Here is a 57,671-nt window from a genome sequence, read left to right on the forward strand (position 1 = left end):
CGTATCGCCCGCCGCGGTATATTGCACGATCAGGTCACCATCCGGTGCCATTTTGGCCGTGTGCCAATGCATGAAATCGTCTTTTTGCGGGTTGGGGATCGGCGATGTTTCATCGTGGATTTCGCTAAACGGCATGCGCCATTCATGGACGATGTTGCCATCCATATCGATCAGCACCGCATGCGGCCCGTCACCCGACGAATACAGGGTCAGGCCTTTCTGGGTCTTGTCCGTTTTATTGATCGTCACACCGGTTTCTTCGGTCCGTGCTGGTGCCCAGAAATCAAGCCGTTCGACGCTGCTGTATTTGGTGCGCTGTTCCCATAATGCCGTGCCCGCGCGCCAGGCATTTTTCATCGACTGATAGGGCGGGACTTCGGCCAGGATGACAAACGCACCGATGCCAAAGCTGATGGCGGCGATGCCGGTCATGAAAGCAGCAAAAAAGATTTTATCGCCGCGGTTGTTTTCCGCAGATTCACTGGTTTTTTCAGGTGCAGGCACGCAACAATCTCCTTGTCATCTGACAAAAATGTTACGTGTGCCTGTGGGCAAATTTGCGGCCAATATCAAGGGGATTGGGGCGGTTTGGCCGCTTTTCGCCTTTGTTTCGCCCAAGAGTTTAATTGCAGGTAGGGATGTTTTCGGGCGGTTTGTTCGTTTGATTACTGCCGGTATTCGACCCCGTCCATGACCAGAAGATTACCGTCAAAACGGCATGGTACGGTGCCTGATGGCACACTCATGCGTTGCAGGACCTGCCCGGTTGCCGCATCGCTATAGGTGCCGTTGCCATAGGTGACCGAAATGCTGTCGGGCGTGGTGACATAGGTGAAACCGATCTCGAACCGGTATTTCTGGGCACTGCCATAGGTGTACGTGATGAAATTACCACTCCCCTGTCCGGGGGAGTCGAGTTGAAGGGTGGAATTGCCGGTATTGTCACGGAATGTGCCGCTGGCATTGCGGCAGCCGCCTTGGGCTGCGACCTGCTGTTGGGTGGCTTCGGTTGCGGCTTTTTGTGCGGCGGCTTCGGCGGCTTTTGCGGCAAGTTGGCGATCACGTTCGATCAGGGCGGCCAGTTCATCCGGCCCCGAAAGCTTTTTGCCGCCATAATAATAGCATTCGCCGACCGCGACCGTTTCACCGCCACAGACGAATTCGCCGGTCTGGTTTGGGAATGCCAATCCTTCGGGCAGTTCCATCCAGCCGCCTTCCCACCAGGTCAGGCGCCCCTGACCAGAAGGCTTGCGTTCGCGCACCGGCCCCTGCCAGACATTGCCGTCCGCCATGCGCAATTCACCTTCAAGCGGGTCAAACACGCGATAGGTGCCGGTAAAGCTTGTGCCATCGGGCCATTTTGTCGTGCTGCCCGGTTCGATCTGGCGGCTGTCGCTTAGATAGTCGCCGTCCACCACGCGGCCATCGGCATATTCGATGTCGCCAGTGATTTTTTCGCCGGTAATGTCGGCATTGTCGATTTCGGCAAAGGGCTGCCCGTTGCGGGTGATTTCGACCGTGCCGGTGCCGACCGGATTGCCGTTATTTTGCGGGCCGGTATATTCCGCCTGGTATCCGTTATCGGTAAAAAGGGTTTCCGGGCCATAGGTGATGCTGATCGGTATGCGCCATATCGTGGTGTCGATATTCGGATCAATCCGGGCAGGGTCGGGTTCGCGGCTGATTTTGACGTCTTCGGAAAACAGACCGTAATCGGCATAAACCACCGTCACTTCGCCGGGGAGCACATCGACCCAGCTTTCCGATTTCAGTTCACCCAGTCGATAGACCCTGACCTGATAGCTGTCGGGCCACAGGGTGTATTCCTTCATCTGTCCGGCGGAAAGCTGTTCGGTGGTGAAGGGCTTGAACCCCTTGTTGCGCGCCGCCTTTACGATCTGCATCTGCCAGCCGTAATAGGCCCCGTTGCCCGACGGGTTGATCCGAAAGGCGATGCTGCCGGGATCGGAAACATTGGCCGGGGCAAGGGGTGTTTGCGACGGGACGGGCGAGGGGGCCGGGGCGGATGGGGATGGGGTGACCGTCTGGCAGGCGGCAAGGCCGATAGCCAAAATGCCGACGGTCATGGTCCTGATCATCGTAACGCCCGGTTTCATCACCCATCCCCCATAGGCCATCTGATAAAACCGATTTCGCCACAAGTTTGGCAGGTTGGGAAGCGTTTAAATTCAGGGGACAGGGTGTTTCGCCCGTCAATGTTGGGTATTGGGTGTTAGGTGTTATTTTCGTCCCCCGGAATCGAGAAGGGCGTCAATCGGCGGGACCGGTGTTACCTTGACCTTTTTGGTGACGATATAGGTGAAATAACGGTCAATGCCGATCCCCGCGATCAGAAGCCCGTCGATCAGACGCTGATAGGCATCGACATCGCGGCAGAGCACCTTGAGCATGTAATCCACCCCGCCGCCAAGCGCGTAGCATTCGACGATTTCCGGGATATCCTGAACCGCCTTTTCGAAAATCGCGAAATCCTCGTGCTGGTGATGGCGCAATGTCACCTCGGTCATCACAAGGGTCGGCTTGACCAGCATTTCCAGATTGATATGGGCGTGATAGCCCGAAATCACGCCAAGGTCTTCGAGGCGTTTGAGCCGTTCCCAGCACGGGCTTGGCGAGAGGTTCACCGCCTCGGCCAGTTTGACCTTGGTGATGCGCCCCTCGCGTTGCAGCGTGAGCAGGATTTTCAGATCCTGATCATCCAGCCTGATCATTTCCCGACCACCTCGGCAATGACAGCAAGACAATCCCCGGTCTTGATCAGGCCGGGGAAATGGCGACAGGCGACGATGCCGTCGCGCGGTGCCTTGTATTCGGTTGGCACCCCGCCGGTCCGGTTGGCATCGTAAACGCGCGCAATCAGATCACCGCGCAGCACCGTTTCACCCAGATCGACGCAGGGTTCAAACAGGCCGCCTGAAACCGACGCGACAAAGCAATTGCCGTCCGGCATATCAAGCATGACGCTGCCCTCGTCGGGGACGTCCGGTTCACCGGTCAGAATACCGGCATGGATCAGAAGGTTGCGCACCCCGCGATCCGCAATCGCCACCCGTTCGGCGGTGGTCGAGCCGCCGCCGCCCAGTTCGGTGGTGACGAATGTTTTGCCGGCTTCCTCGACCACGGTGTCAAACATGCCGACCGAATCAAGTTCGAGCATCATCATCGAATAGGGGGCAGCAAAGGCCTTCATGGCGGCAATGCAGCGGGCTTCCTGTTCCTTGTCTTCAAGGACGTGGACGGCAGCAAAGGGAATGAAGTCCAGCGTCTTGCCGCCGGAATGCAGATCAAGGACGATGTCGGCTTCGGGCACCAGATGGCGCAGAACGTAATCGGCGATTTTCTGTGTCACCGTGCCGTCGGCCTTGCCGGGGAAGCTGCGGTTAAGGTTGCCCTTGTCAATCGGCGATGTCCGCGATGCATTGAGGAATGCCGGGAAGTTCATGGCGGGCAGGATGATGACGCGCCCATGGATTTCGGCGGGCGAGAGTTTGCCGGCCAGTTTGAACAGCGATACCAGTCCTTCGTATTCGTCACCGTGATTGCCGCCGGTCAGAAGGGCGGTCGGTCCATCGCCGTTGCGAATGACCGTAATCGGGATCATCACAGCCCCCCACGCGGAATCGTCACGCGAATAGGGCAGTTTTAAAAAGCCGTGATGAACGCCATCCTGATCAAACGGGATGGTTGGCGTAATCGGGGATTTCTTTGTCATGGCCGTTTCCTTGCATAATGCAGGATACCGCGACCGTCGGTATCCTGCGTGGCAGTCTTGCACCGGCATTTTATCTGCGATGCGATTTTGATCGGCGTTGTTTGCGTCAGTTTTTGACGAATAACTGCCTTGGATAACTGGTCAGCGTTTTGCTGCCGGTTTCCGTGATCATCATGCTTTCGGTGATCTCGATCCCCCAGTCATCAAACCAGAGACCGGGCATGAAATGGAATGTCATGCCGGGTTCAAGGACTGTGCGGTCACCGGGGCGCAGGCTCATGGTGCGTTCGCCCCAGTCTGGCGGGTAGGAAAGCCCGATGGGATAGCCACACCGGCTGTCTTTGTGGATGCCGTATTTTTGCAAGACGCCAAAGAAGGCATTGGCGATGTCTTCGCAGACATTGCCGGGTTTGGCGGCTTCGAGCCCGGCCTGAAGGCCTTCGATCAGGGCACTTTCGGCATCAAGGAAACGCTGTTCAGGTTGGCCCAGATAGACCGTGCGCGACAGCGGCGCATGATAGCGTTTATAGCAACCGGCAATCTCGAAAAATGTTCCGGCATCGCCCGGTATCGGTTTGTCATCCCAGGTCAGATGCGGCGCACCGGCATCGGCACCCGACGGCAGCAGCGGCACAATCGCCGGGTAATCCCCGCCGATCCCGTCAATGCCGACAATCCCGGAACGATAGATTTCGGCGACCAGTTCGTTTTTCTTCATGCCCGGTTCGACGACTTCGAAAATGCGTTCATGCATGTTTTCGACGATGCGGGCCGCCTGGCGCATATAGAAAATCTCGGTCTCGGACTTTACGGCACGCTGCCAGTTCACCAGTGCCGTGGCATCATGGAACTTTGCATTGGGCAGATGGGCCTGCAATTGGGCGTAACATCTGGCGGAGAAATAGTAGTTATCCATTTCAACACCGATATTGCGCGTGCCCCAGCCGCGATGTTCGATCACCTCGGACAGGTAATCCATCGGGTGATGGGTGGTCGATTGCACATAGTAATCGGCATAGGGGATGATGCGGTCATGGGTCATATAGACCGTGCGCTTTGCCCCGTTTGCATCCTGTGATCGCCCGAACCAGATCGGGTCGTCCTCTATCGGGACAAGCACGCATTGGTGAACATAAAACGACCAGCCGTCATAGCCGGTCAGCCAGGCCATGTTTGATGGGTCGGTCACGATCAGAAGATCGAGCCCCTTTTCCACCATGGCTTTTTTTGTTTTTTCCAGACGCTCGGCATATTCCTCGCGCGTGAAATTCAATTCAACCTGGCTCATTGCAGGCCTCCAAAAAAAGGCGGGGTTTCAGTTTTTCCTGACCCTGTTTCCTTTTGTTATTACGACGTGATCTCGGTCCCGGCCTTGACTGCATCGCAGCGCGCCCGGGCGAGGGTGGCGATTGCGGTGTCCTGAACACCCGTACCGGTCAGATCGGCAACCGTGATCGCATCGTCGGAGCTTCGTCCCGACGCCGATCCGGCAATAACCTGACCCAGTTCTGAAAATGTGTGGTCGGCCTTGATGATCCCGGTCTCAATGGCGTGATGCAATTCACCCAGAATCCGGCATTGCGAAAGGCTGTCGCACACATAAAGGTCTGCCCGGCCGATCAATGCCGGGTCGATTTCATTTTTATGTTCTGCATCCGACCCCATGGCGGTGATATGGGTGCCGGGTTTGACCCAGTCCGATAAAAGGACGGGTTCACGTGCGGGAGTGGTGGTGACAATAATGTCGGCATCCTGTGCCGCCGCCCGGCCATCGGGCGTTGCGGTTACGGACAGGCCAAGCTCGCTGGCGCAGGCGGCGGCACAGATTTCGGCCTTGGCCATATCGCGTGCCCAGATGGTGGCCGATGTGATGCCACGCACCAGTTTAAGCGCCTTGAGCTGCAATTTCGCCTGCACACCGGCCCCGAAGATCGCGGCATGTTTTGCATCCTTGCGCGCCAGATGTTTGGCGGCAACGCCCCCGGCGGCAGCGGTGCGGATATCGGTCAGATAACCGTTATCGAGCATCACGGCTTCGAGCAGGCCGGTTTTGGCTGAAAACAGGTTCATCAACCCGTTGACCGACGGCAGGCCAAGTTTGGGATTGTCAAAGAAGCCGGGGCTGATTTTGATGGCGAAACTGTCGAGCCCCGGCACATAGGCGGTTTTGACATCGACCTCGCCATTGTGGTCGTCGATATCAAGCCGAAGGATCGGCGGCATCCGTACATCCTTGGTCGCCAGTGCCAGAAAGGCATTTTCGATACAGGCAATCGCATCGCTATCAAGGGTGATCACGTTGCGAAGGTCGGTTTCGGTCAGAATTCTGATGTTGGGCATATCGGTTACTCCGCCATCAGGTCGACGTCTTCGCCGCCGACAATACGTTTATGCAAATCCATGTCGATGTTGCAGCCGGTGGACAGAACCACCGTGGTGCCGGGATTGTCGATCAATCCGGCGCGAAGGGCCGCGATGCCAACGGCAGCGGCCCCTTCGATGACCTGCTGGTCATCGTGATAGGCGGCGCGGATGCCGTCCGCGATCTGGGTTTCATTCACCAGAACAAAGTCATCGGTCAGATCTGCACACATATCGAATGTATACTGGTTGTTTTGCCCGATGCCGCCGCCAAGGCTGTCGGCCAGTGTCGGCAGTTCTTTGACCGCGGTCGGTTTGCCTTCCTGCAGGCTTGTGATCATCGCACAGCCGCGTTCCATCGAAATGCCGACAACCCGGATCGCCGGATTGATTGATTTTGCGGCCAGTGCCACACCGGCCAGAAGCCCGCCACCGGACAAGGGCACCAGAAGCGTATCGGTTTCGGGAAGCTGTTCCAGAACTTCAAGGCCAAGGGTTCCCTGCCCGGCGATGATATCGGCATGATCAAAGGGGGGCAGCATGGTCATGCCATTTTCCGCAACCAGACGATCCACTTCCTTTTGGGCCTCGTCCTGCGAGGTGCCGGAAATGCATATTTCGGCACCTTGGGCGCGGATGCCTTCGACCTTGTTTTTCGGGACCAGTTCGGACATGCAGATCACGGCGCGAACCCCGGCATTGCGCGCCGCATTGGCAAGAGCGCGGCCATAATTGCCGGTCGATACGCCGACAACGCCCTTTTCCTTCTGTTCGGGCGACAGTTTCAGAACGGCATTCGCCGCCCCGCGCAGCTTGAAGCTGCCGGTATATTGCTGGTGTTCGCATTTCAGCCACACGGGCGATCCGATCTGCTCAGACAGGCTGGCAGACGGACGCAGTGGTGTATGGATCACGTGGCCCGCGATGGTCTTGCGGGCAGAAAGCACATCACCAAGTGTGATGGGTTCTTTCATGGCGACCTCGTTACGATTTGTGTGGGGCGTGGTCAAACAGGGTTCCGAACCCTGTGACCGGTTTGTCGTATTTCATCAGATTCAGGGCGTGCCAGATCATGGCCTGATTGCTGGTAATCACCGGCTTACCCAGAAGCTTTTCCGCACGTTCGGCAATCTCGGCCGAGCGGATGGCCGTGCAGGAAATGAACACGGCATCTGCGTCCGGGCTGTTGGCCTGTAATGCTGCAGCCAGCAGGGCATCGGGCGGGATTGCCGTCATATCAATATCGTTTTCAAGCCCGAAACCCAGCAGCCGGGTCACATCGAAACCGCGCACGATCAGCTGTTCGGCAACGGAACGGGTGACATCAAGAACATAGGGGGCGACCACGGCGATTTTTTGCGCACCGATTGTTCGCAATGCGACATCGGCCGCCAGCAACGGATTGGTCACCGCCGTACCGGGCATGCCCATATTGATCAGGGCTTCGATCCGGTCCGATCCATTCACCGCCGTCCCCGATGTGCAGCCGAAAATGGCGACATCGACACCATATCCCGGCAACAGGGTGCGGGCGGCACGTGGCAGATCGTCGGCCATGCTGCGCAGGGTGTCGACCGTGATGGGATTGGCATTTTCAATGCGGGTGGTGAACAGGCCAACATCATGGGGAATGATCCGGCGCAGGTCATCCTCGCCGTTGAAATCGGTGGCGAGCGTGATCAATCCGATCCGCCCGGCCGGGGCAACCGGATCGGGCAAATAGGACAGGTCTACCGGCTCTGGCGTGACCGCGGGGGCAACGGACATCGTCCTGAACTCCTTGATGGGGCGGGGCAATGAATGCCCGCACCCCGGTTTGATATTGTGGTTCGTCTTTTCCGGGACGATCCCGGAGCCCTGCCGATTAACGGAATGCCATGGTCGGCAGGAACAATGCGATCTGCGGAACAAGGACCAGAATCACGGCTGCCAGCAGAAGCATGAAGATAAAGGGCGGCGTGCCCCGGATGACCTCGTAATAAGGTCGCCTGAAGATCGCGATGGCGGTGAAAATATCGCACCCGAACGGGGGCGTTGCCGACCCGATGGCGACCTGAAGCGTCACCAGCGTGCCAACCAGAACCGGGTCAAGTCCGGCATCACGCACCAGCGGCATGAAGATCGGTGTCAGAACCAGAATGACAACAATCGGATCAACAAACATGCAACCGATAAAGAACGCGATGCAGATTGCCGCCAGGATCAGATAGCTGTTTGCACCTTCAAGGCCCAATGCACCGATCACGTGCTGCGGGATCTGGGCAAAGGAAATCACGAACGAGAATGTTGTCCCCGCGCCGACAAGGATGAAGACCACAGCGGTAATCAGGCCGGTCGAACGGGCAATTTCCAGAAGTTCGGACCATTTCACCGACTTGAAGATCATGACTTCAAGAATGATGGCATAGACCACGGAAACGGCTGCGACTTCGGTCGGGCTGACCCAGCCGAGATAAATGCCACCAACAATCAGAACCGGGAACATGATGGCCGGACCGGCATTGATGACGGCCTTGCCACGTTCGGCCCAGCCCATGCGCGGGATGGTCGGGATGTTGTTCTTTTTCGCGTAGTAAATGCAATAAGCCGAAAACATCAGCAGGATCAGGATGCCTGGGCCGATACCAGCCAGGAACAATTCACCGATGGATACCTTGCCGACCACGCCAAACACGATCATGCCGATGGAAGGCGGGATCAGAAACGCGATGTCGCTGGCATTGATGATCAGGGCCATGGCAAAGCTGTCTTTGTAACCGGCTTTCAGCATTTTCGGGCGCAGCGGGCCACCCATCGCGACCACGGTTGCCTGTGTCGAACCCGACACGGCCCCAAACATCGTGCAGCCAAGGGCGGTGGTGACCGCAAGGCCGCCGCGCACATGGCCGACAAAGGTCATGGCAAGGTCGATAAGCCGGTTGGCCGTATGCCCCTTTGTCACGATATCGGCGGCAAAGATGAACATCGGCACGGCAATCAGCGCGACCGGTGAAATCCCTGTCACCATTTGCTGGATCAGAATTTTGGGATCAATCGGCATGTAAAAGGTAAAGGCGACGACGCTGGCCATGGTCAGCGGCACCATCATCGGGAAGCCCAGCACCAGAAGGACGAGCATCACAATCAGAATTGTGGTTCCAAGATCCATTTTCCGTCCCCTTACAGATGATGATCGTCAGCGTCGGAAAACGTATCTTCCACCCGGTAGGACAGATGCGTCCCTGGTCTGAAGATATTCGTTGCCGCGGCAAGTACGAACTGGATTCCCGTGACCGTCAGGCCAAAGGGTACGATGAGGACGGTGAAATAATAGGGGATGCGAAGGGCCGGTGTCAGGCGGTTCGACTGGATCAGGGATGAAACATAGCCGACGGAGTACCATGCCAGAAGAAACAGAAGGGCAGCTGTACCCAGCGTGATGATTATCATCATGATCTTGCTGGCCTGCGGGCCCAGCATATCGGTAAAGGCCGACATGCGAATGTGGCGACCCATGCGGGCGGCCTCGCTGATGCCGACAAACGTGACAAGAATGATCAGAAATTGATTGAGCTCTTCGGAAAAGAAGATGCTCGAACTGAAACCCAGCCGCATGATCACATTGGCGACCGTATTGACGGCCATGATCACGATGCTCCACCCCAGCAACTGACGCTCGACAACGGATAAACCGTCATCAAGCCGTTTCAGCACCGATAGCACCCCGCCTTGTGGCGAGGGAGCCTCCCCGTTAGAATCTGACATACGACCTCCATGATGCGCGTGCGAGACATTCTTGCTGAACGTTGTGTGTGGTTATTGGTTCCCTCCCACACGTTTCCTGTTCGCTTCGCGCCAGACCGTCAGAATAAAAACGGTTTGTGACGGTTCAATCAGATTTTTGTCATGACACAAAAATCAATACATAACGTCGAAGGCATGGACACCCGGCATCTGTTCCATCGTATGGCGGATCTGCATCAGCCCGTGATGCAGGGACGGGGTATCCACCGCCCCGCCGACACAAATCCGGATGGCATTCGGGCGGGGGACCTTGACCGTCATGAACGGGTCGGAAATCGTCACGGCAACGCCGTTTTTCCTCAGTTCTGATGCGAACCATTCTTCCTGCCAGTGATGCGGAATGCGCACCCAGGCGCTTAGCGATGTGGGGTGATGGCGGACCACGGCATCCCCCAGTATTTCGGCAACAAGGGCCTGTCTTTCACGCATCAGGGCGCGTTGGACCGTCACCGCCTGATCAACGGTGCCATCGGTGATCCAGCGTGCGCCGATCTCGGCCATCAGGGGGGTGCCCATCCAGCCGGTGACTCGCAAAACGCTGCTGGCACGGATCGACAGATGCTGTGGCACGACCAGAAAACCGGTGCGAAGCCCCGGCATGACGATCTTGGTCAGGCTGGAAACATGGAAGCCCAGCCGCGGCAGGAAACTTGTGATCGGGGGCAGGTTCTGTTCCAGAAGCGGGCGATACACATCGTCTTCGATGACGTAAACGCCGTAATGTTCGGCGATCTCGGCGATTCGTTTGCGCCGTTCCAGCCCCATCAGGCAGTTGGTCGGGTTGGTGTAGATCGGCGTGACGACAAGGGCGCGGATGTGGCGCGCACGGCATTCACGTTCAAACGCGTCGGGCAGAATGCCTTCGTCATCGGTTGGCAATGCGCCCAGCTTGAAGCGAAGGATGCTGGCGGTGCCAATGACACCATGATCGGTCAGGCTTTCGGTCAGCACGACATCGTCGGGCTGAACCACTGTGGCAAGGGCGGTAAAGACCCCCTGTGCCGCGCCATTGGTGATCAGGATGTTGGGAAGCTCGGCCGAAATTCCCATCGATGCCAGCCATTTGCTGCCGATTTCGCGGTGGTATTCGAACCCTGCGACCGGGCGGCAGCTTTCCATCCAGTTATGGTGGGTTTCCTCGGCCAGTTTGCTGTGAATCTGGCGCGACAGATCATTGTGGAAATCGGTATAGGCCGTGCGCACAATCGACAGGTCGATCAGGTCGGGCTGGCGATTGTCCAGAATAAAGGTCGATGCGCGATCTGTAAGGCGTGCCTGAACGAATGTGCCGCGCCGTCGTTCCGACCTCAGATAACCCTGTCGTTCGACTTCCTTATAGGCCGCACTGACGGTTTGCACGCTGACATGCAGCCGATAGGCCAGTTCACGATGGGTCGGCATGCGGACATCATGGCGAAGGCGTCCTGCCTCGATATCGGTGATGATCGCTTCGACAAGGGCCTTGTATTTCGGTCCCGTATCGCCGCTCAGGTCAATATTTGGCAGCCACATCCTGTTGATTTCCAGCCTTTTCTACCCTTGTCTCCCCTTGGGGGTTTTCCAACCCTAACATGACCTGAGGGTTAATGTGTAGACGTCAATGTTATTTTGTCATGATACAAAACTAACATTGACCTGATGCAGGAACATTCCAACACTTTGCGCGTTCATAACATTGATGTGCCAACTAATCGCCGCCGATTAAGGGTTAGATCCCGGTCGTCGCGGCACAATAAGGGAGACTTCGATATGAGTTTGAACAAGCTCTTCAAGGCGACCCTGTCTGCCGCCGCAATCTTTGCGGTTGCCGGGACAGCCGCCCAAGCCGAAGAATGGAAATTTGCGCATGAAGAAAGCCCGGGAGATGTGCAGGACCTGTATGCACAGGAATTCAAGCGCCTGGTCGAGGAAAAAACCAACGGTGATGTGACGGTTACCGTCTACACCTATGGCCAGTTGGGTACCGAAAACGATATTACCGAACTGACGACGGCGGGGGCTGTCCAGTTCTCGAACGCGTCGCCGGGCCATCTGGGCACCTTTGTTCCGGAAATTCAGGTTTTTGGCGTTCCCTACCTGCTGTCGCAGGATAACGAGGTGAACAAGGAAGTCCTGTCGAGCAGCCCGACGATCTATGACGGTCTGTCGAAGGATTTTGAGTCCAAGGGTCTTAAGCTTTATACCATGTATCCCGAAGGCGAGATGGTCTGGACCACCAAGAAAAAGGTGACCCAGCCGTCCGAATTTGACGGGGTGAAATTCCGTGTCATGACGTCGCCGATCCTGATCGAAAGCTATGAGTCCTTCGGTGCCGATCCGGTGGCGTTGCCCTGGGGTGAAGTTTATTCCGGTCTTCAGACCAGCGTTATCGATGCGCAGGTCAACCCGATCTTCTTCATCGAAAGTGCGAAATTCTATGAAGTTACCGACTATCTGATCTATGCCGGTCAGCAGCAATATACCACCACCGTGGTATCAAATGCCGCCTTCTATGAAGGTCTGTCTGACGAGCGCAAGGATATGCTCAAGGAAGTCAAATCGGAACTTGATGACTTCATCTACGAAGCCCAGGAAAAGGCAAATGCCGAGGCACTTGATCGCATCAAGAAAGCCAAGCCGGAAATCGAAGTCATTCGTCTGAATGATGAACAGCGCGCGGCATTCAAAAAGGCGTCGGCCGGTATTGGTGACAGCCTTGTCAAGGAAGTCGGTGGTGACACCGAAGAAGTGCTGAAAGCGCTCCGCAAGGAATTCGGGACCGAGATGTAATCATCTCTGATCGCAATTTCCCCTTAGCGGGATGACATCGGAAACCCCTGCCATGTTGGCCGCAGGGGTTTCTTTTTGTCTGCTTGGTAGAAGCAGGTGTCGAAAAAAAGATTTTGTACTGACAAAAAAAACAGAGGCCGGCATGGGTCCGGCCTCTGTGGTGCACCCGGTCGTCATAAAGAAGACCGGGTGGGGATGGTGTGAGACGGGTTACTTGCCGCTTGCGACCTCGTTAGCAACCGCATCGACGGCCTGTTTGGCGATGTCGATGACCTTGTCGATTTCGGCCTTGGTGATGCAAAGCGGCGGGGCGAAGCCCAGAATATCGCCATGGGGCATCGCACGTGCGATCATGCCGCGTTCAAGGCAGGCGGCCGAAACGCGCGGACCGATTTTCGCATTCGGATCGAACCGTTCCTTTTTGGTTTTATCGGCGACAAATTCCAGTGCGGCCATCAGGCCGACACCGCGCGCCTCGCCAACCAGCGGATGCTCGTTAAAGGTTTCGCGCAGGCGTTTCTGGAAATAGCCCCCGGTATCAGCCGCATTGCCGGTCAGGTTTTCACCATCGACAATATCAAGGTTGGCATTGGCGGCAGCTGCACAGACCGGATGGGCGGAATAGGTCCAGCCATGGCCGATCGGCCCCATCTGATCCGACCCCTGTTCCAGAACCTTCCAGACGCGTTCGCCGATGATGACACCCGACAGCGGCAGGTAGCCAGATGTAACACCCTTGGCAATCGTGATCAGGTCGGGCTTCATGCCGTAATGGTGCGAGCCGAAATAGGACCCGGTACGGCCAAAGGCGGTCACAACCTCGTCGGCGACCAGAAGAACATCATATTTGTTCAGCACCTTCTGGATGGCGTCCCAGTATCCTTCGGGCGGGGTGATGATGCCGCCCGTGCCCATGACCGGTTCGCCGATGAAGGCGGCAACGGTTTCCGGGCCTTCGCGCAGGATCATTTTTTCAAGGTCATCGGCACAGCGTTTGGCAAATTCGGCCTCTGTCTCGCCCGCGTCGGCATTCCAGTAGTGATGCGGGCAGGTGGTGTGCAGGATCGGCGCACGCGGCAGATCGAACGCGTTGTGGAAGGCTGCCAGACCCGTAAGGCTACCGGTCATGATGCCTGAACCGTGATAGCCGCGCCAGCGCGAGATGATTTTCTTCTTCTGCGGCAGGCCGCGGATATTGTTGTAATACCAGATCAGTTTGATGTTGGTTTCGTTCGCATCCGACCCCGACATGCCGTAATAGACGCGCTGCATGCCTTCGGGGGCGGATTTGACGATGCGATCCGACAGGCGGATGACCGGCTCGTTCCCGTGCCCGACATAGGTGTGGTAATAGGCCAGTTCCTTGGCCTGGGCGTAAATCGCATCGGCGATTTCAGTACGACCATAACCGACATTCACACAGTAAAGACCGGCAAAGGCATCAAGCGATTCCTTGCCTTCGGTATCATGGATATAGATGCCCTTGCCGCCATTGATGATGCGGTTGGGGGTTTCGCCCGCCGCGTGCTGGCGCATGTGGGTCGAGGGATGCATGAAATGGGCGCGATCCATTTCCTGCAAATCGGCGGTGGTGTTTTTGATGACATTCATTTTGCTTCTCCCATGTGAATGCGGTGGCTGCTGCGCATGTTACTGTTTGAACGCGGCGCAGACATATTTGAGTTCTGTGAATTCTTCGAGGCCGTGGCGCGACCCTTCGCGGCCAAGGCCGGATTGCTTGACGCCACCAAACGGGACCGGTGCGCCGGTGATTTTCACGCAGTTCAGTGCGACCATGCCGTATTCAAGTGCGTTTGAAACACGCGCGGCGCGATCATGATCCCTGGTATAGACATAGGCTGCCAGACCATATTCGCTATCATTGGCGCGGCTGATGACTTCTTCCTCGGTATCGAACGGGATGACCGGGGCAACCGGGCCAAAGGTTTCCTCGTGATAGATTTTCATATCTTCGGTCACATCGGCCAAAAGGGTCGGGGCATAGAACAGCCCGCCCATTTTCTTGCCACCGGTCAGAACGCGGGCACCCTTGGCGCGGGCATCTGCAACATGTTCATCGCATTTGGCAACCGCACGATCATGCATGAGCGGACCGATTTCGGTAGTGTCATCAAGCCCGTTGCCAACGCGCAGTTCGCCGATTGCCTTGGCATATTTGTCAAGGAACGCATCATAGATATCACGATGGACAAAGATGCGGTTCGCGGCAAGGCAATCCTGCCCGCTGGTGGCGAATTTGGCCCCGACCGCGTGATTGACAGCCTCATCCAGATCGACATCGGGGAACAGGATAAACGGGGCATGTCCGCCCAGTTCCATCGACATCTTTTTGACGGTCTGAGCCCCTTGCGACAGCAGCAGTCGGCCGACTTCGGTCGAGCCGGTAAAGGACAGTGCGCGCACAACCGGGTTGCCGCAAAGTTCGCCGACAACCGGATTGGGATCGCCGGTCACGACGTTAAAGACACCGGCCGGGATACCGGCCCGTTCGGCCAGTTCGGCAAGGGCGGTGGCCGAAAACGGCGTTTCGGTCGCCGGGCGGACAATCATGGTGCAACCGGCGGCCAGTGCGGCGGCGGCCTTGCGCGTGATCATCGCACACGGGAAGTTCCACGGTGTTACTGCCGCGGTGACGCCAACCGGTTCGCGTTTGACACTCATATTCCGGCCGGGCAGGTGGGATGAGATGTTTTCGACATTCACCCGTTTGGCTTCTTCGGCGAAGAATTCGATGAAGCTTGCGGCATAATCAATCTCGCCACGGGATTCCGAAATCGGTTTGCCCTGTTCAAGTGTCATCAGAAGGGCGAGGTCTTCCTTGTTTTCGATCAGAAGATCAAACCAGCGGCGCAGACGCGCGGCGCGATCCTGCGGCAGAAGGGCGGCCCATGCCGGAAAGGCCGCATGGGCTGCGGCAATGGCGTTACGGGTTTCGGCAATGCCCATATTGGGCACGGTTCCAAGAAACGCACCGTCGAACGGATTGGTGACTTCGATAACCTGTCGGTTGTCGGCCGAGCACCAGCGCCCGTCAATATAAGCGTGTTCGCGCAGAAGCCGAAGATCGGACAGCTGGCTTAACGACACGCAGCGCTGTTCTTTGAGTTGTGCCGTCATGAAAACCTCCTTGAAACAAGGCCGCGCCTTTTGGCGTCAGCCCCTGTTTTGTTGAACTGCCAGCAGGCTATCAACAAGCTGGCAGAGGAGGTCTCCGAACTCGATGCGATTTGATGCGGTTTTTTTGGCAAGCCCCGGTCGAAAGCAGATGTTTTTTCTGTCGGGGGCTGTGCGGATATTCAATCGTCGGCGTTATCTTTGAGAAAAGCGCGCATTTCGCGGCGTTCGCGCCGTTTCTCCATGACGGTGCGGATGATGATCACGGCAAAGAACAGCACAACGATGCTGGTGGACATCGGAAAGGCGACCGGGATGCCGATGATAAAGACAATGGCACCCAAAAGCCCGCCGCCGATCATCGCCGCCATTCCGCCAAGCAAGGCGATGGCGAAAACGGCGGCGATGATGATGGAGGCAAGCTTGTTCATAACAGGTCCGGTGGAGCGTGATTCACTCAGCCACTGCGGCTGGTAAGCTGTTTGGTGGTGACATCAACGCGGTGGGCCAGAACGCGGATCAGCTGAACGGCAACCGCCTGGTCCTGTCGGACAAGGCCAAGGAACTCGTTTTTATCGAGTTTCAGGACCGTCATTTCCTCGACCGCGCGAATGGTTGCGGAACGCGGTGCATCGACCAGAAGGGCGATTTCACCAATGACTTCCTTGGGTTCGACATCGCGAAGCTTGATTGTTTGGGCTTCGTCGGTCGTCAGCCAGATTTCACCGCGCCCGGAAATCACGATAAAGGCCGCATCCCCCGGGTCGCCCTGTTTGACCAGAACCTCGCCGCGTTTGAAGGTCAGACGCGGGCTGGTAAAGGCAAGCAGCTTGATCACGCTGGGGTCAAGGCCGGCAAACAGCGGAATGGTCCGAAGCAGCCGGACTTCCTGTTCGATGCTGCCATCATTTGTATCAGATGCGGTTTCGGCGACTTCGTCTTCGGCCTGTTCGGCGGTGGCACCGTCGATTGCATGGCTTTGGCGTTTAACGATTTTGCCGTTCGCCATATGCAGATAGGTTCCGAAACGCTGGCTGTCGGTTTCATCACCATCAACCCAGATCACACTGCGATGTTCGGATTGCCCGGTCAGCCAGTCAATGACCTGTTCGCGTGTTTCACGGTCCAATGCCGAAAGGGCTTCGTCCACAACCATCAGATCGGGATTCTTGATCAGGGCACGGACCAGCGCGATTTTCTGACGCAGGCTTTGTGAAACGCGGCTGCCGCCGACACCAACCTGACTATCAAGGCCAAGTGTGACAAGCGCCTCGTAAAGGCCGCCCTCATGGGCGATTTCAAACAGTACTTCGCCAACACGTTCTTCGGAATTTGCACGGCCATAGGCAAAACGACCGAACAGAAGGTTGTCGATGACGGGGGCCGCAGCGGCATATTCATCGACCTTGAAGAAGTCGATCATATCCGCCAGATCGTCGGGCAGTTTGCCATAGAATTTCGGACGCGCTTTCAGGACCAGCTTGCGGAATTCGTCATCAATGACGCGCAAACGATGGCGTGCCGGGGTCAGGTTCATGGCGACGTCAAGGAGGCGTAGCTTGTCCTCGGCGCGCATATCCGTGATCGCGACCCCGTCGGTGCGTTTCAGCATGTTTTTGACCTCGGGCAGTTCGTCGGCCGAGATAAAGCTGTAACGGTCAAAGAATTCGTGTCCGGGCGGCAGACCGGTAAACAGTTCGACCATCAGATCAAGCGTGTCGCGGCCCATGCTGATCATGACGTCGTAAAGCCCGGTTTCGCGCAGGGCTTCCTGCATATAGGGATGCGACAGAAATGCCGTGCGTTCGAAATCGGACCGGGCCGGGGCACCAAACAGAATGTTGACGCCGACCGGTGCGTTGTCGTTGTAAAGATCAATGTCATAGGGTTCGACCAGATCGGACAGGCCACGTTCGGCAAGGATTTCCTTGAGTTTCGGGCGGGCCGTCAGAACGGCTTCGACCAGATCCGGGCGTTCTTTCGGATCAATGCGGCGTTGCAGGCCGATGCGGTAAATATCGCGGTCAAGCTGCACGACTTCAAGCAGGCGCATCAGTTCGACCTTCAATTCATCAATCGAATTGAAGCCCGGACCGATATAGTCGATCCATTCTGCCGCCGGGTCATAGGGGATATTACCGGACCGCTTGATTTCGTCGTACATCTCGTCGGTCAGACGCCATGGCAGATCGGTCGGATCGGTCAGTTCGATATGGTCGACAAATTTCGGCAGCGGCAGTTTCAGGTTTTCGTCATCGCCGTCACCGTCTTTTTCATCGCCGGTTTTGATAGCAAGGATCGGTCGGTGTTTCAGGCCATAAAACAGGTTGTCGGCGATGGTGCCGTTAAACAGATAGGCGTCATTGCCGATATAGGCCAGACGTTGCCCGAATGTGGATGCCGGAAGGTCTTCGGCATTGCGGTCGCTGAACTGGATGCGGCCACCGGTCGGGGTCAGTAACCGCGCGATCAGGCGGGCCAGTTGCGATTTTCCGCTGTCAGCCGAGCCGGTCAGAAGAGCCGAGCCCGGCAAGGGCATGTTGAACGACACATTTTCAACAACCCGGGTGCCGTCATCATCGACCCATGACAGGGCCGCGACATCAAGCGGTCCGGGCAGGCGTTCGGATTTCGGCGCGATCAGTTCGTGTTCACGGCCAAGATCAGGCAGTTCGAACTGTTCGTGAAGCTGTTCATATTTGATCCGCGCATCGGCAAGGCGCTGGTAATAGGCCAGAAGCTCTTTCCAGGGGGCCGACATATCCTTGTAGGCGGCAAGGGCCGCGACCAGCGCGCCGAAGCTGAGATCGCCCATGATCACCAGATAACCGCCGATGGAATAGAAGAAGAACGGCGTGATCTGGGCGATGAAGTTGTTCAGGAACTTGATAAAGAATTTGCGGAAATAGATTTCCTTGCGGATTTCAAAAATCCGGCCCATCCGCTGGGTGAAATGGGTCAGCTCGAAACCCTGCGTTTCATGGGCGCGGATATCGGTCGCACCGGCAACGACTTCGCCGATATGTTCAGACATGCGGCGCACATTCTGCACGCGCTGTTTGCCAAGCTGGTTCACGCGGCGTTGCAGTTTCGGGATCAGGTAGCCCTGCAACGGATAAAACGAAATTGCCGCCAGCCCCATCAACGGGTCCTGAATAAAGATAAAGGCGGTGATCGTGACCAGAATACCGCCCTGATAAAGCGGCAGCGAAAACGCTTCGCCAAAGAAACCGCCAAGCGGTTCTGCTTCGGCGGTGATCATGGAAACGATTTCGCCCTGGCTGGTTTTACGGAAATGCGGAAGCGGAAAACGCAGAACCCGTTCAAACAGGGTATAGCGCAACCGGCGCAAAAGCCGTTCGGACATCACGCCGACATAGACGTTGATGAAATATTTGAACCCGCCATTGATGAAGACCAGCGCGAGAAAGATCCCAGACAGGGTGAACAGATATTCGATCTGGTTCAGTTCGATGCCAAGAACATCATAAGGTTCGCCAGCGCCACCGATTGCCTGGTTGACGATCAGCTTTGGCAAATCCAGCGAGTAATACAGAAATGGAAAGGAGATCACCGTGACCAAAGTCAGGATAATCTGCTGCAAGCTGCTGTGTTGCCAGATATAGGCAAAAACCGACTTTGGCATTCACGGGTCCCGTATTCTTGTCGGAACGGATTTTTTACCCGTTCCTATTGCTCGTTTTGATGCAGAATGTACCCGGCCTTTAAGGTTTTAGCCAAGTTCGAAACTTTGACCCGGTTCAACAAAGCCGCAAAAGCCGTCAGCAACCGCATCGGGCTTTGGATAGGCCTGATAGTGATAGAGCCACATTTTGGCTTTGATATCGGCAGGAAGGGTCACAAGCTGTTCGTAATGGGCATGAACGCCTGAGTGGCGAGGACCAAGTTCGCAGTCCTGAAAAATGATATCTGCTTTCTGGTACAGCGGCATATGGGCATCAGGGTTGAAAATCGCATCTGTCGTCAGGAAGAAGCTTTGTTTTTTTCCATGCCCGAACAGCGCGTAGGAAAGCATCGTCCCCTGGGACGTCACGATATGTTCAACCGGAATGACATCAAAATGCACGCCCTGCCAGTCAAACCCCTTGGCCGGGCTGAGTTCATTGACCTTGAAATAGGATGACAGGCTGTTGTTGCCCTGATCGCTGATCTGAAGTCCGCCGCGCAGGCTGTGTTCCCAAAGCGGTTCAAGCAGGTCGTGAACGGCAAACAGTTTGGCCTGATGACCTTCGAAAATGAAATAATTGGCCAGTGCCATCCATTCCAGACCGCCAATATGATCCGAATGCAGATGGCTGATATAAACAGCATCAAAGTCATTGGGCATATAGCCCAGATTGCGCAGCGAGTGCCGTGCATCTGAACCACAGTCAATCAACATGCGTGCCGGTTGGTCACTGCCGGGCTGAACTGCTTCCAGAACCATATTGCTCTGGAAATTGTCAGCCGCCATGCAGAATGCCGAACCTGTCCCCGCAAACGTAAGCTTCATTCCCCGATCTCCCGACATTTTGTCGAAAGATTAGACGAGGTTTGGGGCAAAGAACCACCCCCTTTGATGGGGAAATGCTAATTTTCCGGATAAAAGCAGCGGGCTGACCTGCGGTTCAGCAAGGCATAGCGCGCTATTCGCCGGGTTCGCGAACCGTTTCAATATCCTTTTTGCCATCGGCCAGACGGGTGACTTCGGCACGCAATTCCCGCAATTCCCGCAGGATTTCGTGATGATCCAGGCCAAGTTCAGTGCGAGTCTGCGTTTCTTCGACGTCAACATGGGTGGCCATGGCATCGACGACGATGGCAATGAACAGGTTCAGAACGGCAAAGGTGGTGACCAGGATGAAAGGCACGAAAAACAGCCACGCCAGCGGATAGATTTCCATAACCGGGCGGACGATTCCCATCGACCAGCTTTCGAGCGTCATGATCTGGAACAGGGAATAAAGTGACGCGCCGATGGTGCCAAACCATTCGGGGAAGCCCGATCCGAACAGCTTGGTCGCCATGACGGCAGACACGTAAAACACCAGCAACAGCAGGGTCAGGACCGACACCATACCGGGAATGGCCTTCATCAGGGCTTCGACGACCTTGCGCATCGAGGGTACCGTCGAAATCAGGCGGAAGGCACGCAGGATTCGAAGGGCACGCAAGACCGATACGCCCTGCCCCATCGGCAGCAGGGTGATGGCGACAATCGTAAAATCAAAGATGTTCCATGATCGCCGGAAAAAGCCCAGCCGATACACGGCCAGTTTCATCAGAAGTTCGATGACGAAAATCGCGACCGCGATCTGATCAAGCAGATACAGGATCGATCCGGCGGCATTCATGACGGTTTGGGAAGTTTCAAGTCCGAGAATGATCGCGTTGATCGCAATAACCGCGGTGATGAAATTCTGGAATTTTGAAGATTCGACGATCCGGCGCAGCGTTTCCATTAAACCCTCCCGGTGGGTACCGGTTCAAAAGGCGCGGCAGCCGGGGTTTTCACCGACGGGCGGGACTGCGCCGGAAAGAAAACACGAACAGGGCGCAGATCAGACTTGCTGACGACTGCGCCCTGCGAAATCAGTTCAGACCATGACGGCCCATATCAAGGAACTTGTCACGACGACGCGCCTTGAGCACACCGCCTTCGACATTGTCCATGGCTTCAAGTGCTTTGACGATTGCGGTGCCAACACGTTTGCAGGCATCGACCGGCGAACGTTGTGCACCACCCAGCGGTTCGGTAATGATTTCATCAATCACACCTAGCTGGTGAAGGTCCTGTGCGGTCAGGCGAAGGGCTTCGGCCGCCGTTTTGGCCTCGTCACCCGAACGCCACAGGATCGAGGCGCAGCCTTCCGGCGAGATCACGGAATAGATCGAGTTTTCAAGCATCATGACCGAGTTTGCGACCGCAAGCGCGATGGCACCGCCCGATCCGCCTTCGCCGATAATGACCGAAATCAGCGGAACCTTGATATCAAGGCAGGCTTCGATTGACCGTGCGATGGCTTCGGACTGTCCGCGCGCCTCGGCATCGGCACCGGGGAATGCACCGGCCGTATCAACCAGTGTGATAACCGGAATGCCAAAACGTTCGGCCATGCGCATCAGGCGGATCGCCTTGCGATAGCCTTCTGGTTTGGCCATGCCGAAATTGTGCTTTACGCGGGATTCGGTATCGCGGCCCTTTTCATGACCGATCACCATGACGCTGCGCCCCTGCAGGCGGGCCAGACCACCAATGATGGCTTCGTCTTCGCCAAACAGGCGGTCACCGGCAAGCGGGGTGAAACCCTCGAACAGGTGGGCGACGTAATCGGTGAAATGCGGGCGATCAGGATGACGGGCAACCTGCGTTTTCTGCCATGCGGTCAGCTTGCCATAGGTGCTTTGCAGCAGCTTGGTCAGCTTGTCCTGCAGGCGTGCGACCTCGTCGGCGATGTTGACTTCATCATTGCCGGTCAGGTGGCGCAATTCTTCGATCTTGCCTTCGAGTTCGGCGATCGGCTTTTCAAAATCCAGAAAGTTATGCATCAGGGCATCATATCCGGCTGGGAAACAATGAGGCGGAACATAGTTGATCAACCCGTCACGTCAAGGGTTGAGGTCCGATAGGCATATAAATTCCATCCTTGCACGAATTATATCGTATATTTCGCGCTGCACAGTGACAGTTTTGCACACGGAAATCCATGACGTCCAGTATCGAGATCACATCGCCCAGCGATCCCGCCCTTGTTCCGTTCGATCGGCTTGTTGAAATTCTGCTGGCCGCCTTTGCCTTTCAGGACGATATCGTCGATCCGCCAAGTTCGGCAAAATCGGTCAATATTGCCGAACTTCAATGGCGGTTTGCCCGTGATACGCTGTTTCTGGCCCATGATTCAGCGGATCGTGTCATTGGCCAGGTCTGGATCGAGGATGTTGGAAAAGACGCCTATCTTTATAAATTGTCGGTTGAACCGTCCATTCAGGGCGGCGGCATTGGCAAGGCACTGGTCGAGGCGGCCTGCGCCCATGCCGAAAAGGCGGGCAAGGCAAACATGCGGCTCCACGTTCGGGTTGAACTGACCGGTAATATTGCCTTTTTCAAGTCGCGCGGCTTTGAAATCGCCGGTGAAGGCGTTCACGATGGTTATGATCGCACGACATTCTGGAAAATGGCGCGGCCTTTACAGATGGCGAAATCGGCCTGATCAGACTGGAAATCAGGCGACGTCGGTTTCGGGTTTGGTGGCATAATAGGGCACGTGGGTTTCGCCCCAGTCCTTGAGCGCCACGATAATATGGCGCAGCGTCTCGCCCTTTGTGGTCAGGCTGTATTCCACGCGCGGCGGGACTTCGGCATAGACTTCGCGGTGGATCAGGCCGTCGGCCTCCATCTCGCGCAGTTGGCGGGTCAGCATGCGCTGTGTCACGCCGGGCATCAGACGACGCAATTGATTGAACCGTTTTGTCCCGTCCAGCAGATGGAACAGGACGACACCCTTCCATTTGCCACCAATCACGTCCAGTGTCCCTTCGACCGGGCAACCGGGGCTGCGATCCGGGGGGCAGGCCAATCTCGATGCCATCAAATGGCTCCTTAAATCCGCAGAAAAGGTCAATAGTATACAAAATGACACTATTGGTCCAAATTGTGCTTACTTACGATTATCGCTATAATGCGCTAGGTCTGGTGCATTCGCAATTCAAACCTTTGATCAAAAGGATGACATGATGAAAGCAATCGGACTTTATAAAGCAGCCCCCGTCGAGACGGACGGGCTGTTCCGTGAAATCGATATGGAAACTCCAAAGGCCGAAGGCCGGGATATTCTGGTTCGCGTCAAGGGTGTTGCCGTCAACCCGGTCGATTTCAAGGTGCGCCGCGGCAAGGCGGATGATGGCAATTTCAAAATCCTCGGCTGGGATGCGGCCGGTGTTGTTGAAGCGGTTGGCGAGGATGTCACCCTGTTTCGTCCGGGTGACGAGGTCTGGTATGCCGGGGATGTGACCCGGTCTGGCAGCAATGCTCAGTTCCAGCTTGTCGATGAACGGATCGTTGGACCAAAGCCAAAGTCGCTTGGCTTTGCCGATGCGGCGGCACTGCCATTGACCACGATCACGGCGTGGGAGGCCCTGTTTGACCGGATGATGATTGATCGCAACGCCAGGGACGCCAATGCGGGCAAGGTGCTTTTGGTGATTGGCGGGGCTGGCGGGGTTGGATCGATTGCGATCCAGTTTGGCAAACTGGCGGGATTGACCGTGATTGCAACCGCATCGCGCCCGGAAACCATTGATTGGGTCAAGAAACTTGGTGCCGATCAGGTGATCAACCATCGCAATCCGTTGAATGACGAGCTAACGGCAATCGGCATTGCCCATGTCGATTACATTCTGTGCACGTCGGAAACCGATCAGTATTTCGATGTCATGGCCGAAATCATCGCCCCGCAAGGTCGGATCGCGACGATTACCGAGGCCAGCGAAAACCATAATGTCGATCTGCTGAAGGCGAAATCAGCCAGCTTTTCCTATGAATTCATGTTTACCCGTTCGATGTTCCTGACCCCGGACATGATCGAACAGCACAAATTGCTGGCGACCGTGGCCGATCTGATCGATGCCGGAACCCTGAAAAATACCGCAAATGAAAGTTTCGGGGCCTTGACACCCGAAAGCCTGCGCAAGGCGCATGCGTTGCTGGAATCCGGCAAGGCCATTGGCAAGATCACCTTTGAGGGCATCGCGGATTAATCTTTTGCGGTTGCCATAAAAACAAAGGGAAAGGGGTGCCGGGCGGCACCCCTTCTTGTTTGGCAGAGTGTGATGATTTATCCCGCGTCGCGTGCGGCAATGGCTTCGGCCTGTCGGACCATGACTTCGGCCTGTTTGATGGATGCGATATCGATCAGTCGGCCATCAAGGGCGACGGCACCGGCACCTTCGGCCTGTGCCTTGGTCATGGCTTCAAGGATGCGTTTGGCTTTGGTGACCTCGGCCTCGGACGGGGAATAGACATCGTTGGCAAGGGTGATCTGGCTGGGATGAATGGCCCATTTGCCTTCACAGCCCAGCACCATGGCGCGCGCGGCCTGCGCACGGTAGCCATCCGGATCGGAAAAATCGCCAAACGGTCCGTCAATCGGGCGCAGGCCATTGGCGCGTGCGGCCACCACCATGCGGGCAATGGCATAGTGCCACATATCGCCCCAGTGATAATCGCGGGGATTGTCGCCGTCCTTGTCAGTCAGAACGCCATAATGCGGGTTCGGGCCGCCGATCCCGGTTGTCATGGCCTTGGTCGAGGCGGCGTAATCGGCAACTCCGAAATGCAGGCTTTCATTGCGTTTGGAGGCACCGGCAATTTCATGGATATTCTGCATGCCAAGGGCGGTTTCAATGATCAGTTCGAACCCGATGCGTTTTTTGCGGCCTTTGGCGGCCTCGATCTGGGTTGCCATCATATCAAGCGCATAGACATCGGCAGCCGTGCCGACCTTTGGGATCATGATCAGGTCAAGCCGGTCACCGGCCTGTTCGAGCACATCCACGACATCGCGATACATATAATGTGTATCAAGACCATTGATGCGGACCGAAAGCACCTTGTCGCCCCAGTCGATATCGTTGATCGCGGCAATGATGTTTTTGCGGGCCTGTTCCTTGTCGCTTGGCGCAACCGCGTCCTCAAGATCAAGGAAGATCGCATCGGCCTTTGATCTGGCGGCCTTTTCAAACAGTTCGATGCGGCTGCCCGGAACGGCCAGTTCGGACCGGTTCAGACGTGCTGGTGCCGGGGTCGGTGTGGTGAAGCTCATGGTAACGTCTCTCCAAAGCCTGTCATTCTGGAAGGATCGGCCTGTTTGTGTCTGGGCCAAGCTTCCGGCGTTAAATGCTTTTGTCCCGTTTTCGGGATCGTACCGTGGCCGCCGTGACAGAATTCTGCGCCTGCGATCATTGTGCGCCGCAGTGAGATAGAGCGAATTTGATCCAATTTATGGTGCGCATGCTAACAGATGCAAGCCATTTTGCGCACACGACCATTGTCTGATGCCAACCGGAAGGCAATCCTGATGCGGGTCTGTCCGACTGGATTAGAAAAAACGCAGAAACAAGGCATAAAGCAATGGCCCGTTAAGGGCGCAGTGGTTAGATTACCCGGAATATTGCGGATCGGCTGTGCCCGTTTCCGTATCCTTGGGGGAATTTCAGGCAGAACCACACCGCCCATGCGTCGCGCTTATTCCATTCTTGTCTCTGCCGGGCTGGCACCCTTTCTGATTTTGGGGGCTTGCCTTGTGCTTGCGCTTTCGCCGGGGTTGGTGCCGGGTGAACTGGCAGGGCTTGTGCGATATGGCCCCTTTATTCTGGCCCTTCTGGGCGGTGCGATCGGCTGGTGGTTTAACCGCGGGCGGGCGGTTTTCGTCATGATCCTGCTTCTGGTCTGCTACTGGTTGCTGGTGGGAAATGGCGGCGGATTTTCAGCCGATGGTTTGGCATTCCTGCGCATTGCGACGCTTTATCTGATCCCGGTTAATCTGCTGGTTCTGGGATTTACCGCAGAACGCGGGGTTCTTAATCCACGCGGTATTGCGCGGATGCTGGTGCTGGGATTGCAGCTTTTTGTCATGCTGATGCTGGCCGGCAAGGCCGATGTCGGGGCGGCGCTTTATCAGGTGCTGAATTACCGGCTGATCGATACCGGAAGTTTTATGGCCGACATGCCGCAACCGGCCCTGATTCTGGCGGTTGTTTCGGTCGGTATTCTGCTTGCACTGCATCGGCCGCTTGAAACCAGCTTTGCCGCCGCGATCATTGCTATTGCGGTGGCAACTGTCATGGGCCCCGGTTTTATCAAGTTCGGTTATCTGGCGGCAACCGGTGTGGTTCTGGCCGGGTTGGCACAGGAAGCCTGGCGGATGGCATTTGTCGATGATCTGACCGGGCTGCCCGGGCGGCGTGCCTTGGGCCATGCCTTGGCTGAACTTGGCAGCCAGTATGCGATTGCGATGCTTGATGTCGATCATTTCAAGAAATTCAACGATACCTATGGCCATGATGTCGGTGACATCGTGCTGCGCAAGGTTTCACGCGAACTGGCGCGCGTTGGCGGCGGTGGGAAAGCCTTCCGCTATGGTGGCGAGGAATTCACCGTTGTCTTTGCCGGACGGAGTGCTGAAAAAGCCCACGAGCCGCTTGAAGCCCTTCGCAAGCGGATTGCCGCAACCAGAATTACCCCGCCCGACAAAAACAAGACGGTTTCCGTGACAATTTCGGTTGGTCTTTCGGAACGTGACGACGATGTTGACGATCCCTGGGCGGTGCTGAAACAGGCAGACGAAAAACTTTATGCCGCCAAGCAGGCCGGGCGTAACCGGGTTGCGGTTTAAGGGCGTCATTGGCGCGGTGTCGTGCCATTACTGGCAGAAAACCCGCATTTCCGGTTGAAAATCGAACTATATTTTAGGTTTTATTTTCCTTTTTAGAATCACCCATAGGGCGTACCGTTGAGTCGTTTCATTCAACGACAGGAGGCCTTCCATGGCACGGATCATCGGTACAAACGAAGACGACGTGTTGAACCATACCTCTCGTGGTCGTGACATTATTTATGGGCTGGATGGTGATGATGAAATCCATTTCAGCGAGTCAGACACGGTGATCGGTGGGGCCGGGGCCGACAGCTTTTTCGTCAGTGGGCGATCTGACGATTACGTATTGTCCTATGCGACGTCGCGCGAACCGCTAACCTTCAAATTCTACAATAACGAAGATGCCCCGTCTGGCGAACAGGTGGCCGAACTTGACGTCAGTGGTGGTGATGCGGATGGCGATCAGCTGATTGTTGGAGAGTATGGCGACCATATCTCACAGAAGCTGGGCGTGATTGGTACTGACGGAGACGATTATTTTGAAGGAGAAATAAGTGTGGTCGAAGGTGGCGGCGGTGCCGATACCATCAACTTTGATTTCCGCGATATCTTTCCTTCTTCCTATTCCCGCTATGCGCCGACTGTTGCTTATGGCAGTTCGCCCGAAGCCATTTACTTCGATCAGGACAGCATGAAGGGTTATGGCGGGGATGCAGAGGGGGACAGAATTTCCTTTGCGGATGATAGCGAGCTTCGCGATCTGAACATACGCGGATCAAATCATGATGACCTGCTGATTGGTGGGGAGGAGCGCGGTGGCACCCTGTTTGGCGCGGGGGGCGATGATCTGATGATCGGTCGCGGTGGTGACAATACAATGGTCGGCGATACCGGCAATGACACCCTGATGGGAAATGATGGTGATGACCACCTGACAGGCGGCCGTGGGGCGGATTTCCTTGATGGCGGCAGCGGGCAGGACACGATCAGCTATCAGACGTCTGCCGAGGCTGTGCATATTGATCTTGGCGCGGGCATTGCCGAAGGTGGGGATGCCAACGGGGATGTCCTGATTGATGTAGAGGATATTTTCGGAACCAGCCACAGCGATCTTTTGATCGGTGACGATCAGGATAACAATATTGATGGCTATTTCGGGAATGACACCATCTATGGCAAGGGCGGTGATGACACGCTAACCGGGGCGACGGCCTATGGTGGTGAGGGCAACGATACCCTTTCTGGCACGGAGTATGGCCAGCCTGATCGCGACTACCTTTACGGTGATGCCGGTGATGACACCATTCTGGGTAATGAAGGCGGCGATTATCTATATGGCGGCGAGGGCAATGACACGGTTCTGGCTGGTGAAGTGTATTATGACGATGATCTCTTTCCACCGGACGGCACCCATGCCGATGGCGGAGACGGAGATGACATTGTCAAGGGCCACAATGCGGACGACTTTCTTTATGGCGGGGCCGGGAATGACCTTATCGAGGGTGGTATGGGTGACGACGCAATGTATGGCAACGGTGGTCAGGACATCATGCGCGGGGATCACGGCGATGATCAGTTGGTGGCGGGTGCTGGTCGCGACCTTCTGGAAGGTGGCCGCGGCGCGGACCGGATGTTCGGGCAAGACGGGCATGATGTCCTGCGCGGGGATTATGGCGAAGACGCGCTGTTTGGCGGGGATGGCAATGATCTTCTGACCGGCGGTGCATCGTCGGACAATTTCGTCTGGGTCCGGTTCGAAGGCGGGGCGGAACGCGATCGCATTACTGATTTCGAAGCAGGCGAAAATGGTGACAGGCTTTTGCTGGGCAAGACATTCCAGGAAAAAAGCGGCATCGATGATTTTGATGATTTCATCCATCACGCCGAACAGAACGACTCAGGTGTTTATGTCGATTTCAGTGGTGGTCGACATTACAGCTATGGCGTTCAGATCGACGGGATCGAGATCGGCGATCTGGTTGAAGGCAACGTGACCTTTGATGTCGACGATTACGGAAGCTTGTAAGCCGCGACGCTATTTCAGTTCTTCAAACCCGAACAGCATGCGCATTGATCCGGCGGTGTTGGCAAGCGTTGCCAGACAGGCAGCCGCACGGTCGGCCGGGATTGCAACCGCAAAGCGTGTTGTATAGATGCGCGCGTCTTTTTCATCGGTTGCCGATGCCGCCAGTTGCACGATATTGGCGTTGAATTCGATGAAAATTTCCGACAGTCGGGCGATCAGGCCGGGTTGATCAATGCCGGAACATTCAATCATATGCGTGGCCCCCGGTGCGCGGGTCAGAAGCGGGGCGGGCTGAATTTCTTCGACGGTGATTTCGGCCTGTTCCATCGGCAGTTCACAAAGGGCTGCCTCGCATTCGGTGATCGGGCAGGTGTCGGGCAATTCGCAGGTGGTGACAAAATTCGCGCGCCCCTGATCGAGCACAAAGCTGGTTGGCCCCAGATTGGCACCGATATCAAACAGACGACCGGATATATCCGATACCAGACCGACACGATCAGTGCAGGAAATGGTGATGCGCGTGTTGGCATTCATGCGTGGGGCTCCTTGAGGCGATCATAAGATGGCATCAAGCATAGCATTCCTTGCCGTTTCCGGGCACCGGCTTTTTCCCGTTTTCAAGACGCACAATCGATGCTGTACGCAGGACGGCCCTGTGTGGATGTCGGGCAGTCATCACAATTAAATGATGGATCAGAATGGATCCGTCGGGTGCGAAGGGTACGTACGGATTTCGACAGCACAAATGTCGGGAACATCCGACGACATATGGACAGGAGTTCGAAACATGACTGCTTTGAAGAAAACCGTGATCGCAACCGTTACCGCCGCGGCACTCGCATTGGCAACCCTTCCGGCAAAGGCTGCCGACATCGTGGATACAGCTGTATCTGCCGGGTCCTTTAAGACGCTTGTTGCCGCGGTTCAGGCCGCCGGGCTTGTCGAAACCCTTAAAGGTGAAGGGCCCTTTACCGTTTTCGCGCCGACCGATGATGCGTTTGCCAAGCTGCCGGCAGGAACTGTCGACGACCTTCTGAAACCGGAAAACAAGGAAAAGCTGGTGGCCATCCTGACCTATCATGTGGTGCCGGGAAAGGTTATGTCGACGGACATCGCGGGCAAGGAAATGGAAGTTGCCAGCGTTCAGGGCGACACCATTGATGTAAATGCGACCAGTGGTGTCATGGTTGACGGTGCAACGGTAACCCAGGCCGATATCGAGGCCGATAACGGCGTTATCCACGTTATCGATACCGTCATCATGCCGGGTATGTAATCGGCCAGCATATATTTGCGCAAAAAGTCAGGCCCGGGCGGGATCGTCCGGGCCTTTGTGTGTTATGTCGGCTGGTTTGTTATCTGGTGGCGAATTCGCGCCGTGCGCCTTCGGCCTGTGTGTCAAGATGGGCCCGCAATTCGCCAGGCAGGCCAAGGCAACCGGCCAGCCGGTCAAGATATTGTCGTTCGACCTGTTCATCGGGATCAATCGACAGGCTGGATGCCAGATAGATTTCGGCACCCTGTTCGCTGGTGCGTGCAAGACGGGCAATCGCCAGCGGATCGGCATCGGCGGAAAATGCATCAAACAGAAACGCCTTTTCCGATGCGCCCAGTTCAAACTGTTCGATCTGGGCGGCAATGCGTTTGTGTTCTGCCTGATCGATATGTCCGTCGGATTTGGCGGCGGCAATCATGGCGCGCACCAATGCAAGGCGGAAATCAACATCATCCTCGCCGCGTTCCTGCTCCGGGGCAAAGCCGCTATCGGCTGGAATACTGGCAAGATCGGTATCGCGCGCATGATTTTGTGGTTTCTGGCGGTTGCTGTAATCGCGCCATGCTTTGTAGGCAAGGCCCGCAACAAGGGCTGTGCCGCCGTACGCCAGCACCTTGCCGCCCATCTTGCGGCCCTTTTTTGAACCAAGAACCGCAGATATCAGCCCACCGCTTAGCGCGCCACCAACGAGACCGCCGCCCAGGCCGCTATTGCCCAGTACCTTGCCGATTCCGCTGGTCGATCCGCCGGAAGTGGCTTGCTTGATCCGGTCGCCGATCTGGCCGGTACTGCCGGAACCGAGTACGCCACCGAGAATTTTTCCGATATCCATTCCTGTCTCCTTGCGGGCGGGATTGCTGTTCTTCCCAGATATGTTTGAGGGACTGGCTGGGGCAAGGATGGTGGATAAAAGTTGCGTAATAAGGGCAGATAACCGGCTTTAAAGTGTAATCCGCTTCACATTTCTGCGTTCCGAAAGACCGGACAGCGAAAGCGCGATAAATTTTGATCCGGAAATGGCAAAGGCCCGACGCGATAACGTCGGGCCTTTGAATGGCGCGCCCGGAAGGATTCGAACCTCCGGCCTTCTGATTCGTAGTCAGATGCTCTATCCAGCTGAGCTACGGGCGCTTTGCCTTGGTTTCCGCCAGTTTGCGTTGAGTGCTCCCCGTCGGCGGAGCGGAACTTATGCAAACGAGCGGGGCATTGCAAGCGGTAAATTTCAAAAAACCGTATTTTTTCCGAATGCAGGTTTTTTACCGCTGCTAGGGCCTTGTTCTGCCCCGGTTTGTTGCTTTTGACAACGATATGACAAACTATGGCTAAAAAAGGGGCAAATGCGTCTTGTTCCACACGTGGTCGTGGACTAAGATGCATTCAATCCCGGGGGAGCAGGGGCTTGTTTCAATTCATAAAAAAGCAGGCCCAGGGAGATTCGCTTATTCCTACTTAGGTAATAGATCGAAATGGCCGTTCGTAAAACCTACCTCGCCGTAATCGGCGCCGCCCTTTTGCTGGGGGGATGTTCTTTTTCTTCAGAGGCCCTTTGGCCGACTTTGGCTGGCGAAGAGAATGCCGGCTCTGAAAATTCAGCAGCAATGGCTGATACAAGCGGGGCAGATGCTACGACATCAAGCGATGTTGCGCGCAGTTCCCAACCGCTTACAGGCATTTCGCAGACCGGAACCTTTGTCGGTTCCAGGGTCGAAAACATGCAGTCCGAGCTTAACCGCCTGAAGGCTGCGCTGAATGATCACAACAACGAATTGCAGCAGCTTCGTGCGCAGACAGTTCGCAATTCGCAGGCCTATCACGGGACTGTGGCAGCGATCAGCGCACGGCTGCAGGTTGGTACCACGCCGGGCAACCCGGTTCTGGTGCAGCAGTGGAATACCGCGCAGCAGGAACTTGATCGTGTGAATGACGACATTGCGGCGATGAATTCGCTGGCCAACAAAGTGGCCGCTGATTCGACCCTGTCGACCTTCCTGCTGGAATCAGTCCGGTCTGCCTATCAGGTTTCCGGTGCTGTTGACGAAGATCACCGTCAGCTCGCACTGCTTGAAGACGAAACCAATCGCACCACGGTTCTGATTGATCGTCTTCTGAATGAAATCAGCGAAGGCCTTGCCCGTCAGACGTCTTATGTCAGCAACGAGCGTGCAAACCTCAATGCGCTGGCACTGGCCGTCAAGAATGGCGAGATTTTCGGTGATGCGCTTTCCAAGCGTGTCTTCCAGTCACAGGCTGCACCGGCATCTGCCGGTGCCAGCATGGCATCGACCAGCGAACGTCCGCTGGTGGTTATCCGTTTCGACAGCGCGAGCGTGAAATACGAGCAGGCGCTTTATAACGCGGTCAACCGCGTTCTGGAGCGCCGCCCGCAGGCCAGCTTTGATGTTGTTGCGGTAACGCCGAATCGTGGTACCCCGGCGCAGGTTGCGCTGAACAGCAACAAATCAAAACGCAATGCGCAATCGGTTCTGCGTTCCCTGACAGATATGGGAATGCCCAGCACGCGTGTACGTGTTTCTGATGCGACCAGTGCCTCGGTTTCGGCCAACGAGGTACATGTCTTCGTCCGCTAAGGCGGTTTGAGGCAGCAGGTTTTATCAACGGTTTGCCAAGCTTCCAGGCGGGTGCCCTGATCATTCAGGGTGCCCGTTTGTCATTTCAGGCCGCGATGAAAGGGGACGTCCGCATGGGCGATCTTGTCAATCTGCGTCAGGCGCGCAAGCAGAAGAAGCGCACAGCCAAGGAAAAACAGGCCGATGCCAATCGTGCCCTGCATGGCCGCACACGCGGCGAGCGCACGAAAAAAGACGCCGAGGACCGCAAGGCCGACAGGCAGCATGATGGCCATTATCGCGGTGGTTCCGAACCGTCTGAAAATACCGGATCTGATAAAACCGGCGATGAAGCCGAATCCGCTGTTGCCGGGGGCGGGAAAAATTCCGATGACGTCGATATGGCATCTTCGGACACCGACACCGACATCGAAACCGGCGCTGGTAGCGACAACGTGATTTCGTTCTTTCGCGCCGCCAATCCGAATTCCAGACCCGATAACGACTAAACCGGTTCTTGCGCCAGAGCCGCCGCCTGATGGCTTTGCTATCTGGCGTCGCGATACATCTTTGGGAAATTGGGTGACGCATACTGGTTGCCCTGCTGTTGGCTGGACCGGTACGCATTCGTACCCGGAAGCAGCCGGCGGGCAATATGTGGCCATAGGACGGGCATCCGGGCCGACCGGATCAATTCCGGTGTGGTCAATTCCGGCACCGCCCTAAAGCGTTTTGTGTTTAATCTGCTCCATTATGTTTGTTTTTGGCGTGCCGTTTGGCAAGGCACAGCGTGCAGAGCGATGCGGCGCATCGGTCAAACGGTGTAACGCCGCGAAACGCCGCCAAAAACAAACCCTGCGGGCCGGGATAACCTTCCGCCCCACAGCGTCAAGCCCCTGGAACGTAGCCCCGCTACGTCCTGCGGCTCTTTCCTCGTTGGACAGAAGGTTATCTCCGGCAAAATGGTGCAGATTAAACACAAAACGCTTTAGTTCCCCCAAATGGTGCCGGTCGCAGCTTTTCATGCCGGGCCGCATTCATGGCCGGAATGATTGCCTATCTTACAAGCGTTTCGGCTTCGCGTTTGCTTTGATCAAGCGCTTCGTCCCAGCCCATCAGCCAGTCTTCATGATCGCGGCTGTCGGACGGATAGGGGTTCTCGGTTAACCGATGGGAACCCAGTCCCGCCGAGAAACCCGATCCATAAGCGGGATTGGGAAGGTGCCGTTCATGCACAACCGGGGCATTGGTATCGTAAATCTGATTGCGAAAGGCCGGTAGCGAACACAATACCCCATCATCGATTCCCATCGGATAGGCCATCATCATGGCCCTGCCAAGGGATGTGATGGACAGGCTGTTATCGGTTGCCGTCTCCACCAGACCGGCAATTTTCAGATGCGAAATTGCGTTATTGATGCGTCGTCGCAAGGCAGGTGAGTCTTCGACAATGATCTGATTGCCGTCATCATCCGTGCAAAACAGGGATAAAATGCGTTCAAGCAGGATGCTTTGGTCAAGGTTGCCATCGGCACCGCGGAGCACCGTCAGCATCAAGGCGGGATCGCCAGGCACGAAATCCGTCGCAGTGGACATCAGGGGCCTCCGTTCTGTCCGAACCGAATTCCCTCCCATAGGCAGCGTTTTCTCTCTCGTTTTCGGGGCCGTCGCCGGACCCTGCTGCCTTTTATTATTATAGTTTGCAGATATGTTTCCATCTTGTGAAGACAAGATTGCGCTTTGGTAGAATTTTTTGATTTTTAAATAGATTTTGACGCAAATCGCGCGTTACCCCACAAGAAATGCGGCGAATTCAACGCGATATCCCATGTCCGGGTCGCGTCGCTAAAAACGATCACATTTTCGATATCGGCTGCGGTACTCAGGCGCCGGATTTCGATCCGTCGGTTTTGCCGGTGTTCTTGGGACCATCGGGATTGCGCCAGACCCGAACCTTGTTCCGGCCGCCTTCCTTGGCGGCATAGAGCGCCTGATCGGCCTTTTCGATGATCTGTTCGATCGTGCGGGTTTTGGTCATCGGGGCCGCCCCGATAGAGGCCGTGACCGGCAAAATCGTACCATCATTCAGCGTCACCGGGGATGCTTCGATAACGCGGCGCAGGCGTTCAAGAACGCGTGCGGATTGCTTCATGTCGGCATTTGGCAGGCAAATCAGGAATTCTTCACCGCCATAACGATAGACCTTGTCGAACGGGCGGACATGCGATTGCAGGATACCGGCAACCGATTGCAGCACCAGATCGCCGGCCTGATGGCCATGTGTGTCATTGACCGCTTTGAAGTGATCCAGATCGACCAGGGCAATCGCGGTTGGTGTATCGGTGCGCACAGAACGTTCGCGTTCATTGCCAAGGTCGCCCAGCATGGTTTGCCGGTTATAGGTGCCCGTCAGCGGGTCGACATCGGAACGTGCGGTCCGGAAGGCCCGTTCAAGCCGACGAAGCTGGGCAAAAAACGATTCGGCGCGCAGTGACAGCATTTCGAATTCGGCTTCGTCGACGCTGCCATCAATCTCGTGGCCGTCCAGAAGCCGTCTGGCGGACGCATGAAGCTGTTCATGGGTGGTGGCAAGCGCATGCATCGCAGGCTGGTCTATGAGCCTGTTATGGCGATTAAGCGCATACCATGCCCCAAAGTCGCAATCGTGGTCTTCGCTATGGTCGTGGGCTGTTGCGGGGGGCTGTTTGCCCGCGGGCAGGGTCAGGCGGCGGCACCATCCCAGCAGAAGCGAGATATGTTCGCTAAGCGCCTTGTCGAGTTCTGCCAGAATATCACGTTCCGCATCAGCCATGCCGACTTCGGCGATGCTTTCGCCCATCTTCCGGGAACTGCCCGGTTTGGCTTTGCTGTTTCTGGCACCCCTGTTCTGGCTGTCACTCATCTGCGAATCCGGGGAATACATCGACAAAGGTCTGTTTTAACAGTCTATCGAGTTCCGCCATAGAAATATCGACGCCCAGATCGGCAAGGCTTGTGACCCCGTGATCGGAAATGCCGCATGGGACAATGCCGCCGAAATGCGATAAATCGGGATGAACATTGATCGCGATGCCATGGAACGTGACCCAGCGTCGCACCCGCACACCGATGGCGGCGATCTTGTCTTCGCGTCCGCCATCGCGCACAACCCAGATACCGACCCGACCATCCCGGCGTTCGCCGGTAACACCCAGCAATGCCAGGGTGCGAATCACCCATTCTTCAAGGTTATGGACATAGGCCCGAACGTCCCGACCGCGCTTTTTTAAGTCCAGCATCAGGTAAACGGTGCGCTGTCCGGGGCCGTGATAGGTATATTGCCCGCCGCGTCCCGCGTCATAGACGGGGAAGCGGTCCGGATCGACAAGATCTTCGACATGCGCGCTGGTTCCGGCCGTATATAGCGGCGGATGTTCCAGAAACCATACCAGTTCCGTGGCTTTGCCGTCATGGATGGCTTCGGCGCGCGCTTCCATTTCGGCCAGCGCTTCGGGGTAGGAAACCAACCCGGAGGCGGTGCGCCAGTCGGGAATTTGCGCGGTAGGGGCGATGGTTTGCATTTTTCCTGTCAAATAAGTTAAATGAGCCCTTGATCAGGGGTAACCTTTTTGCTATCTCCCTTTCCGCACCAAGGCAAGCCCACAAAATTACCTCAACGGGCTTGCAGACAAGACATATGCGGTCGTGGCGGAATTGGTAGACGCGCAGCGTTGAGGTCGCTGTGGGCTAACCCCCGTGGAAGTTCGAGTCTTCTCGACCGCACCATTATCTGGATCCCTCCTTCGGGAAGGGTCATGAAAAGAACCCGCCAGCGATGGCGGGTTTTTTCGTTTCGGATGATCCCCATATGAAACGGGACCGCTATTTGGTCGGTAACGAGGAAAGTTGCGGTGTGGCGTTGAAAATTATGCAATGCTGACCCTTGACGTGTTTGGGCGGTTCTTTGAACTGAATGCTTCAAACCGGCTTGAAAGTACTTTACGCTGTGCGCCCCACTTAAAGACAAAATAATCAGGATTTAACCAATTTACGGTTAATTTGGCTCAAATACCTGAAATTAAAAGGTATTCTTATGGCAAACAGAAATGACAAGCTGCGCGAAGCAGCTTTGGACTATCACCGGTATCCCACCCCGGGGAAGCTGTCCGTTACGGCAACCACGACGCTTGCAAACCAGCGTGACCTTGCGCTGGCCTATTCGCCCGGTGTCGCGTTCGCCTGCGAGGAAATCGTCAAAGACCCTGAAACCGCAGCCGAATATACCGCGCGCGGCAATCTGGTCGGTGTGATTTCCAACGGCACGGCGGTTCTGGGCCTTGGCCCGATTGGCCCGCTGGCATCCAAGCCGGTGATGGAAGGCAAGGCGGTTCTGTTCAAGAAATTCGCCAATATCGATGTCTTCGACCTTGAGGTGAATGAAACCGACCCACAGAAATTCATCGATATTGTTGCAGCCCTTGAGCCAACATTTGGCGGTGTTAACCTGGAAGACATTAAGGCACCGGAATGCTTCATTATCGAGAAGGCATTGCGCGAACGTTGCAACATTCCGATTTTCCACGATGACCAGCATGGCACGGCGATTTGCGTTGCCGCAGCCGTGCGCAACGGCCTTCGGGTTGTTGGCAAGGATATCAGCAAGGTACGCCTTGTCGCATCGGGGGCCGGGGCGGCGGCACTTGCGTGCCTTAACCTTCTGGTTTCCATGGGGCTGCCGCGCGAAAACATCACCGTAACCGACCGGTTCGGCGTGGTTTACAAGGGGCGCAAGGAAGAGATGGATCCGTGGAAAGCGGAATATGCCATCGACACCAATGCACGGACCCTGAGCGATGTGATCGAGGGGGCCGATGTGTTCCTTGGTCTTTCGGCACCGAACATCATGGGCGAGGAAGAACTGCGCAAGATGGGTGAACGCCCGATCATCATGGCGCTGGCCAACCCGACCCCGGAAGTTTCACCCGAACTGGTCAAGGAAATCCGCCCGGATGCGGTTATGGCGACCGGACGGACGGATTATCCGAACCAGGTTAACAACGTTCTTTGTTTCCCGTTCCTGTTCCGTGGTGCGCTTGACGTTGCCGCGACCGAGATCAACGAGGAAATGAAAATCGCCGCGGTCGAGGCCATTGCCGATCTGGCAACTGCCGAGGTTTCCGACATTGTGGCGGCTGCCTATGGCGGGCAGGAGCTGCGTTTTGGGCCGGAATATCTTATTCCCAAGCCGTTTGATCCGCGCCTGATGCTTGAAATCCCGCCGCGCGTTGCAAAGGCCGCAATGGATAGTGGCGTTGCCAAACGTCCGATCACGGATTTCGATGCGTATCGTCAGCAGCTTGAAGGCTTTGTCTTCCGGTCCGGTCTGGTGATGAAGCCGGTGTTTGATATGGCGCGTTCGCAGAAAAAACGCGTTGTCTATCCCGAAGGCGAATCGCGTCGTGTTCTGCAGGCCTGTCAGGTTCTGGTTGATGATGGTGTGTGTCATCCGGTTCTGATCGGTCGTCGTGATGTGATTCTTGAACGCATTGCCGAACTTGGTTTGCGCCTGATCCCGGACGAGCAGGTTGAAATCCATGATCCAGAAGACAATCCGCATTTCGAACAGGATTGGCAGGATTTCCACAACATCATGGGCCGCCGTGGTATCAACCCGGAATATGCGCGTTCCATCGTGCGGACCCGTCCGACCGTGATTGCCGCCCTGATGCTGCGCCGTGGCGAAGTCGATGCGATGCTGTGCGGGTGCCAGGGCGGTTTCCTGCGTCATCTGCGCTATGTGCGGAACCTTGTCGGCGTGCAGAAGGGGGTTACCGACTTCTCTACCGTCAATATGATGATCATGAAGCAGGGGACATTCTTCCTGACCGATACCTATGTGTCGGTTGATCCGACGCCGGAACATGTTGCGGAAACCGCGATCATGGCGGCCGACGTGGTCAAGCGTTTCGGGATTACGCCGAAGGCCGCGCTGATTTCGCATTCGAACTTTGGCAGCCATGAAAACAAGTCGGCCTGCAAGATGCGCGATGCGTTGCAGCTGATCCGTACCCTGGCACCCGACCTTGAGGTTGAGGGTGAAATGCATGCCGATGCCGCGATTTCCGAAGAAATCCGGTCACGCATTTTCCCGAATTCGATGCTGAAAGGCTCGGCAAACCTTCTGGTGATGCCGACCCTTGATGCGGCGAACATTTCCTACAACATGGTCAAGATGCTGGGCGATGGTTTGCCGGTTGGCCCGATTCTGGTCGGTGCGGCCAAACCGGCCCACGTGGTCAGCCCGTCGATCACCGTGCGTGGGATTGTCAATATGAGTGCGATTGCGGTGGTTGATGCCATCAATCGCAGTCAGGAACACAGTTAAACCGCAAATTGCTATCGCGCGGCCCTTGACCGGGCCTGACCGATAGCGCAGAAACAGCCGTGCCGGACAACTGGTCCGGCACGGCATTTTTAATTGAAGTGCAGGAACGAACTTAGCGCGCAACACAATCAGGGGAGGGGCAGATGACGGATCAGGTCGAAGAACTGGAACGTCCGGCGGAAAATACGTCGTCTGGTGACGAGTATGTCGATCTTACTCCTGAATATGCGCGCGAGATTCTTGATGCACTGGGCGACGATGATGTATCGCGCGCCGAAGAACTGATTTCCGAACTTCACTTTGCCGATATTGCCGACCTTCTGGGGTGGGCCAGCAGTAGCCAGCGCGTCAAGCTGGTCGATCTGATCCGTCCGGATTTCGATCCGGAACTTCTGACCGAACTTGATGACGAGCTGCGCGAAGAGGTCATTTCGCTGCTTGGTACCGAGGCGGTGGCCGAAGCAATTTCCGAACTCGATTCGGATGACGTGGTCGAGGTTGTCGAATATCTGGAAGAAGAAGACCAGAAAGAACTTCTGGGTGCCCTTTCCGATATCGAACGTGCGCGAGTTGAAGAAGCGCTGTCCTATCCGGAATATACCGCCGGTCGTATCATGCAGCGCGAGCTGGTGGCGATTCCGGATTACTGGTCGGTCGGGCAGACCATCGATTTCCTGCGCTCGGCGAAAAACCTTCCCGATGATTTTTATGACATCATCGTGGTTGATCCGCGATACAGCCCTGTGGGGATCGTTCCGCTTTCACGTGCCATCCGTACCAATCGTCCGGTGCTTATCCGCGATGTAATGGATTCTGAGAACATGCGCACGGTTGTCGTGACCGAGGAACAGGAAAACGTCGCCCACCTGTTCCGTCAGCGCGACCTTATTTCGGCACCGGTTGTCGACGATAGCGGCCGACTGGTCGGTGTGATCACGGTCGATGACGTGGTTGACGTCATCGATGAAGAATATGAAGAAGACATGATGCGCCTTGCCGGTGTTGGCGAGGAAGACGACCTTTCAAGTGCGATTTTTGATACCACCCGATCGCGATTTACCTGGTTGCTGGTCAATCTTTTTACCGCCATTGCGGCATCGATGGTCATTGGCGTGTTTGAAGCAACCATCCAGCAGCTTGTTGCGCTGGCGGTTCTGATGCCGATTGTGGCCTCGATGGGGGGCAATGCCGGGACCCAGACCCTGACCGTTGCCGTGCGTGCGATTGCCACACGTGAACTGACCAGCACCAACGCCTGGCGTGTTATCCGCAAGGAAGTCGCCGTGTGCGGTTTGAACGGGCTTGCCTTTGCCGTTCTGACCGGGGCTGTGACGTGGTTCTGGTTTGATGATGTCATGCTTGGTGGTGTGATCGGGGCAGCAATGATCATCAATCTGCTGTTTGCCGGATTGTTTGGCGCGCTGATCCCGCTTGGTCTGGAACGGGCCGGGATCGACCCGGCGGTGTCTTCATCGGTATTTCTGACGACGATTACCGATGTGGTTGGCTTCTTTGCCTTCCTTGGGTTGGCCGCGACCTTCCTGCTGTAACAACGCCAAATGCAAAAAACAGCAAGGCCGGGCATTTTACCCGGCCTTGCTGTTTGTGGTTCATCCTGAAAGCCCGCGAAATTCAGCTTCGCGCCGGTGACTTTTCTGCCGGGTTCTGATGGCTGAGCAGTGCGGTCGTTTCAATCGCATCGACCGGCGGCGACAGCAGGAAGCCCTGCAATTCGTCGCAATCGGCGGATTGCAGGACGGCAAGCTGATCCTCGGTTTCGACGCCGACAGCAACCACTTTGCGGTTAAGGCTTTTGCACAACCGGATGGCCGGTTGCAGGATGCTGTTTTCGGGCTGTTCATCAAGCGCGATGTTAAACAATGCCTTGGACAATTTGATCCGCTGCACCGGGAAGCGTTTCAGATAGCGAAGCGATGTGTTGGCCGCAGCAAAATGATCCAGTGTCAGACCAATCCCGGCCTCGGCAAAGCGATAGAACTGGCCAAGTGCGCGTTCGGGATCACGCATGGCAATTTCTTCGGAGACCTCGATCTCGATCATCGCCGGGTCGATTTCATATGCCTTGGTAAGCTCGACAATGCTTTTAAGCAGATCGGCCTGAATAAACTGGCGGCTTGAGACGTTCAGGGCCACCGGAACCGGGATGTAACCCTCGTCCCGCCATTGCGCAATTTGTTTGCAGGCGGTTTCGATGATCCAGCGCCCCAGCGGGGTCAGCAGGCCGGTGCGATCGGCAACGGCAATGAAGTCAGGCGGCAGGCGTCTTTTTCCGCTTTCATCGATCCAGCGCAGCAGGGCCTCAAAACCGGTAAGGGTCCGGTCAGATGTGCGATAGCGCGGCTGGAATTCCAGAACAAAGCGCTTTTCATCGACCGCCCGACGCAATTGCGTTTCCATCGACAGGCGGGCATGCATCACGCTGTTCATTGTCTCGACAAAGAAGCAATAGGACGACTCTGCTGATTTTTGTGCGCGATACATCGCGGCATCGGCATTGGCCAGCAATTGCGAAGGTGCCCTGGCATCGTTGGGGTAAAGGGCAACGCCCACACTTACATGCAGGCGGATTTCATCATTGCCACCGGCCTGGATCGGCTGGGACATGGACTCGACAATTCGTTCTGCGACAAGGGCCGCCCCCTCGGCCTCGGACAGGTCGGTTGCAATGACGGCAAACATATCGCCCGAAAAACGCGCACAACTGTCTTTTTCCCGAACCGTCGCGCGCAAGCGACCGGAAACCGTGCGCAACGTTTCATCGCCGATATCCGATCCGAACCTGTCATTGATGGCACGGAAATTATCGATATCCACCACCAGAACCGCCAGAAGCTTTTCATAACGTTTGGCATGGGCAACGGCCTGATTAAGCCGGTCATCAAACAGTGCGCGGTTTGGCAGGCCGGTCATCGGATCATGCGTTGCCAGATAGCGCAGGCGATTGACCGATGCATTGGCAGCCGGATTGTGATGCAGGGTGATATCAACGCAGTCATCGTGATTGACAGATGGCCGCATCGACAGGTCGCAGACCACATGAACACCCTCGGCACTGCGGACAACCCATTCGCGACGAAGTTCTTCGTCCCCGCGGCTCAGCGCAAGCAGCATCTTTTCCTGCGCCCGGCGTGATGCCGTGCCGTCGGACTGGAATTCCGGTGCCAGATTGTAAAACCGGATAAAGCCGTAATCTTCTTCGCGCAGGTCAAAGAAATCAGCCGTTTCCGGCGTCATGGATTTCAGGTGACCATCCAGCCGCGTGATGGCAAGCGACAGATCGCTGATATCGTCAGGCGCACGCATGTGCTGGATGATGCGTCCAGATGAACGCGGTTGGCGGTTGGCAAGCACGAAGACAATCATCGTCATGATGATCGTGATCGCCGCCCCGATAAACAGCACCGATTCCGGGCTGAACATCGCCTGGTTGGCAAGGGTCGGGTCGGCGGTAACATCAATGTGCCATTGGCGACCGGCAATATCGACTGTCGCGGTCTGTTCCAGCTCCGGATCGTCGCCTTCGCCCTGAAGGTCAAACAGGACGGTGTCGCCTTCGCGGACACGGACCGAATACCCCATGATCCCGTCGTCATCGATAACCGATGTCAGCATTGTGCGGATACGAATAACACCGTTGATCACGCCGATGATCTGCCCATCGCGGCTAAGTACCGGGGTATAGACGGCAAATCCGCGCCCGCCCTGCAGCAGTTCAAGGGTGGGTGTGATCTGTGTGCGGCGCTGATCGAGCGCAATATCAAGCACCGGCCCGGCAAGCGGATGGCGTTTCAGGTCCGCACCCATCGCCGGGACATTCCCCTTGATCGGGGCGACATACATGATGATGTAGTTCGGTGTGACCCAGTTGACGGCCTGAAGGGCGGGGAAACGGGCCTGCAACGGGGTGGCGAGGCTCAGATAATCGCGTTCTTCCGCAGGTGGGCCGTCCTGCCAGTTATCGGCAAAGGTTTCGAGCACGTGCAGATTGTTATCGACGATCTGTTTGACCTGCTGTGCAATGCCAGAAGACATGATCCGGGCCGCAGACAGCAACATGGTATCGCGATTCTGAAGCGCGTTGCTCCAGAGCAGAAAAGTCGCGAGGGCAAGCAGCACGCCGGTCATGAAGCTGGCAAGAAGGGCCTGCTTGCGGATGCCGGTTTTGCGCTCGGTTGCGGATTCTTCGGTTGGCCGGTTATCGTCTTGCATGTCTTCCCCAAGTCTCACGATCATTGATTAATCGTGATTTTATTCTGCGCCTCAGCCTGATGAGACAGATTGCATTGCCGGGATGGTGTTCGTGCAATTGTCGAAAATAGCGTGCCAGCGCTTTGTGGCCCCGAAATTTAATCCACTACGCTGTTTATGTGGGCATTCTTACACGATTTTAAGGGTTTGAGCGTGTGCAAAAGTGAATAAAGGCTAAATTCAACTGACCCGATGATCACTTGTGATGCTGGGAAAGGCGGATTTGGGGCTGTCAGGCAGCCATGCATTGTGCGGGTCTGTTCGTGATTGCATATCTGGTGTATGTCGATGCCGATGCGCCATCCCGCAAGGTGCAGCAGAAGCCGGATCAAAGAGAGAGTTCATGAAACATCATCACCGCAATCCCCGTGCCCGCGGTGGGCGTCGTAAATCCGCGCCGCGCCGCGATCCGTTGATCGGGTTCGAGGCGACAACGACAATCCGCGAAATCGGCGCGCGGGGCGACGGCATTGCAAGCATCACGGGGCCGGATGGTTCCAGCATCATTGCCTATGTCGATTGTGTCCTGCCCGGTGATGACGTGCGTGTGGCCCTGCGGCAAAAACGCGGCGATGGATATGGTGCGGAACTGGTCGAACTGATTGCGCGCAGTGCGCCTGCCAGTGCCCCGCGGTGCAGCCATTATGAAAGCTGCGGCGGATGTGCGCTTCAGCATCTTGATGATGACAGCTATCGCAACTGGAAACGCCAGAAGGCATTAACCGCGGTCCAGCGTGCCGGACTTGATCCCGACGAGGCCGAGGAACTGGTGGGAGATGTCGAAATTTCACCACCGGCAAGCCGTCGCCGGGCCGGTTTTGCGGTTCATGTGGGGGCAACCGGTGTGCATGTCGGTTTCCATGGCCGGTTCAGCCATACGGTCATCGACATTACCGACTGTGCCGTTCTGCATCCGGACCTGATGGCGTTCCGTGATGCCTTTGCGGCCTTTCTTGGCAAATGTGATCCGGATGCCGCAAAGACCGTCAAGGAAGTGTTTGTGACCCGTGCGGATAACGGCCTTGATGTGGTGATACATGCAGGTGTCGAACCGGGGCTCGATATGCGGCAGGATCTGGCCGAATTTGCCGAAAATCTTGATCTGGCAAGGCTAAGCTGGAAGGTCGGTGACGCCAATGATGAACCGGTGAGCGCGCCGTACCCCAACCGTTGCCTTCGAAGGCATCGATGTGCCCGTGCCGCCGGGGGGCTTCCTGCAGGCGACCCGGAATGGCGAGGCATCCCTGACCAATGCGATCAAGGTGGCGTTGCAACGTATCCCGGCCCGCCATGTGGCGGATCTGTTTTGCGGGATTGGCAGCTTTACCTTTGCGCTTGCATTGGGGGGGGGATCGCCGCAATGTCGTCGCGGTGGAAAGCGATCCGCGTGCCGTGCGCAGCCTGCAATATGCCGTCGGACAATCGTCGAGTCCGATCAAGGTTGTCGAACGCGATCTATTTCGCCGCCCCCTTGATAAGGCCGACTTGTCCGGACTTGATCTTGTCCTGTTTGATCCCCCACGTGCCGGTGCATTGGCGCAGTGTGAAAACCTTGCGATTGACGGGCCTGAATGGGTGATCGCGGTGTCGTGCAATCCGGCGACATTTTCCCGCGATATCAGGGTGTTGCGCAATGGTGGGTATGAACTGACGCGGGTTGTTCCGGTCGATCAGTTCCTGTGGTCATCGCATCTTGAGATGTTCGCAATCCTGCATCGAAACAAAACATCGGCCTGATTGAACGCGCCAGTTGTTTGTTTTGGCTTAATATTTCGTTCCAAATATACTATACTTATGTCTGGTTTTTCCGCCGGGCTTTCAGGATGGGCTGCCCGGCTTCGGATCAATGTGATTCGGACCGGGGCGTAGCATGTAGCTGCATAACCGGCTTGTTTGTGCGGAAACGACATTGCAGGCAGTTGGTAGTCCTTATCCGGTCTATACTGACACTGCGCGCGCCATCGCGCCGCAGAACCGCCTGCTTGCGTCCGTCGAGAGCATCCAAAGCAGCAATTCCCCGAACACCAGCCTTAGTAACGATGCCCTTCGCAATAGCAGTGCTGCATCCCGGAGCCTGCGGGGCTCGCTTGGTCGTGCGGATGATTTTCTTAAAGTTGCCGCCGATGATCTTTCGCGGATCGGCTCTGCTTTGGACGAAGTCGATACACTGGTCAGCAGCGTTGAAAACAACCCATCACTGTCACGCGTCGAACGTGGGTTCATCACAGCGCAAATTCAGGACTATCTTGATCAGATCGACGAAATCGCCACCAGCAGCAATTATGATGGCAAAAACCTGCTGGACAGTGATCAGACAATTGAATTGCAGATCGGATCGGGGACGTCATCAGGCAACCGTCTGAATGTTGAACTGTATGCATCCGGGACCGAAGGATTGGCAACCGGGCTATCCGCCATCGACATTTCCGATGATGCCGGGGTTTCCAACGCGCGTGACCGTGTTGATGCTGCGCAGGAAGCGCTTTCAAACCGGGAAATATCCCTACAGGCAGACCGCGAAAGCATTGCCGGGGCGGCTGATCGCAGCCGGGTTTCCGAGGTTGCAGGTAACAACATCCTTCAGGCGCAACTTGCCGCGGCCGAACCTGGCGACGCCGATCAGGTGCGGCGCGGAATCATAGAAGCTTTTCAGGGCTATCTTGGCGAAATATCGGCACGTTTGCAGGATCAGACCGTGACGATTGGTGGCATCAGTCTGCCAGAACCGCAACCAGGACCTGAGCCGGTTACCGAGCGTGATGATCCGTTTGCCTATGATCCGAACGCGGATCCATTGGGGCGTGATGATGGGCAATACTTCGCGCCGACAACAGGAAGAAATACCACCGATCCGGTCCCGTCCAACACGTTTGGCGGCTATGACAGCAACGGTGGTGGGACGGGTATTGGCGGCACCTTGTCAGGTGGTGGCGGGGCTGGTCAATCCAGCGCGCCCCGCGTATCGATAGAAGCCTGAATGATTTAGGCACTGGTCGGAAAGCCTATTCGATATATTCCCCATCATAAATGCCCCAATAGCCCTGACGCGGGGCCCATCCTTCGAAATCGCCAAACTGCAACTGACACCAGTCAACCGAACGCGGGCAGGTTTCGATTTTGCCAATCACCGAATTGGAAACAAGGGCGATCTTGCGGGCATTTTCATCGGCGGCGGAATAAAGCGTGATGGTATCGGCGGTAACAATCACATGACGTGATCCCAGCAAAAGACTTTGATGCACCCATCCTTCGCTGCCTTCCCAGTCGCGAACCTTGCGCCAGGTATCAAATTCCGAAATGACTTCCATCGGCATGTTGCGGCGCTGATAGATCCAGACCTTTGGGTAACGCAGGCCGGGCCCGGATCGCAGGTGAACCTTGTCTGACCGCAATGCAACAAAGCGCGGGATCGGCAGGCCTGATTCCTGCGCGCTGGCGACAATCGGTGCGCCAATGCTGCCAAGGATCGCCATGGCGACAAAAGTATGAAGGAATTTACGGATGATCCGCGGCATTGTGACGGTTTTCCCTGCTCTTTCTTCTGCTGCCGGAATAGAATTTCGGAACCGGCGAACCTTGCTCTTTAAGAAATAAAATTACAAAAATGACGTCAAAATTCTTGCTTTAATACCCTGTGACGTGGCATCACTGCATTGCGGCAAGAGCGCATTTGGCGCAAGAAACCCATCTTGTCAGCAAAAGAGTTAAAAGACCGCATAGGAACGGCAGATGACCAAGAAAAAACCCCTCGTCATCGTGACCCGCAAACTGCCGGAAGCGATTGAAACCCGCATGATGGAGCTGTTTGATGCACGTCTGAACATCGACGATGTCCCGATGTCCAAGGCCGAGTTGATCGAGGCGGTCAAACAGGCCGATGTTCTTGTCCCGACGGTGACGGACAGAATCGATTCCGCCGTTCTTGCCCATGCGGGGCCGAATTTGCGCCTGATTGCCAATTTCGGGACGGGTGTCGACCATGTCGATCTGCAAACCGCACGGTCACGCGGTATCACCGTCACCAACACCCCCGATGTCCTGACCGAGGATACCGCCGATATGACAATGGCGCTGATCCTTGCAGTATCGCGCCGTGTTGCCGAAGGCGAACGCATGATCCGCAGCGGCGAATGGACGGGCTGGGCACCGACATCGATGCTGGGGCATCGCATCTGGGGCAAGCGGCTTGGCATTGTCGGCATGGGGCGCATTGGCCGGGCCTTGGCCCGCCGGGCAAAGGGTTTTGGTCTTTCGGTGCATTATCATAACCGCCGCCGTGTTCATCCCGATACCGAGGCGGAACTGGATGCGACCTGGTGGGAAAGCCTGGATCAGATGTTGGCCCATGTTGATGTTGTGTCAGTCAACTGCCCGCATACACCGGCAACCTATCATTTGCTGTCGGCCCGTCGCCTTAAACTGATGCAGCCGCACGCCATTCTGGTCAATACGGCCCGTGGCGAGATTGTCGATGAACCGGCATTGACCCGGATGCTGGCCGATCGTGAAATTGCCGGGGCCGGGCTTGATGTGTTCGAACATGAACCGGCCGTGAACCCGAAACTGCTTGAATTGCAGAACGCCGTTCTGTTGCCGCATATGGGGTCGGCGACCATCGAAGGGCGTGTCGATATGGGCGAAAAGGTGCTGATCAATATCAAGACCTTTGTCGATGGTCACACACCGCCGGATCGGGTGATTGAAGGGCTTCTGTAAGGACCTGATATATATATATCCTTTGGCGATACCTGTAGGGGAATTGATGTGCCGGGTACTGTTATCCGGCACATTGCGTTTCGTAGGGTGATTGGCCTTAAGACGACACAGGCTGCTTTGCCGGTTTGGTGAATATTTTCGCGGCCTGCCCGATAACCAGCGGTACCAGACTTCCCCCGATAACCAGAAGCCATCCCGTGCCGCTGGGCGGTGCAATCATGAGCAGCCGGGACAATTCGGGAACATAAAGCGTCAATCCGATCAGGAGCACGCAAATTCCCAAGGCAATCCAGATGAAAGGGTTGCGGGTAACATCGTTGAAAATCCAGCCGGAAGATCGGGCACGCATGTTGAAAACATGCAGCAACTGTGCGGTTGCAAGCGTCAGGAACGATACCGACAAAGCTTCCTGATCCCCAAGGTTGAAAACATGCAGTGCCATGGCAAAAGCACCAAGTACTCCGACCGTAATCAATGCGCCGTAAAAAAGAATGCCGCCCCAATCCTGTTTGGTCAGAACCGGTGTTTTGGGATCGCGCGGGGGCTGGTTCATCACATGCCGGTCTCCTTCGCCAATACCAAGTGCGAAAGCCGGAAACACGTCCGTTACAAGGTTAAGATACAAAATCTGCAACGGCAGAAGCGGTAAGGGAAGCCCGCTTGGCACGGCAAGGCCGATCACGAGTATCTCGCTGAGATTGCATGACATCAGATACAGCACAAAGGTGCGTATATTGGCAAAAATAACCCGTCCCTGATGCATCGCGGTTACGATTGACGGGAAGGCATCGTCACGCAGAACCATGTCTGCGGCTTCGCGGGCGACGTCTGTGCCTCTTTTGCCCATGGCGATGCCGATATCGGCCTTTTTAAGCGCGGGGGCATCGTTAACGCCATCGCCGGTCATGGCAACAATGGCACCTGCCTGCTGGTGAAGGGAAACCAGATTTAATTTTGCTTCGGGGCTGACCCTTGCAAAAACGGGGGTGGCAAGAATGCGGTCACGTTCTGTTTTCTGTGTCAGGTCGGTTGCCTGAAGCATCCTGCCTTCAAGTCCCGATGCCGTTGCATCGCAAAGTCCGACTTGCGCCGCAATATTTCTGGCGGTGCCGATATGATCGCCCGTTACCATGATGACCCGAACCCCCGCCGCATGACAGGCCTGTATTGCGGCAGGCACATCTTCTCGCGGGGGATCAAGAAGGGCGATCAGGCCTATCAGGATCAGATCCTGATAGGGGGGCGTATCGACCGCAGGGGCATTTTTCATCGCAAGGGCAAGAACGCGCAAGCCCTTTTGCGTCATGTCATTGCTTAAATCCGACCAGCGCCGCCGGGCTTTTTCGTCCATTTCACGCGGGCCATGATTTTCAAGGAAGCCGGTGCTGTTTTTTATGACGGCTTCGGGTGCGCCCTTGATCGCAACAAACAGGTTATCGGGTGTGTTTTGATCGCGATGAAAGGTTGCCATCATGCGGGTCTGCGCGCTGAAAGCTTCCTTGGCGATTTCGGGGTATCTGGCTTGTTGTTCTGTCTGATCAATGCCTGCGTTCCGGGCGACTTCAAGCAGGGCCAGTTCCATCGGGTCGCCAATATGCTTTTCCGTGCTGCCGGATGGCAGCAGAATTGCATCGTTGCACAAAACGGCAATCCGTATGGCCAGTTCTTCGGGGCTGTTTGCTGCCAGCAATGCGTCAGGAGATGACGTAAAATCAACCTCGTTTTCCGAGGTCCTGAGGGCCACGACCGTCATCCGGTTTTCGGTCAGCGTTCCGGTTTTATCGGTCATGATAACCGTGGTCGCACCCAGCGTTTCAACGGCTGACAGGTTCTTGATCAGGGCATTGCGTTTCGCCATCCGCCACATCCCGCGGGCAAGGGCAACCGTTGCAACAATCGGCAATCCTTCTGGGACGGCGGCAATCGCAAGTGCGATACCGGTCTTGAGCATCATCACCATGTCTTTGCCGACATAAATGCCGACAATGGCGATGCATATGGTCAGTCCCAAAGTGGCCCAGATAAGATGACCAGCCAGCGTATCAAGACGTTTTTCAAGCGGTGATGTTTCGGCTTCTGCCATTTCGGTCATCGCCGCGATATGACCAAGTTCGGTTGTCATTCCGGTGGCAACACAGACACCCGATCCATCTCCGCGGCTGATGGCTGTGCCCTTGAACACCATATTCGTGCGATCCCCAAGCGGCAGGTTTTCATCGGTTGTGGCATCATCGGGCAGGTTGATGGTTTTGTCCGTCGGAACGGACTCCCCTGTCAAAGCAGATTCATCTGCCTGCAGGTTGCTGCATTCTATCAAACGGATATCAGCCGGAATAACGTCGCCCGCTTCAAAGACAACAATATCGCCCGGTACGATGTCGCGGGCCTCCAGCACGTGGATTTGCCCATCCCGCCTTACCTTGGCGTGAACACTTGAAAGCTTTCGCAATGCCTCCATCGAACGGATGGCCCTGAATTCGGATGTAAAGCCGATGGCTGCATTGATGATCAGCACCACGACGATGGCAATGCCCTCGGTCAGGTCGCCGAAATAAAATGAAAGGGCCGCGGCACCGGCCAGCATATAGACAATCAGCCCCGCAAATTGCCGGATCAGGATGTTCCAGAAAGAGACGTGCTTCTGGTCCTTAAGGCTGTTCCTGCCGTATTTCTTCCGGCGTTCTGTGGCGTCCGTTTCCGAAAGGCCGATCTCGGGGGAAACATTCAGATGTGCAAGGATTTCCGGTAACGGCTGAATATGATGATCGGACATGCAGAAACCTTTGCAACCAGCAACGAGCAGACGGGCAGGCACCAGCCAACTAGGTCACTAAATCAGTGACCGGTCAAGCAACCGGCCATTTGAGGGCACCTGATTTGATGGTGCAGCATCCTCCTGACAGCTTCTGACAGGGAGGCGGATTAAATCCGTACTCAAAGCATTTCAATTTATCAGCAGCTTGGGTATCAGTAAGGACAATATTTCCATCAGGATTTCCTTCAAGGGGGCCACCATGCGTTTCGTCTTTCCCGCAGCCACGCCGGTTACCGTTCCGGTGCAGAATTCGGATCAGCTTTTCCCGGTCAATCGCATCTTCTGCATTGGCAAGAACTATGCCGACCATGTGCGCGAAATGGGCTCCGACCCGGCCGACACCCCGCCCTGCATCTTCATGAAGCCGACGGATTGCCTGAAGGTTGGCAACGGTGATCTAGCCTATCCGTCGGGAACCGAAGACCTCCATTACGAGGGGGAGCTTGTTGTGGCCCTTGGTGCGGGGGGCAAGAACCTTGATCGTGTGGCAGTTGAAGCCGCCATTTTCGGATATGCTGCGGGCCTTGATATGACCCGCCGTGATGTGCAGGCCGGCCTTAAGGACCGTCGCCTGCCGTGGGATATGGCAAAGTCCTTTGACGATTGTGCCGCGATTTCGGCAATCCGGCCCAAGGCCGATGCAGGCAATCCGCAGGCAACCAACCTGAAACTGTCGGTCAATGGCACGGTCAAACAGGATGATACCACCGCCAAAATGATCTGGCCGATGGTTGACGCATTGGTGCATCTGTCGACCCTGATCGAACTTAAAGCTGGCGATCTGCTGTTTACCGGAACCCCCGAAGGTGTCGGTCAGGTGGTGCGCGGTGACCGCATGGATGTGGTGATTGCCGATGTTGCGGAACTGTCGGTTACGCTGAAATAGCATCAGGATATCAAGATACAGGGATTAAAGGGTCAGGGCCCACTCACCTCATCAGGAAACGGAGTCCGTTTTGAAAATCGTCAGCTGGAATATCAATTCCGTTCGATTGCGCATCGAACAGGTCATAAAGTTTTTAGAAGAACAACAACCCGATGCGCTGTGTCTTCAGGAACTGAAATGCCCGGACGAGCATTTCCCCCACGAGGCATTTGAAGCCGCCGGTTACATTCATCGTCATAACCATGGCATGAAAAGCTATAACGGTGTTGCGATCCTGTCGCGATTGCCGTTTGCCAAAACCGATATCAGGCATTTCTGCGGCAAGGAAGACCGCCGTCACTGTATGGTGACGTTTGAAAACGGGGTCGAGCTGCACAATTTCTACATCCCGGCCGGGGGCGACGAACCGGACGTGACAATCAATGAAAAGTTTGCCCACAAGCTTTCCTTCCTTGATGAAATGACCGCATGGTGGGCGGAACGCCGGGTTGCCGACCCGGATCGCAAGGCCATTCTGGTCGGCGATTTCAATATTGCCCCGTCGGAAAATGACGTCTGGTCGCACAAGCAGCTTTTGAAAGTTGTCAGCCACACACCGATCGAAGTTGAAAAGCTCGAAGCATTCCGTAAATCCGGTGATTTCGTGGACTCGGTGCGTGAAATCGTAGAAGAGCCGGAAAAACTGTTTAGCTGGTGGAGCTATCGTTCACGCGACTGGCGGGCAAGCAACAAGGGACGTCGTCTGGATCATGTCTGGATGACACCGAATATGGCCGGATCGGTCCGCACAGCATCGGTCTATGATCTTGCCCGTGACTGGGAAAAACCATCCGATCATGCACCGGTGGTTGTCGAGTTCAATATCTGAATACCGTTTTTTCAGCATCAAACAGCGGGCCGGATTTATCCAGCCCGCTGTTTTTTCGTCTAAAAGGTCTTGATCGCGGGACGTGCCGGGGTGAAGCTTCTGATTGAACCCGGAAACGAACGTCCCCAATTCTTTAAGCAATTTTATCCCGATGAAACAAAAAACAGGATACGGGCAATGAAAAAGATCCTCATCGCGTTGGCAGCCATCATTTTGCTGGTCGTTGCCGGACTGGTGTATGTCTATGTCAATCTTGACAATATCGTCAAAGCAACCATCGAAGAGGCTGGAACCCGTGTGACGCTGGCCGATGTGACGGTGGATAATGTCAAGATTGAAACCACCCAGAACACGGCATCCATTGGCGGGCTGGTTGTCGGGAACCCGGATGGTTTTGAAACCGACCATGCCTTTTCGCTGGGCAATATTTCGGTGCGACTGGATGGTTCGACCCTTACCAGCAATACCATCCGCGTGATCGAGGTGATCGTGGATGCGCCCAGTGTGACCTATGAATTGGGGCAGGGTTCGTCAAACATCGCGACCATTCAGCGCAATGTTGAAAGCTTTGTCCAGCGTGTCTCCGGCCCGACCGGTGCAGGTGGCGACAAGGCAGATACCGCCGCCGATGACGGTTCGGGTACCAAGGTCGTGATTGATAATGTCTATATCCGCAACGGCAATGTCAGTGTGTCGGCCGCGATGCTGCAGGGTAAAAAACTGTCTTCGGGACTTCCTGAAATCCACCTTAAGGACATTGGCAAGCAAGAAGGCGGGGCGACACCGGCGCAAGTCGCCGAAGAAATCATCACCGCCCTTAACACCGCGGTGTTCAAATCGGTTTCCAGTCTGAATGTCGATGGACTTTTGCAGGGGGTCGGTGACCTTGGCAAGGGTGTGACCGGATTGATTGGCGGTGCTGCAACCGGAACCGGCGGCGTGGTCAAGGACGGCGCGGGTGCCGTCGGTGATGCGGTCAAGGGACTGTTTGGCGGTTCGTCCGAATAACGGGACTCGGAACCGGAATTACGGGATATTTCAATAATATCCTTATAATCAATGTCTTGGCGGAAGGGGCGGTTATCGCTCCTTCCGTTTTTCTTTTTAACGGCGAATTGACGGTACTGCCGCACCGCACAAGGACAATCCGCATATTACTGATGTGAGATTTTCTCTATCTCCCTGCTTTTTTTCATGAATTTGGTTTCCATATATTTTGGGGTATGGAAACATTTCACCGATGGACGGTGTCGTCTTGGGGAATCTTGTTCGGCAATATGAACCGGAAAGATTATTTTCGGGGTCTGGTCACTCTTCCGATCTGGTCATCGACAACGGTTTACACCGCCCAACAAAGATCGATGCATTGCATTGGTTGCCGGGCGTTTGCCATCAAGCCGGATCAACCGGTTGGTTATGCGCCCTGAAAATAAAATATTGGGATTGGGATCATTATTGTCGTCATCCAGACAAGGAGTGAAGACCGATGAGAGCTAAACTGCTTTTTGCTGTTTCCGCAGCTGCCTTTCTTGCGGCCTGTGCGAACATGGATATTCCGGGCGTTCGCGGGATGACCGATACGGGGTCGGCATTTGATGCAGCCCTTCATCAGGCGTATTCCGACCTTGCGCAAGCCGAATATGACGAAGCGGACTGGGCGGATGCGCGTTACTTCACCAACCGCGCGAAAACGGCGGCGATGGGACAGGATACCGGTCCGCAGCCATTGGCAGATCGAAACCTGCCCCAGGAAGGTCTGGCAGAAATCAGTGTTGCACGGGCTGATTTGATGGCGGCCTTTGATGCGGGCGGACGGGACAAGGCACCAGAGGCCGCCGCGCGGGCCCAGGCTGCTTTCGATTGCTGGATGCAGGAACTTGAAGAAAACATTCAGCAGGAAGACATCGATAATTGCCGTGCCTCGTTCTATCAGGCACTTGCCCTTGTTCAGGCGGAACTTGATCAAAAGCCGATGGCCGCGGCTGCGCCGATGATGATGCCTGAACCGATGAAAATCTATTTTGCGTTCGACAGTGCCGTTCTTGGTGACAAGGCGATGCCGGTTATTGACGGGATTGTCGAAGCATATGAAAAATACGACCCGAAAATGATCAGTCTGACAGCCTATGCTGACCGGGCCGGTGATCCGATGTATAATGACATCCTTGCCAAATCGCGCGTTGATGCGGTGGTCAAGGCATTGCGTGATCATGGCGTCAGCCCCAGCAGGCTTGCCATCAGCATCAGCGGCGAGGCCAACGTACCGGTTCCGACTGCTGATGGTGTCGCGGAAAAAGGCAACAGGGTTGTTACGGTGAAATTTGAAGACGGCATGTAAGCCGACATAACAAAGAGGATGAATATATGCGGTTACTCATCGCGCTTCTGCTGCCATGGTTGTTGTTCTTTACCATCGGGCGGCCCATTGCAGGTATCATCTGCCTGATCTTGCAGATTACCCTTCTGGGGTGGATTCCGGCGGCAATCTGGGCTGTCTATGCGTTGAGCCAGTACAACACCGACAAAAAAATCAGTCAGGCCATGGGCGGTGGGCAGGGTTAATTCCCCATACCCCATTCGATGGTGTTGATGATTGGCGGTTGAACCGCATTGCATGTGAAAGGCAGGCTTCCGGGCCTGCCTTTTTTGTTAATGCATGTGGCGACGAACCCCGCCGATAAACCGCGATATCAGTCGTGAAACGGTAAAGCGTGTGATGGCAAACGTAACGAAACCGGCAATCCCGGGCCAGTACCATGCCTGTATTTCGGGCCGTGTGCTTTGTTCAACCAACCCGTAAACGACGACCGCCAATCCTGCGCCCGCCATAAAAGCCAGACGCCTGCGATAGCGACCGATGAACGGGGCAAATAACCACATCGTCCCGTTTCCTATGCTTGCGTCCGGCCGTTACGATTGCCGCGCATCAATGCTGCCCGCCGCCGATATCGCGCGCAAGGCGGGCGGCAAAGTCGTCCGTCATGCCCGATATGTAATCAAGGATCGTCAGATACAGGTTGTAAAGCGGTGCGCCGACCGGCATCGAATCATTGCCGATCAGTTCGCGAACCCGTCCGGTACGATAGGAAAGCTCTGCGTCATCCTTCGCCTGATGGATTTCAAGGGCCGTCTTGCAGAAGGTATCAAGCAGCGTTTCAAGGCAGGCAAATGCGCCGACCTCGATCTGGACTTTGCGCCGGTTCAGAATGATCTGCTTTTCTGAAAACTGTTTGGCGGTCGCGATCATTTCGTTGAACGGGCCATCGGCACAGGACAGAAGATCACCATCGACTGCCCCGTTCAGCAACTGCTCCTCGCGCAAGACAAAGGCATCGGTCAGCGCATCAAGCAGCCCGGTGATGATCTTGCCGCGCAGGAAGGTCATCTTGCGCCGGATGTTGGTTTCGCGGTGATATTCGCTAGGAATGTCGCCCGGGATGCAGGGCAATAACAGGTTTTCAAAGACGCTGAAATCAACCAGTTCCAGTTCGACACCATCTTCGATATCAATCAGGGCATAACAGACATCATCGGCCGCCTCGACCAGATAAACCAGCGGATGACGGCAAAACGATTGCGCCCCGGTGCGGATCAGGCCGGTGGCATCGGCAACCTCGGTCAGCAAATCCATTTCGCGCTGAAACGCACCGAATTTCATTTTTTCGGGATAAGGGCTGCCAATCGCCGACCATGGATATTTCACAAAACTTGCCAGCGTCGCATAGGTCAGGCGCATGCCGCCGTCATAAAGACCACTTCGCTTATGGGTCAGTAACCTGAACCCCTGCGCATTGCCTTCAAAGGTCGTCAGATCGGCGCGTTCTGCCTCGGACAACGGCGCAAGATATTTGGGATCGGCATCCAGAAACCACTGACGAACGGCATATTCCCCGGCATGACCGAATGGCGGGTTGCCGATGTCATGGGCAAGGGCGGCGGCCTGAACAATGGCGGCCATATGATCGGGTTCAATTCCGTCGGGCAGGTGGCCTTTTTCGGCCAGCTGATGGCCGACCATAAGTCCCATGGACCGTGCAACACAGGATACTTCAAGGCTATGGGTCAGGCGGGTATGGACATTGTCGTTTTCAGGCAGCGGATGAACCTGCGTCTTGCGTTGCAGACGCCGGAAAGCCGACGAAAAAATGATCCGGTCGTAATCCTTGTGAAAATCGGATCGACCGAACGCGCCGACACTTGAATGTCGTGTGCCCAGACGTTCAGGCGACAGCAATTTTTGCCAGTTCATCATCGGTTTTGCATCCTGAGTCTATCGGTCGCGTACATGTTCGTGTCGCACTATGGCGCAAACTTCATGACATAATCGTAAAGTGACGGGCTTAAAATGTCGGACGATGCTTCATTTCATGCACGTTTACATTACCCCGGCGTTGCCGCCGAACCGGCCAGCAATCCACCATCAATTGTTAGTTCCGTTCCCGTCATGTAAGCGGCTTCATCCGATGCCAGCAAAACGGCAAGTGCCGCGACTTCGTCCGGGGTGCCGAAACGCTTAGCCGGTGTATCAGCGACAAGGGCTGCCATGCGGGCGTCGCGATCCGGACCGTTGCCAAGCATCGGTTCCCACATCGGTGTCAGAATGGCGGCGGGATGGATTGAATTGCAGCGAATATTGTAACCCTGTTGTGCGCAATATAGCGCGACAGTTTTGCTGTGATTGCGAATGGCCGCCTTGGACGAGGCATAGGCCGCCGCAGCCGGAATGCC

The 57,671-nt window shown here is 55.9% G+C and carries 50 protein-coding genes and 2 tRNA genes (2 of these 52 cut by a window edge); 20 read left to right on the forward strand and 32 right to left on the reverse strand.

Annotated features, from left to right (window positions below):
- The 11 genes from IT971_RS02315 to IT971_RS02365 form a co-directional block, all read right to left on the reverse strand.
- Positions 1-504: the 5' portion of an arylsulfotransferase family protein gene (locus IT971_RS02315; RefSeq protein WP_063093084.1), read on the reverse strand. 894 nt of this gene lie to the left of the window's left edge; 504 of the gene's 1,398 nt are visible here — the first part of the coding sequence; its start codon is at positions 502-504; its stop codon lies off the left edge, out of view.
- Positions 505-665: 161 nt separating this feature from the next.
- On the reverse strand, positions 666-2,117 hold the full coding sequence (locus IT971_RS02320; RefSeq protein ID WP_063114482.1) for a hypothetical protein: 1,452 nt from the start codon (positions 2,115-2,117) through the stop codon (positions 666-668).
- Positions 2,118-2,240: 123 nt separating this feature from the next.
- The gene (locus tag IT971_RS02325) at positions 2,241-2,732 is read right to left on the reverse strand and encodes an Lrp/AsnC family transcriptional regulator (RefSeq protein ID WP_063093082.1); all 492 of its coding nucleotides are present in this window, start codon (positions 2,730-2,732) and stop codon (positions 2,241-2,243) included.
- Positions 2,729-3,733, reverse strand: coding sequence for a N(2)-acetyl-L-2,4-diaminobutanoate deacetylase DoeB (doeB, locus tag IT971_RS02330; protein ID WP_063093081.1), 1,005 nt, complete (start codon positions 3,731-3,733; stop codon positions 2,729-2,731). The genes IT971_RS02325 and doeB overlap by 4 nt, the downstream gene beginning before the upstream one ends.
- A gap of 106 nt (positions 3,734-3,839) precedes the next feature.
- Positions 3,840-5,021 (reverse strand): ectoine hydrolase DoeA, encoded by a 1,182-nt coding sequence (gene doeA, locus IT971_RS02335; RefSeq protein WP_007088946.1) that lies wholly within the window; start codon positions 5,019-5,021, stop codon positions 3,840-3,842.
- 59 nt (positions 5,022-5,080) lie between these two features.
- Positions 5,081-6,073: an ectoine utilization protein EutC gene (eutC, locus tag IT971_RS02340; RefSeq protein WP_063093080.1), complete on the reverse strand. Its 993-nt coding sequence runs from the start codon at positions 6,071-6,073 to the stop codon at positions 5,081-5,083.
- Positions 6,074-6,078: 5 nt separating this feature from the next.
- A complete protein-coding gene (eutB, locus tag IT971_RS02345) occupies positions 6,079-7,068 on the reverse strand; it encodes a hydroxyectoine utilization dehydratase EutB (RefSeq protein ID WP_063093079.1) in 990 nt (329 codons plus the stop codon).
- 10 nt (positions 7,069-7,078) lie between these two features.
- Positions 7,079-7,861 (reverse strand): hypothetical protein, encoded by a 783-nt coding sequence (locus IT971_RS02350; RefSeq protein WP_007088943.1) that lies wholly within the window; start codon positions 7,859-7,861, stop codon positions 7,079-7,081.
- A 97-nt stretch (positions 7,862-7,958) separates the two neighbouring features.
- Positions 7,959-9,242, reverse strand: coding sequence for a TRAP transporter large permease (locus IT971_RS02355; RefSeq protein ID WP_063093078.1), 1,284 nt, complete (start codon positions 9,240-9,242; stop codon positions 7,959-7,961).
- An 11-nt stretch (positions 9,243-9,253) separates the two neighbouring features.
- Positions 9,254-9,838, reverse strand: a complete 585-nt coding sequence (locus tag IT971_RS02360; protein WP_223304984.1) for a TRAP transporter small permease — start codon at positions 9,836-9,838, stop codon at positions 9,254-9,256.
- 153 nt (positions 9,839-9,991) lie between these two features.
- Positions 9,992-11,389, reverse strand: a complete 1,398-nt coding sequence (locus IT971_RS02365; protein WP_063093077.1) for a PLP-dependent aminotransferase family protein — start codon at positions 11,387-11,389, stop codon at positions 9,992-9,994.
- A 237-nt stretch (positions 11,390-11,626) separates the two neighbouring features.
- Here IT971_RS02365 and dctP point away from each other — a divergent pair, with 237 nt between their 5' ends.
- On the forward strand, positions 11,627-12,646 hold the full coding sequence (dctP, locus tag IT971_RS02370) for a TRAP transporter substrate-binding protein DctP (RefSeq protein ID WP_063093076.1): 1,020 nt from the start codon (positions 11,627-11,629) through the stop codon (positions 12,644-12,646).
- Positions 12,647-12,856: 210 nt separating this feature from the next.
- On the opposite strand, the gene IT971_RS02375 is transcribed toward dctP, so the two are convergent.
- The 7 genes from IT971_RS02375 to IT971_RS02405 form a co-directional block, all read right to left on the reverse strand.
- Positions 12,857-14,257, reverse strand: a complete 1,401-nt coding sequence (locus IT971_RS02375; RefSeq protein ID WP_007088938.1) for an aspartate aminotransferase family protein — start codon at positions 14,255-14,257, stop codon at positions 12,857-12,859.
- 39 nt (positions 14,258-14,296) lie between these two features.
- On the reverse strand, positions 14,297-15,784 hold the full coding sequence (locus IT971_RS02380) for an NAD-dependent succinate-semialdehyde dehydrogenase (RefSeq protein WP_063093075.1): 1,488 nt from the start codon (positions 15,782-15,784) through the stop codon (positions 14,297-14,299).
- A gap of 179 nt (positions 15,785-15,963) precedes the next feature.
- Positions 15,964-16,212 carry a hypothetical protein gene (locus IT971_RS02385; protein WP_063093074.1) on the reverse strand — a complete coding sequence of 83 codons (249 nt, stop codon included), beginning with the start codon at positions 16,210-16,212 and terminating at the stop codon, positions 15,964-15,966.
- Between the two features lie 26 nt (positions 16,213-16,238).
- A complete protein-coding gene (locus IT971_RS02390) occupies positions 16,239-19,427 on the reverse strand; it encodes an ABC transporter transmembrane domain-containing protein (protein WP_063093073.1) in 3,189 nt (1,062 codons plus the stop codon).
- Positions 19,428-19,514: 87 nt separating this feature from the next.
- Positions 19,515-20,294 carry an MBL fold metallo-hydrolase gene (locus tag IT971_RS02395; RefSeq protein WP_037988163.1) on the reverse strand — a complete coding sequence of 260 codons (780 nt, stop codon included), beginning with the start codon at positions 20,292-20,294 and terminating at the stop codon, positions 19,515-19,517.
- A 133-nt stretch (positions 20,295-20,427) separates the two neighbouring features.
- On the reverse strand, positions 20,428-21,243 hold the full coding sequence (locus tag IT971_RS02400; protein ID WP_007088933.1) for an ion transporter: 816 nt from the start codon (positions 21,241-21,243) through the stop codon (positions 20,428-20,430).
- Positions 21,244-21,373: 130 nt separating this feature from the next.
- Positions 21,374-22,330, reverse strand: a complete 957-nt coding sequence (locus tag IT971_RS02405; RefSeq protein ID WP_007088932.1) for an acetyl-CoA carboxylase carboxyltransferase subunit alpha — start codon at positions 22,328-22,330, stop codon at positions 21,374-21,376.
- Between the two features lie 158 nt (positions 22,331-22,488).
- Between IT971_RS02405 and IT971_RS02410 the strand changes: the two genes are divergently transcribed.
- Positions 22,489-22,992, forward strand: coding sequence for an N-acetyltransferase (locus IT971_RS02410; protein ID WP_063093072.1), 504 nt, complete (start codon positions 22,489-22,491; stop codon positions 22,990-22,992).
- A gap of 12 nt (positions 22,993-23,004) precedes the next feature.
- On the opposite strand, the gene IT971_RS02415 is transcribed toward IT971_RS02410, so the two are convergent.
- Positions 23,005-23,370: a helix-turn-helix domain-containing protein gene (locus IT971_RS02415; RefSeq protein ID WP_063093071.1), complete on the reverse strand. Its 366-nt coding sequence runs from the start codon at positions 23,368-23,370 to the stop codon at positions 23,005-23,007.
- A 145-nt stretch (positions 23,371-23,515) separates the two neighbouring features.
- On the opposite strand from IT971_RS02415, the gene IT971_RS02420 reads away from it, so the two are divergent.
- Positions 23,516-24,538, forward strand: coding sequence for a zinc-binding alcohol dehydrogenase family protein (locus IT971_RS02420; protein ID WP_063093070.1), 1,023 nt, complete (start codon positions 23,516-23,518; stop codon positions 24,536-24,538).
- A 77-nt stretch (positions 24,539-24,615) separates the two neighbouring features.
- Here the strand turns inward: IT971_RS02420 and IT971_RS02425 are convergent, their stop codons facing one another.
- On the reverse strand, positions 24,616-25,602 hold the full coding sequence (locus IT971_RS02425; RefSeq protein ID WP_063093069.1) for a CoA ester lyase: 987 nt from the start codon (positions 25,600-25,602) through the stop codon (positions 24,616-24,618).
- A 411-nt stretch (positions 25,603-26,013) separates the two neighbouring features.
- Between IT971_RS02425 and IT971_RS02430 the strand changes: the two genes are divergently transcribed.
- Positions 26,014-27,174 (forward strand): diguanylate cyclase, encoded by a 1,161-nt coding sequence (locus IT971_RS02430; RefSeq protein WP_063093068.1) that lies wholly within the window; start codon positions 26,014-26,016, stop codon positions 27,172-27,174.
- A 151-nt stretch (positions 27,175-27,325) separates the two neighbouring features.
- A complete protein-coding gene (locus IT971_RS02435; protein WP_063093067.1) occupies positions 27,326-29,182 on the forward strand; it encodes a calcium-binding protein in 1,857 nt (618 codons plus the stop codon).
- A gap of 9 nt (positions 29,183-29,191) precedes the next feature.
- Here the strand turns inward: IT971_RS02435 and IT971_RS02440 are convergent, their stop codons facing one another.
- Positions 29,192-29,716: a glycine cleavage system protein R gene (locus tag IT971_RS02440; RefSeq protein WP_007088925.1), complete on the reverse strand. Its 525-nt coding sequence runs from the start codon at positions 29,714-29,716 to the stop codon at positions 29,192-29,194.
- Between the two features lie 253 nt (positions 29,717-29,969).
- Here IT971_RS02440 and IT971_RS02445 point away from each other — a divergent pair, with 253 nt between their 5' ends.
- Positions 29,970-30,458 carry a fasciclin domain-containing protein gene (locus IT971_RS02445; protein ID WP_063093066.1) on the forward strand — a complete coding sequence of 163 codons (489 nt, stop codon included), beginning with the start codon at positions 29,970-29,972 and terminating at the stop codon, positions 30,456-30,458.
- Between the two features lie 79 nt (positions 30,459-30,537).
- On the opposite strand, the gene IT971_RS02450 is transcribed toward IT971_RS02445, so the two are convergent.
- Together IT971_RS02450 and IT971_RS02455 are read right to left on the reverse strand one after the other, a co-directional pair.
- Positions 30,538-31,290, reverse strand: coding sequence for a tellurite resistance TerB family protein (locus tag IT971_RS02450; RefSeq protein WP_063093065.1), 753 nt, complete (start codon positions 31,288-31,290; stop codon positions 30,538-30,540).
- Positions 31,291-31,512: 222 nt separating this feature from the next.
- Positions 31,513-31,589: transfer RNA gene (locus IT971_RS02455), tRNA-Arg, on the reverse strand.
- 335 nt (positions 31,590-31,924) lie between these two features.
- Here IT971_RS02455 and IT971_RS02460 point away from each other — a divergent pair.
- Together IT971_RS02460 and IT971_RS02465 are read left to right on the forward strand one after the other, a co-directional pair.
- On the forward strand, positions 31,925-33,046 hold the full coding sequence (locus IT971_RS02460; RefSeq protein WP_007088922.1) for a hypothetical protein: 1,122 nt from the start codon (positions 31,925-31,927) through the stop codon (positions 33,044-33,046).
- Positions 33,047-33,159: 113 nt separating this feature from the next.
- Positions 33,160-33,534 (forward strand): DUF4169 family protein, encoded by a 375-nt coding sequence (locus IT971_RS02465; protein ID WP_082822646.1) that lies wholly within the window; start codon positions 33,160-33,162, stop codon positions 33,532-33,534.
- 547 nt (positions 33,535-34,081) lie between these two features.
- Here the strand turns inward: IT971_RS02465 and IT971_RS02470 are convergent.
- The 3 genes from IT971_RS02470 to lipB all read right to left on the reverse strand — a co-directional run bounded on the left by IT971_RS02470 (position 34,082) and on the right by lipB (position 36,585).
- Positions 34,082-34,621: a hypothetical protein gene (locus IT971_RS02470; RefSeq protein ID WP_063093063.1), complete on the reverse strand. Its 540-nt coding sequence runs from the start codon at positions 34,619-34,621 to the stop codon at positions 34,082-34,084.
- A gap of 286 nt (positions 34,622-34,907) precedes the next feature.
- Positions 34,908-35,927, reverse strand: a complete 1,020-nt coding sequence (locus tag IT971_RS02475; RefSeq protein WP_063093062.1) for a diguanylate cyclase — start codon at positions 35,925-35,927, stop codon at positions 34,908-34,910.
- Complete coding sequence (gene lipB / locus IT971_RS02480) at positions 35,920-36,585, reverse strand: lipoyl(octanoyl) transferase LipB (protein WP_007088918.1); 666 nt, start codon at positions 36,583-36,585, stop codon at positions 35,920-35,922. Before lipB ends, IT971_RS02475 begins: the two co-directional genes overlap by 8 nt.
- Positions 36,586-36,703: 118 nt before the next feature.
- Here lipB and IT971_RS02485 point away from each other — a divergent pair.
- The 3 genes from IT971_RS02485 (at position 36,704) to mgtE (ending at position 40,939) form a co-directional block, all read left to right on the forward strand.
- Positions 36,704-36,790, forward strand: a tRNA-Leu gene (locus IT971_RS02485).
- 307 nt (positions 36,791-37,097) lie between these two features.
- On the forward strand, positions 37,098-39,389 hold the full coding sequence (locus tag IT971_RS02490; protein WP_007088917.1) for an NADP-dependent malic enzyme: 2,292 nt from the start codon (positions 37,098-37,100) through the stop codon (positions 39,387-39,389).
- Between the two features lie 143 nt (positions 39,390-39,532).
- Positions 39,533-40,939, forward strand: coding sequence for a magnesium transporter (gene mgtE, locus IT971_RS02495; RefSeq protein WP_037988143.1), 1,407 nt, complete (start codon positions 39,533-39,535; stop codon positions 40,937-40,939).
- An 82-nt stretch (positions 40,940-41,021) separates the two neighbouring features.
- Here the strand turns inward: mgtE and IT971_RS02500 are convergent, their stop codons facing one another.
- On the reverse strand, positions 41,022-43,619 hold the full coding sequence (locus IT971_RS02500) for an EAL domain-containing protein (protein ID WP_063093113.1): 2,598 nt from the start codon (positions 43,617-43,619) through the stop codon (positions 41,022-41,024).
- A 382-nt stretch (positions 43,620-44,001) separates the two neighbouring features.
- On the opposite strand from IT971_RS02500, the gene IT971_RS02505 reads away from it, so the two are divergent.
- The 3 genes from IT971_RS02505 (at position 44,002) to IT971_RS02510 (ending at position 46,635) form a co-directional block, all read left to right on the forward strand.
- The gene (locus tag IT971_RS02505; RefSeq protein ID WP_252724173.1) at positions 44,002-45,237 is read left to right on the forward strand and encodes a hypothetical protein; all 1,236 of its coding nucleotides are present in this window, start codon (positions 44,002-44,004) and stop codon (positions 45,235-45,237) included.
- Positions 45,192-45,395: a hypothetical protein gene (locus IT971_RS22340; protein ID WP_252724174.1), complete on the forward strand. Its 204-nt coding sequence runs from the start codon at positions 45,192-45,194 to the stop codon at positions 45,393-45,395. The genes IT971_RS02505 and IT971_RS22340 overlap by 46 nt, the downstream gene beginning before the upstream one ends.
- A gap of 172 nt (positions 45,396-45,567) precedes the next feature.
- The gene (locus tag IT971_RS02510; RefSeq protein ID WP_063093061.1) at positions 45,568-46,635 is read left to right on the forward strand and encodes a flagellin; all 1,068 of its coding nucleotides are present in this window, start codon (positions 45,568-45,570) and stop codon (positions 46,633-46,635) included.
- A 25-nt stretch (positions 46,636-46,660) separates the two neighbouring features.
- Here the strand turns inward: IT971_RS02510 and IT971_RS02515 are convergent, their stop codons facing one another.
- Positions 46,661-47,173, reverse strand: coding sequence for an SH3 domain-containing protein (locus IT971_RS02515; RefSeq protein ID WP_063093060.1), 513 nt, complete (start codon positions 47,171-47,173; stop codon positions 46,661-46,663).
- Between the two features lie 214 nt (positions 47,174-47,387).
- Between IT971_RS02515 and IT971_RS02520 the strand changes: the two genes are divergently transcribed.
- Positions 47,388-48,374, forward strand: coding sequence for a D-glycerate dehydrogenase (locus IT971_RS02520; RefSeq protein WP_007088911.1), 987 nt, complete (start codon positions 47,388-47,390; stop codon positions 48,372-48,374).
- A gap of 97 nt (positions 48,375-48,471) precedes the next feature.
- Here IT971_RS02520 and IT971_RS02525 read toward each other — a convergent pair whose 3' ends face one another.
- Positions 48,472-51,147 (reverse strand): cation-transporting P-type ATPase, encoded by a 2,676-nt coding sequence (locus tag IT971_RS02525; RefSeq protein ID WP_063093059.1) that lies wholly within the window; start codon positions 51,145-51,147, stop codon positions 48,472-48,474.
- A 241-nt stretch (positions 51,148-51,388) separates the two neighbouring features.
- Between IT971_RS02525 and IT971_RS02530 the strand changes: the two genes are divergently transcribed.
- The 5 genes from IT971_RS02530 (at position 51,389) to IT971_RS02550 (ending at position 55,505) form a co-directional block, all read left to right on the forward strand.
- A complete protein-coding gene (locus tag IT971_RS02530) occupies positions 51,389-52,075 on the forward strand; it encodes a fumarylacetoacetate hydrolase family protein (protein ID WP_062958635.1) in 687 nt (228 codons plus the stop codon).
- Positions 52,076-52,145: 70 nt separating this feature from the next.
- Entirely contained in the window at positions 52,146-52,943 is a 798-nt protein-coding gene (xth, locus tag IT971_RS02535) for an exodeoxyribonuclease III (protein ID WP_037988136.1), read from the forward strand.
- Positions 52,944-53,120: 177 nt separating this feature from the next.
- Entirely contained in the window at positions 53,121-53,951 is an 831-nt protein-coding gene (locus IT971_RS02540) for a hypothetical protein (RefSeq protein WP_007088907.1), read from the forward strand.
- Positions 53,952-54,429: 478 nt separating this feature from the next.
- Complete coding sequence (locus tag IT971_RS02545; RefSeq protein ID WP_063093058.1) at positions 54,430-55,281, forward strand: OmpA family protein; 852 nt, start codon at positions 54,430-54,432, stop codon at positions 55,279-55,281.
- A gap of 26 nt (positions 55,282-55,307) precedes the next feature.
- Complete coding sequence (locus IT971_RS02550) at positions 55,308-55,505, forward strand: YqaE/Pmp3 family membrane protein (protein WP_007088905.1); 198 nt, start codon at positions 55,308-55,310, stop codon at positions 55,503-55,505.
- Positions 55,506-55,592: 87 nt separating this feature from the next.
- Here IT971_RS02550 and IT971_RS02555 read toward each other — a convergent pair whose 3' ends face one another.
- The 3 genes from IT971_RS02555 to IT971_RS02565 form a co-directional block, all read right to left on the reverse strand.
- Positions 55,593-55,823, reverse strand: a complete 231-nt coding sequence (locus tag IT971_RS02555) for a hypothetical protein (RefSeq protein WP_063093057.1) — start codon at positions 55,821-55,823, stop codon at positions 55,593-55,595.
- A gap of 46 nt (positions 55,824-55,869) precedes the next feature.
- Positions 55,870-57,195 (reverse strand): deoxyguanosinetriphosphate triphosphohydrolase, encoded by a 1,326-nt coding sequence (locus tag IT971_RS02560; protein WP_062958824.1) that lies wholly within the window; start codon positions 57,193-57,195, stop codon positions 55,870-55,872.
- Positions 57,196-57,323: 128 nt separating this feature from the next.
- On the reverse strand, positions 57,324-57,671 hold the end of the coding sequence (locus IT971_RS02565; protein ID WP_063093056.1) for an SDR family NAD(P)-dependent oxidoreductase. It continues 432 nt past the right edge of the window; the window shows 348 of its 780 coding nt (coding positions 433-780); the start codon falls outside the window, past its right edge — the gene reads right to left on this strand; its stop codon occupies positions 57,324-57,326.

It is taken from the genome of Thalassospira sp. B30-1, from assembly GCF_015767575.1.
In the GTDB taxonomy this organism is placed as follows: Bacteria; Pseudomonadota; Alphaproteobacteria; order Rhodospirillales; family Thalassospiraceae; genus Thalassospira; species Thalassospira xiamenensis.

What these genes read in the sequence shown, in the direction of transcription:
- IT971_RS02320 (WP_063114482.1), bottom strand. Translation starts at nt 2,117, where the DNA reads ATGAAACCGGGCGTTACGATGATCAGGACCATGACCGTCGGCATTTTG.
- IT971_RS02325 (WP_063093082.1), bottom strand. Translation starts at nt 2,732, where the DNA reads ATGATCAGGCTGGATGATCAGGATCTGAAAATCCTGCTCACGCTGCAA.
- doeB (WP_063093081.1), bottom strand. Translation starts at nt 3,733, where the DNA reads ATGACAAAGAAATCCCCGATTACGCCAACCATCCCGTTTGATCAGGAT.
- doeA (WP_007088946.1), bottom strand. Translation starts at nt 5,021, where the DNA reads ATGAGCCAGGTTGAATTGAATTTCACGCGCGAGGAATATGCCGAGCGT.
- eutC (WP_063093080.1), bottom strand. Translation starts at nt 6,073, where the DNA reads ATGCCCAACATCAGAATTCTGACCGAAACCGACCTTCGCAACGTGATC.
- eutB (WP_063093079.1), bottom strand. Translation starts at nt 7,068, where the DNA reads ATGAAAGAACCCATCACACTTGGTGATGTGCTTTCTGCCCGCAAGACC.
- IT971_RS02350 (WP_007088943.1), bottom strand. Translation starts at nt 7,861, where the DNA reads ATGTCCGTTGCCCCCGCGGTCACGCCAGAGCCGGTAGACCTGTCCTAT.
- IT971_RS02355 (WP_063093078.1), bottom strand. Translation starts at nt 9,242, where the DNA reads ATGGATCTTGGAACCACAATTCTGATTGTGATGCTCGTCCTTCTGGTG.
- IT971_RS02360 (WP_223304984.1), bottom strand. Translation starts at nt 9,838, where the DNA reads ATGTCAGATTCTAACGGGGAGGCTCCCTCGCCACAAGGCGGGGTGCTA.
- IT971_RS02365 (WP_063093077.1), bottom strand. Translation starts at nt 11,389, where the DNA reads ATGTGGCTGCCAAATATTGACCTGAGCGGCGATACGGGACCGAAATAC.
- dctP (WP_063093076.1), top strand. Translation starts at nt 11,627, where the DNA reads ATGAGTTTGAACAAGCTCTTCAAGGCGACCCTGTCTGCCGCCGCAATC.
- IT971_RS02375 (WP_007088938.1), bottom strand. Translation starts at nt 14,257, where the DNA reads ATGAATGTCATCAAAAACACCACCGCCGATTTGCAGGAAATGGATCGC.
- IT971_RS02380 (WP_063093075.1), bottom strand. Translation starts at nt 15,784, where the DNA reads ATGACGGCACAACTCAAAGAACAGCGCTGCGTGTCGTTAAGCCAGCTG.
- IT971_RS02385 (WP_063093074.1), bottom strand. Translation starts at nt 16,212, where the DNA reads ATGAACAAGCTTGCCTCCATCATCATCGCCGCCGTTTTCGCCATCGCC.
- IT971_RS02390 (WP_063093073.1), bottom strand. Translation starts at nt 19,427, where the DNA reads ATGCCAAAGTCGGTTTTTGCCTATATCTGGCAACACAGCAGCTTGCAG.
- IT971_RS02395 (WP_037988163.1), bottom strand. Translation starts at nt 20,294, where the DNA reads ATGAAGCTTACGTTTGCGGGGACAGGTTCGGCATTCTGCATGGCGGCT.
- IT971_RS02400 (WP_007088933.1), bottom strand. Translation starts at nt 21,243, where the DNA reads ATGGAAACGCTGCGCCGGATCGTCGAATCTTCAAAATTCCAGAATTTC.
- IT971_RS02405 (WP_007088932.1), bottom strand. Translation starts at nt 22,330, where the DNA reads ATGCATAACTTTCTGGATTTTGAAAAGCCGATCGCCGAACTCGAAGGC.
- IT971_RS02410 (WP_063093072.1), top strand. Translation starts at nt 22,489, where the DNA reads ATGACGTCCAGTATCGAGATCACATCGCCCAGCGATCCCGCCCTTGTT.
- IT971_RS02415 (WP_063093071.1), bottom strand. Translation starts at nt 23,370, where the DNA reads ATGGCATCGAGATTGGCCTGCCCCCCGGATCGCAGCCCCGGTTGCCCG.
- IT971_RS02420 (WP_063093070.1), top strand. Translation starts at nt 23,516, where the DNA reads ATGAAAGCAATCGGACTTTATAAAGCAGCCCCCGTCGAGACGGACGGG.
- IT971_RS02425 (WP_063093069.1), bottom strand. Translation starts at nt 25,602, where the DNA reads ATGAGCTTCACCACACCGACCCCGGCACCAGCACGTCTGAACCGGTCC.
- IT971_RS02430 (WP_063093068.1), top strand. Translation starts at nt 26,014, where the DNA reads ATGCGTCGCGCTTATTCCATTCTTGTCTCTGCCGGGCTGGCACCCTTT.
- IT971_RS02435 (WP_063093067.1), top strand. Translation starts at nt 27,326, where the DNA reads ATGGCACGGATCATCGGTACAAACGAAGACGACGTGTTGAACCATACC.
- IT971_RS02440 (WP_007088925.1), bottom strand. Translation starts at nt 29,716, where the DNA reads ATGAATGCCAACACGCGCATCACCATTTCCTGCACTGATCGTGTCGGT.
- IT971_RS02445 (WP_063093066.1), top strand. Translation starts at nt 29,970, where the DNA reads ATGACTGCTTTGAAGAAAACCGTGATCGCAACCGTTACCGCCGCGGCA.
- IT971_RS02450 (WP_063093065.1), bottom strand. Translation starts at nt 31,290, where the DNA reads ATGGATATCGGAAAAATTCTCGGTGGCGTACTCGGTTCCGGCAGTACC.
- IT971_RS02460 (WP_007088922.1), top strand. Translation starts at nt 31,925, where the DNA reads ATGGCCGTTCGTAAAACCTACCTCGCCGTAATCGGCGCCGCCCTTTTG.
- IT971_RS02465 (WP_082822646.1), top strand. Translation starts at nt 33,160, where the DNA reads ATGGGCGATCTTGTCAATCTGCGTCAGGCGCGCAAGCAGAAGAAGCGC.
- IT971_RS02470 (WP_063093063.1), bottom strand. Translation starts at nt 34,621, where the DNA reads ATGTCCACTGCGACGGATTTCGTGCCTGGCGATCCCGCCTTGATGCTG.
- IT971_RS02475 (WP_063093062.1), bottom strand. Translation starts at nt 35,927, where the DNA reads ATGAGTGACAGCCAGAACAGGGGTGCCAGAAACAGCAAAGCCAAACCG.
- lipB (WP_007088918.1), bottom strand. Translation starts at nt 36,585, where the DNA reads ATGCAAACCATCGCCCCTACCGCGCAAATTCCCGACTGGCGCACCGCC.
- IT971_RS02490 (WP_007088917.1), top strand. Translation starts at nt 37,098, where the DNA reads ATGGCAAACAGAAATGACAAGCTGCGCGAAGCAGCTTTGGACTATCAC.
- mgtE (WP_037988143.1), top strand. Translation starts at nt 39,533, where the DNA reads ATGACGGATCAGGTCGAAGAACTGGAACGTCCGGCGGAAAATACGTCG.
- IT971_RS02500 (WP_063093113.1), bottom strand. Translation starts at nt 43,619, where the DNA reads ATGCAAGACGATAACCGGCCAACCGAAGAATCCGCAACCGAGCGCAAA.
- IT971_RS02505 (WP_252724173.1), top strand. Translation starts at nt 44,002, where the DNA reads ATGAAACATCATCACCGCAATCCCCGTGCCCGCGGTGGGCGTCGTAAA.
- IT971_RS02515 (WP_063093060.1), bottom strand. Translation starts at nt 47,173, where the DNA reads ATGCCGCGGATCATCCGTAAATTCCTTCATACTTTTGTCGCCATGGCG.
- IT971_RS02520 (WP_007088911.1), top strand. Translation starts at nt 47,388, where the DNA reads ATGACCAAGAAAAAACCCCTCGTCATCGTGACCCGCAAACTGCCGGAA.
- IT971_RS02525 (WP_063093059.1), bottom strand. Translation starts at nt 51,147, where the DNA reads ATGTCCGATCATCATATTCAGCCGTTACCGGAAATCCTTGCACATCTG.
- IT971_RS02530 (WP_062958635.1), top strand. Translation starts at nt 51,389, where the DNA reads ATGCGTTTCGTCTTTCCCGCAGCCACGCCGGTTACCGTTCCGGTGCAG.
- IT971_RS02540 (WP_007088907.1), top strand. Translation starts at nt 53,121, where the DNA reads ATGAAAAAGATCCTCATCGCGTTGGCAGCCATCATTTTGCTGGTCGTT.
- IT971_RS02545 (WP_063093058.1), top strand. Translation starts at nt 54,430, where the DNA reads ATGAGAGCTAAACTGCTTTTTGCTGTTTCCGCAGCTGCCTTTCTTGCG.
- IT971_RS02550 (WP_007088905.1), top strand. Translation starts at nt 55,308, where the DNA reads ATGCGGTTACTCATCGCGCTTCTGCTGCCATGGTTGTTGTTCTTTACC.
- IT971_RS02555 (WP_063093057.1), bottom strand. Translation starts at nt 55,823, where the DNA reads ATGTGGTTATTTGCCCCGTTCATCGGTCGCTATCGCAGGCGTCTGGCT.
- IT971_RS02560 (WP_062958824.1), bottom strand. Translation starts at nt 57,195, where the DNA reads ATGATGAACTGGCAAAAATTGCTGTCGCCTGAACGTCTGGGCACACGA.